Below are 54,089 nucleotides of genomic sequence, written 5' to 3' on the forward strand. Positions count from 1 at the left end.
AGCTGTTTGTGAGTCCGTTGCCGACGACCACCCGAACGTGTGAGTTCCCGACGTGCTGAATGTCTTTTTCCAGGTAGCGGCGCCGGTTCCACACCACCATCTGCCCACGCTGCTCTCGGCCGAGCTCCGACGCGATCACTTCCACCACCTCGCTGGCTTAGCCCAGAGCAGCGACAGCGCTTTGTGTCGACGCCGCCCGCCTCCAACGTCCTCGCTTGGTAGCCGAACCCCGAAGCCAATGACCTGGCGTGGGTAGCGGTTCAGTGCCAGAAATGGTGGGCGGTTCGCTGGCGTGACAGTTTCTGCCCGAAAGTGGATCGGCCAGCCGATTGGCGAGACAAGCCGCCTCTGTTCAGGATCCGGGATCATGTGTAGTCCCTGGGGATGGTTTCGCAGTGGACGGGCCGGTTCTCGAATTGCGCTTGTTCTTCGCCGTTCACTGCGGCGTTGAGGAGGTCGACGACATCGGTTCGTTTGATGCCAAGTCGGGTGGTTCCGAGCGTTGCAGCGATCGCTTCGCCGTTGTATCCGTTGCGTTGCATGCGGAGCGCGCCGGCGGTTTCGTGGGGCGCGCCGGCTGGGTTGAGTCTGGGGTGGTTCGGATCCCATGCGCGCGGCTTGTCGGGGCTGAACTCGGCCGGATCATCGAAAGCGGTTGTCATTCCTTCACTTCCAGTTCGGTGAGGTAGCCGTCTGCCTGCAAGCGTTCGATGACGGCGTGCGCTTCGTCGAACTGGCTGTAGTCGGCTGCAGCTGTACCGTCGCGGTATGCGCGTGCGGCTTGCATCGTCGCGAGAATGGCGTCACCGCGAGTCTTGGGATTGATCACAGGTTCTCCTAGAAGAGTGCTGGCATTCCAGCGGTGCGGGCTTGGCGGTAGCGGTGTTTCTGGTAGCAGAGGGTGCAGATCCCGTTGGAGTGGTGCGGGGCAACGTACTTGTCTGGCGCGGTTTTCTGGGAGCAGAGATGCCGCGTGCAGACTTTGCAGTTGTCCGGGATCGACTGTCGGGGTTTGTATTCGCGTTCTTCGATGACCGCGGTGAGAGCTCGGGCGGTTCTGTCGTCGCCAGCGCAAACGACTCCGGCTGCGATTACATCATCGGCGGGTGTCGTGGCGATCGCGTCGAGTGTGCTGCCGGAAGTGAGTGCAGTGGTTGCGCATTCGCGGATGAACGGGCAGGAACCGCAAAGCGTGAGAGCCGAAGCGTTCGGCCATTCCTGCCCGTCCTCGCGTACGAAACCGTCAACGCCTTTGCAGGGGGCTTGGTTTCGCCAGGTTTCTTGTCGGAATGACATGCATGTGACTTTAACCTATTGCGTACCGATACGCACACATATTCAATGTCGAGACACACAATTCGACACCACATATGGGTTTCTAAGCGGCGCGCAAGGTTTGAGCGAACTCCGACAACGCTTTCCCTGCAGCCAAACCGGCTTCCACGTCCTTGTCGGCGTTTGCGATCGCGGCCAGCCAGCCCATCACTTGCGTGTTCTCCGACTGCTTCTCGTTCAAGACGGCAAGCTCGCTGCGCTGGTTGAAGATCCGTGTTTCGAGATTGGCGATTTGGTCGTTCTTGTTCGCCAGCTCGGCATTGTGTCGCAACGTCAGTTCTCCGACCAGCGCCCCGAACCTCGTTGCCTCCGTCACCCCAGGGCCGGCGGCAGTCGACGGGCCAACAACGCCGCCGTCTGCGAACTTGATCCGCGCCACTGTCGGATGCTCCACTTCCACGCGGGATTTCGTGACCTCGGCACCGACAGTCGAACCGGAACCTTGCGCCTGCCACCACGGGCCACGCTCCCAGTAGTGAACCTTCGACTGAACCCGATCGTCCACCTGCTTGCACATTGCGCCGACAGGGTCCGGTGTCGGTTCCGGTTCGGGCAGTAGCGTTTCGACGATCTTCGCCAGCTCCGTTACCGCACGGCGTAAGGCCTTAACCTCTAAGCCGTTCGTCGCAGCCAGCCGCGAATTCTGCAGTTCCGCCGCCACCTTCTGAATTCTCAGGTCTACGCTCACTTCGTCACCTCGTTCACGTCGATGATGTTCGGAAGGCTGCCCATAAAACCGTTGCGAAAGTCCCCCACCTGTAGGTCATAGGTGCGGCCCTCTTTGAGTTGGTTGAAGCGGTCCTGCGAGTTGAATCCGCCTGCGATGGAATCGTTCACGACGAACGATCCGCAGGACGTGTACACGCGTTTCGTCGAGGAAGTGCCATCTTTTATCAGGCGTTCCTTCGAATCGACCACGCAGTTGTGATGCCACTGCTGGTTCATCGACGAGCATGCCGGCAGGGTGAGGGCGAGTGCGGCGATGGCTGCGGCTGCAGCGACCCGCGCTTTCACTTGCCACCCCGAACAACCGTGAACTGCACGCCGCCGAACTCGTACGTGTCACCCGCAGCCCAATGCTCAGACTTGATGAGCGGGATTAGAAACGGGCACACCTCATCTGCGGGCGCCGGTTCGGGTTCGGTGTCTTCCTCGTAGGTGACGCACGCGCCCTGATCATCGAGCGCGGCCATCAGTCGGGCTGCGGTGACATCGATGTCGGATTCGATGGTGATCACCCCCAATTCCGCGAGGGTGTCGAGCGCACCGACCAACGCTTCGTGGGGCCGGAATACGGTTTCCAAAGTTGCTTCAGCACAACAGGTATCAGCCATGCACAAACAGTAAGCCCGCACTTTCGCGAATCATCAGATCCGTAGAAAGCGCGGGCAAAACTCTGCGGTTCTCGTCACGTAGTCAAGACTGGCTTGACTCCGTTCGAAATGTGCTCAGCGATAACCCCAACGAGTGGACCCTCGAACGACTTTCCGAACTCTCGCTTCAGCTTCGATTCCACCACGGACTTCGAACTCCCCTTCGACGATCGATACACCTTGTCGACGACGGCCTGCGTGTTCTTCAAGACCATGGCGACCAATGCCTTTTCGCCCTTGAAATCAATCTTGATCTTCGTGTCGGCCACGACATCCCCTTCCGTCGAATCCGCCAATCGGATCCGGCACAACCACCATAGCCACCACCACGGACACAAATTGCCCACTGATTCCAGACATATGAGACTTTGCGTGTCGGTTGCTCCCGGTACGATCGCCAAAGGTCGCTGGGGACAATCACAGGAGGAATGCGTGACCGATTCGATAGCCCGAGCTTGGGACGTGTGTGATGCCGTCCTCAAATGGGCGTACATCAGCAAGTTTCAGTATGGCGGCGGCAGAAAAGCTACGGCGGAAGATGTGACAGCAGCAGTCGAATGGGCTGCTAGTCCGTTGACTCCGTTCGAAGTAGACAGAGCGACGATTGATCTTAAAGATCATGGATACCTCACCGGAACGGTCGGCATGCTGCTTCATACCAAGCGACTGATGGATCCAAGAATTACCGTCGAAGGCATGCGTCTCGTCGACCTCGGAAGATCTGTTCGTCCATCGTCGAATCCACTCCCCGCCAACCCATCCGGAGTCTCAGTGACCAATGTCAACACATTCAACAATCACGGTCCGTCGAATAATGCGGTGAACAGCTCGGGTTTCACGCAGAACATTGCGATCGAGGAAAAGACCTCCAAGATCCTTGCGGTTGCTGATGCCCTCGACGCTCATGGCGAGGGAGGCCATGAGAATGCCGAGGATGCACGAGAGACCGCGGTCGATTTGCGCGCGCTTGCAGATGAACCAGAAGTGAACAAGTCGAAGCTTCGGGAGCTGTTGATCAAGTCCGTGAGTGCGTTCGCGTTGGCGGCTGGCACTTCCGCCGGACAGCAGTCGATCCAGCTTGCGAGCTCAGCTTTGCAGGTGTTGGGCTAAACACGAAGACGCCGGACCGCGGTGTGCGGTCCGGCCGCTGTTCGACAGTAAGCTGCAGGAGAGAAAGCTTCTGTCCTAAAAACAGCAAGCCCCACATTTCCCGTATCCTAAGATCCGCAGAAACATGGGGCAGCTGCCTACTAGTTTCAAGGTTTGTACGCGTCGCGAATCGATCCAATCGCCAACGTCGACGCCTCAGCGAATTCATGAATGCTGAAAGGTGCACCATCGATGGTGGCAGCTCGGCATATCGACGTGAATTTCATGACCCTGAGATAGGCATCTTCCTGCCCGATCAGGAGCAACGACGCCGCCTTAGCGACCGCGTCATCAGTTGTTACTTGCGCTGTAGACAGACGGGCTGCATGTTCACTCAAGACGCCTGTTGCACGACGATTCTTCGGCGAAGTTGGCTCATCATCGTCCATGCGGCCTTGCAGCGCAATGATCGCATCTCTCGCCTTCAAGACCGCAGGTAGTGCTGTGCTCAGCGCGTCATACTCCACTTGTCGACGGTGCTTCGCGCGCTCCAACTCTGCGGTGGCGTCCAATTGCGCCTCATGCTGACGTTGCTGCCTCAACGCAAAGACCGATTGAAGCCGCAATTGCGACCGGGTGGCCCGAGCTGTACGCATCTGCGTGTACCAGACTCCGAAGAACGCGATACTCGCGGCAACGATCGCCAGCAACCCAGCGGCGAGTGTCGCCCATGGCTGAGTCAAGAACACGTCAGGAGGTGGAGTGGTCAAATTATCGGAAACAGCCGGGGGTAGCTCAATTTGTGGTGGCACTTCCGGTACCACGGGCTCCTGCGAACGAAACCAGATCAATCTTCCTCCTGAGTTTTACAGAAACTACAGACGGCTACCTGCTGTTTATTCGTCGTAGCCGAATTCCACAGGCACGGGCAAGCGAGAAACTGAGCTATACAGACCCGGGTTCCTTGTCGGGAGGCGAGAACTTGTCGTAAATTTTGCCGCCGAGCGGGTACGCGACTATCCCCCCAAACCCAAGCTTGCTGTTCACTTCTTCAAACGCCTGCAACCACTGCCCTACAACCTCGTTGTCCACATGCTTGCTCACAGAAGCCAAAGCGCATGTCACCACCACCATTGCGAACACACAGGCTGCCTGACGGACAGCCTTCCGTGGAATCATTCTGTGCTTCGCAAGCTCCGGAATCGCATCGTCAACAGCCTTGGCGAATGCGGTGCCCTCAAATTGAGCTTCGAATTCATCGAGATCATCTTCGTCGAGCTCGACGTCCTTGAGGTGATCCAGAATTGACAGGAAGCGGTCGTCGGTCGGGAGCACCAAGTCCGCCAACGCGGTGCGGAAGATGCTCGAAATGTTCGTAGTCAATTCCGGCGCGATCTTGATGCTCTCTATGAGCTGCGTCTGTGCAGTTGAGATAGCCGACCCGAAAATTCGATCTGGATCGACAATATTCGGAAACGTCATGGGTGGGCTGATCTGCATGACTGCATCCAGCCCCAAAATTCGGTTCTTGAGTTCCGTGTCCCCGAAGGCGATGTCCGCGAACATCGGGCTGAGTTTCGGTAACAACGTCTCACGAAGGCGGTCGAACACCCCCGTGTCGATTGCAGGCATCAACCCGCGCATTGCAGCCTGGAATTCAGGAGAACTTTGGGGTCCGATGATCCCTGAGATATGCGGGGTTAGGTCGCCGATGTGTTTACCGAAGATCGGGCCCTCGAATTCTGGATCTTCAGCTGTCGTGTTTGCCATCGGGGCGCCCTTTCTCCCGCTCACCATGAGCGGCAAGTTAATCCTAGGGATTCACCCCGACACATGGCACCTAGGCGCAGACGGATACGGACATCGCGGCTTTGCTTGCCGATTGCGCCCGGTAGGGTTTGGTCATGGTAGCGCGACATAGGAGGGCCTGTTAATGAACGACGAGGACCGTATGTGGGCGATTCGTGACGCACTGCTGAGGTGGCAATACATTGAGGCGACTCGCGGAAGCAAGCGTGTAACTCTAGATGTTTCGGATCTTGAACGCGAGACAAAGTGGAGTGGTGCTCACATACGCCCGACTGAGGCAGATCAGGCCACGGCTTATCTGGTCAGTCAAGGACTCATCAGAGGGTCGGCTCACCCGGATGGACGCAAGATGATCATGATTACAGCCGACGGTCAGAACAAGGCCGCGACCGGAATGTCGGTGAAGCCAGGTCCGCCGAAAGAAGCGAATACTACTGGAGTGACGAACAACTACACGTTCAACAACCATGGCCCATCGAACAATGCTGTGAACAGCTCGGACTTCACACAGACGATCACGGTCGATCAGAAGACCGAAAAGATACTCGAAGTCGCGGACGCGCTGGAAGCTCACGCCGATTCGGGGCCTGCGAATGCGGATGAGGCGAGGCGGATCGCCGCGGATCTTCGCGAGGCGGCACCGGAACCTGAGGAGAACAAGTCGAAACTGCTCTCCTATTTGGGCAGCGCAATCGGGGCGTTTACGCTTGCGGCCGGGACGACGGCTGGTCAGCAGGCGACGCAACTCGCGGTGGAAGCCCTTCAGTCTTTGGCTTGACGAACAGCGGCCGGACCGCGGTGTGCGGTCCGGCTTCTGTTCTACGACTGCGGGTTACGATCCGAAGCTGAGGCTGCCGGTTCCGCCCGGTTCGGGCACTATGACGGGGTTGCCGATGGTGAATGGTGTTTGAGTCAATGTGTACGTGAACTGCCCGTCTTCAACTTCCATGCAGAACGACCCCGCGACATAGTTGCCGTCTTCGATGAATGCGATATCGGCAGTCTTCGTCTCGCCGGGGTTGGCGTAGACCCATGCCGCCTGCTGGCCGCCGGTTACGCCTCCGACAGGGGATACCGGATCGCCTTTGAACCAGTTTTCGGGATGGTTCGCGATGTCGAGAGTGGGGGACTTTCGGATGAGTTTCGCGACCGCTTCCGTGTAGACCCAGGGTCCACCGCAGGATGCCGGCACGTCGGTTTGGGGTGCTGCGATTGTTACTTTGGCGCTGTTGATGCCGGTGGTAATCGACACGGTCGGTGGAGTCGCGGCGCCCGCAGTGCCCGCAATCGCGAGTGTGGCAGTCGCGGTGAGTGCTCCGGCGATGGTGAGTCGTTTGAGTGTGTTGGTCATGCGTCCTTCTCGGTTGGTTTCAGAGAGAATACCAATCAGTTGGTAAATGAGTATTCGGACGAAAAACGGGCCACCCGAAGGTGACCCATCTTATGCCTGACCAGTTAGAACGGCGGTTCCTCGGCGCCGCCAAAGTTCCCGGACTGTTGTGGTGCGGCACCCCACGGGTCGTCGCCGCCCTGCGAGGACCGCTGCTGCCCGCCACCGTTGCGGTTGGCTTTGTTGACCTTGGCGGTGGCGTACTTCAGCGACGGGCCGATCTCGTCGACTTCGAGTTCGACGACGGTCCGCTTCTCCCCTTCACGCGTCTCGTAAGAACGCTGCTTCAGCCGTCCGGACACGATCACCCGACTGCCACGCGTCAGCGATTCGGCGACGTTCTCGGCTGCTTCCTTCCAGATGTTGCAGCGCATGAACAGCGCGTCCCCGTCCTTCCACTCGTTCGAGTTCCGATCGAACGTGCGCGGAGTCGAAGCGACGGTGAAGTTAGCGACTGCGGCGCCGGCGGGCGTGTATCGCAGTTCCGCATCGGCGGTCAGGTTGCCGATCACGGTGATGATGGTGTCTCCGGCCATGGTCAGTTCTCCTCGGGTAGGTGTGTGATGTGTTGGGGTGGATATTCGGCGAGTACGCCGGCGCCGTCGAGGTTGTGCTGTTGGCCGCCGGGTTGGGGGATCTGGAAGCCGTGCTCGGTTTGCATCCAGTTGGTTCCGTCAGCATCTGCCACGAGCGTTCCCATGGGGAGCGTTCGGAGTTCTTCGACAGTCCAGGCACGGGGCAGGAAATAGCCGGCAGCTTCGCGGATGGCTACCTGAGTGAGGTCTGCGATCTGGTTGTCATGGTCGCCCTTAGGGGCTGCCCGCCAGACCTTCTCGATGCGATCAGTCAGCGCGGTAGTCATGCCGCCTCCCGTGGTGTGCATTTCTTTCCGATGATGCAGCCGTCTGTTGCGCAGCCGATAGTGTGCCAATCCCGAATCCCGCCGACGTGATCGTCGGGGGCGTCGTCGCAGCATGGGCAACACTTGTAGGCGCGCTCGATGCTCATAGTTCTCCGCCTTTGGGGTTGGTTTGGTGGCCGCATTCGACGCATGCCCGGTAGTCGCCGTATGCGTCGTTGGTGAGGTCCCAGAAGTCGGTGCATTTGTGGCTCGGCTTCGGTGCGACTGGCAGTTTCACGCCGCCAGCGAGGATTGCGCGTGCAATGTCGACGGGTTCCTGTTCCTGCAGTAGGGCGTCGTCGATCAGCTCGGCAAGGTCGAACTCGGTGAGGATCATGGTGCAGCCCATTCGTAGTGTTCGCACGGTTCGCGGTCGCCCTGTTGGGAGTCCCATTCGTAGCGCGGATGGCGCATGTCTTTAAGGATCTCCCGCTCGGTTTCCTTGTCGCCCCATATGGTTTCGATGCGCGGGCCGCCGAACTCGCCGCCGATGTCGGAGCGGCCCGCGAGGGGGAAGCGGTTGTCGATCGATGCGTACACTTCGTCGCGTCGAGCACAACCGATAGGTGCCCAGCTCATGCGAGGTGTCCTGCTGCCCAGAGTGCCCACCCGCAAATGTTGAGGGTGATGCCGGTGTCGGTGTGAATGTTCGGCCATTCCGTGTCGAGCTGGTCGAACCAGGAGTGCAGGTCGTCCAATGTGCCTGATTCGTTGAACATTACGACGGTGGTTGCTTCGTCGGGTCCGTGTTCCAGCGCGTAGTGGGACCATCGTCCGAGGGGTTCGGATGCGAGGATGGGGATGCTTGCGGTCCAGTGGATCGGTAGGTTGGTGTCGTCGTGGGCGGGTGTCGCGTCGAACCATTCGTCACCGCGGGTGATTTCGATGGTCAGGTTGGGGTCGTCCATCGGCACGCCGAGATTAGTGAGTGCGCGGCGTTGATCGTCTTCGAGCTGCAGGTGCCGCTGACGTTCGATTGCTGTTGTCATGTTCCCTCTTTCACGAGGTGGTTGGTTCCAAAATGGGGTGCCACTCTGGCAAGTGACACCCCAAGTATTGCGTACCGATACGCACAAGTCAACGGTTAGCGAGTCTCAGTTCGTGTTGCCGGTAGGTGCGTTCCATCCGAGCCAACGATTGCGCTTCGCGGACTTGGTCGGGGTCGCCGGCGTTGAGGGCGCGCGCGGCAACGGCTTCGAGTCGTGTGAGTGCGGCCCGCTCCCCCACGCTGGTTGCCTCCTGGTTGGCGTCTGACGCCGCGAGCTCGATTGTCGCTGCAGTTCTCAAATCCATCGGAATCAAGTCACTTTCTGATTGATTGAATTAAGGTTCGATCATGAACTGGGCGGTGGTAATTCAGGTCGGCCTCTCTGCGGCCGTTGCGCTGTGGGGAATTCCCGTGGCTTGGCAACATTGGTCACTCGAACGGCGCCTCTCGAATCAGATCGAACGGAACGGCAAGGTTCTCGCGCAATCCACCGGAGACCCCGATCTTCGATACAGTGTGGAACTCCTTCAACGCGAGATGAACGAGCTGATCATCCGGAGAGCGTCACTCGTCGTCTATCCCCCGGCACGAATTCCGTCTTTGACAGTGGTAGTCCTGGCTATCGTTGGTGGTTCTGTCGCGTGGTGGGGAACCGTTACCACGGCATTCATTGGTTGGTTTGGGTTCATTGTCGTTGCGCCGACCTTGATGCTGTCGATTCTGGTCGCGGTGAGCATTCGCGATGATGCGCAAGAGCGAAAAGAATGGATTAAATCTGGAGGTCCTCTTCGTAGTTCTCATGCCACGCGAACTAGAACAAGATTCCTCAATCGACACGAGTGACGCCCACAGCTGCTAGCTCCGTCCATTCCAAAACTTCGCGGATGCGGTCGGAATACAGCAGTGAGACACCATGCGGTGAGCACCATCCCCGCATGTCGTTGGCGAGTTTCTCGACCCTGGCGATCGTGGCCTCAGCCTTCTCGGCGCGGGCACGCCAGTTGTCGCGAGCCCGGATCCCCTTCCGATACTCGGCGCTCCACTCATCCACTCGGGCTTCGAGTTCCGTCATCCGCCCGTTGGTGTGCTGCTCCACCACCAACGCCACATGCGCGGCATAGGCACGGTTTCGATCACCTGAACCGTTGGTATGCATGATCTTGTCGCCCAACGCCACTGCGATGAGGTCGGTCAACCCCGGATCAGTCATGCGCCTCTCTCTTCCAGTCCGTGTGTGCGGCAATAGACTCGGTCCCATTCGCCGTACTCGCCGTAGCCTTCCGCGACGACCTTCGCGAATTTCCCGCAGTCTGGGCAGTTTCCTCGGCCTATGGATTCGGCTTCAGCGGCCCAGTCGTATCCCATCGAACGCGTCGTCGGTCAACCCCGGATCAGGCGCGGTCACGACGCCACCCCCAGCGCTGTCGTGACGCGTCCACCAATCCAGCGAGCAGCGTCTACCGAGACCGCGTTGCCGATCTGCTTCTTCTCGTCCTTCGCGTTGCCCACGAACTCGTAGGAGTCCGGGAATCCCTGACCGCGAGCGCATTCGCGATTGTTGAGCATTCGGAACCTTGGCCCTTCGTCGGTGAGTGTGGCGATGCCGTGGTGGTTGCCGCCGGCGGTGATGGTTGCGAGCGGGTGTGCGTCTGCTCGGCGGGCTTTCGCGTTGCGCCGGTAGGTCACCAGGTGCGGCACGTCGTGGGTGGTGATCTGCTCGATCTGGTCTGCGACGTACAGCTTGCGGGTGACGAGTTTGCCGGGATTCGGGTCGAGGATGCTCAGCGCGTGAGTTCGCTTCGGCTCGCGGATGATCAGGTCCACGTTGCCGTCGCGGGTGAATACGGCGAAGTACCGGACTCTGCGTTGCGCGGCCCCGACTTCGGCGGCGTCGAGCAGGACGACTTGCTGCCGGTAGCCGAGTGCCCGCATCCCGTCGAGCCACCAGTTGTAGAGACTCCATGCCTGGAACTCGGGAACGTTCTCCACGATCACCGCGTCATACTGATGCACTTCGGATGCTGCGATCACTGCGAACGCTGTTGCCCGGTCGACGGATCCGGCGTCAGCGCGGCGCATCTCTTCCTCGGCCGGCGGTTGTTTCCGTCCGCCTGATCGTGCGTGCCACACGCAGGACGGGGAGGCCCACAGGATGTTGCTGGACGGGAATGTGCGCCAGTCGACCTCGGACAGGTTCGCGGTGATGTGCTCGGTGTCGGGATGATTCTTCTGGTGAGTGGCGATCGCTGTATCCCAGTGGTTCGCGGCGACCTGAACATGGATACCTGCCTGTGTCATGCCTTCCGAGCTGCCACCGCCACCGGAGAACAGGTCGGTCATCGTGAGAGTCATGTGATCGCCTCACATGGCGCCAGGAATGCTTCGGTGTTGATCATTGCTGGTTCCTTAGTTCGGTGTTGGTCTGCTGGCACAGACTGTGGAGATACGAATGGATTTGGTTGCGGGCCTGGATTTCTTCGATGTCAGGCTGCATTGGATTCGTCTGTCATGTTGGTTCCTTTGGTTGCTCTGGCAAGCACGTCGAGCGTATCAGAATGCGTATCGCTACGCGATAGATTGCAGCGAGTTCTATCGCGGCCCCGAGTCGATCCTCCGAACGGTGTTGTCAGTCCGAGCCGATACGATTACCGAAACACCTGATGAACGGGGAAAACAATTAACAACCTTGCCTCCGACACCACAGACCTCATGAGCGCATGGGGCGCACTCATCGGTGGCGGTGCAACCGTGATCGCAGCGTCTGCCGCAGTAGCCGCCGGCGTAGTCGCCGTGAACACTCTTCGAGCGTCGAAACGAGACAGCCGAGATCGTTCCCGCCCGATGGTCGGCGCGCTGCTTGAGCACGACCCGCACCCGACCGGCCGAACCACGCACCTGATGGTTCGCAACTACGGCACGACAGTCGCGTACAACGTCGAGGTGACGTTCGACCCGAAAATCGAAGACACTGGCACCGTTAGCGGCCAAAGAAGTTTCGTCCCATTTCTGTTGAATCGCTATGAGAAACCGATCAGAACGATGATGCCCGGAGTCGAACTCGACAACATCTGGTACGTGAGTGGAGAGCGGGACGCGGACAACGCGCCCCAAAACGACGAGCCGATCCCGGATCTCGTGACTGCGACCATCAGCTACTCGGACCGAGCAGACTTCTCACACAAGGACACCAACCGCTACGTCGACGTTTTCACGCTCGACATGACGATTATCAAGACCTCGGTTTTCTCCACGCACACTGACGATCATCTGGGTCTGCACAAGCGCAGCGCGAAGGCTCTCGAGAAGGTTGCCCCGGCACTTGAACAGGTAGCCAAGGACATTCATCGGATCGAAGGGTACGTGAAGCCTGCCGAGGTTCGTGAGCGCGAAGAGGCCGAGGCCGCTCGTGTGGCGGCAATCATCGAACAGCGCCGCGCCGCAAGGGACGCTCGTCTGGCTGAGCTGGCCACGCAGAGCGAGCAAGGCGAGCTGACTCCCTGAGCGCCCTAGCTGTGCGGGTCGGCGCACTGTTAACGATGCACAACTATCAGCGCAAACGTCTAGCATCGACGCATGGCCAAGCCGAAGTTCGTTCCATTCAATGATGAGCAGCGAATCAAGGCGTTCGTGTTGCGTGCGCGACGCATCTTGTCTCATTCGCTCTGGCGCGAACAGCGAGCGTTGATGGACGACCTGATAGATGTTCCGAGAAGGCTCACGATTAGGCAGGACCACGAGACTGGCGAGCGGACACGCGTAGTGCAGCAAGTGTTTCCAGATGAGGAGCTGTTCGAGTCGCTAACTGCTCGGGTTCGTTTGCTTGCACACGACGGCGACCAGTTGCACTATCGGAAGGTTCTGAACTCGATCGCGGCGCTTGTGCCAGCCGACAAATTCCCCGACCACATTGAGCCGATTGAGACATGGCAAGCCATGTGGGACGAAGTCGCATCGCGCACCGGCGAAGCACAGGCATATTCCGTGGTTACTGATCAGGGCGTGGCATCGGACGACGATCTGACATACGCATGGATCTACCACGACATTGTTCATGCCGACGACAAAGAGAACGAGGCAAAGGGACTCGGCGTCGAGGAGCGATACAAGGCCGCGACGGGCGTCGTGGCGAGGATTGTGGATCTCACCCACGTGACTCTGCTTCTCGTTCAGGAGCTCATCGAGGCGGGTGTTCTCGAAGTGGACCCTGAACTGTTCGAGCGTCAAGTAGTCGTGACGAAAACCGTTTTCGAGCAAAAGGTAGTCCGTGCTCATCGCGCACCTGCGGGCACCGCATTGCCGACTGATGTAGACGCGCCCGACACCGACTGGCAGTCGATCGAAGAAGGGGTCGAGACGTATCTCAAGGAGCCGTCATCATGTGACGTATGGATGCAAAACCACTCCCCGAAGTCATTCACCCCAGTCACGCTGCAGACCTCTGGCCAAGTGATAATCGAATAGGCCAGTCGACGGTGATGCTGTCGGCACGCGCCAACAGGTCTGTCTTCTGCTCGTCGACGCTGCGACCGTCCTCGTCCGGCTCGGTGATCTTTCGGGCGAGCTTGCGCAGGTAGCGGGCGAAGCTCTGCTGCTGCTCTGCGTACCAACGGGTTTGGCAGTCCATGATCTGTTCGACGGTTGCCGTGGTGAAGTCGAAGCCGCGCAGCATCTTCCACGCCAGCCGGGCAGCTGCCATGGCGTCGGCTTTCGCCTCGTGAGCGTTGTCGAGTTTCACGCCGTAGTGGGCGCATACGTCACCGAGTTTGCGGGAGCCTTTGCGCCATTGGTCGAAGGCTTTGTCGAGAACGAACGGGTCGACGACGGGCCCGCACCACGATGACAGGGAGCCGATTCCGAGCCGTTCAGCTTCGGCGTTCATGAGAGTTAGATCGAACGCACCGTTGAAGGCGACTACGACGTGCCCGGCCTTCCACGCTGTCAGCAGCGCCGTGAATATCTCTTCGACGCCGGGCGCGTACTCGGCACCGTGCTCTGCGGCGTGTTCGGTAGTGATGCCGTGGACGGCTGTGGCGCCGGCGGGGATGTCGATTCCGGGGTTGAGGAGCCAGTCGCGGGGTTGGATCTGCTTGGTTTTCGGGTTGATGAGTGAGAGGTGTGCGGTCACGATCCGATCCGATAGCGGGTTCGGGCCTGTGGTTTCGAGGTCGAATGCGGCGATCGGCATATCCCCAATAGCGGTCATGCTGCCACCGCCGTCTCGGTCTTGCGGGCGCGGGTCGCTCGGGATGCTTCGCGTTGGCATTCACGGCAGCGTGGGTATGCGGAGTGTCCAGGGTTGCGAATGACGAGAACTCTGGTGTCGTCGTTCCATTCGTGGCCGTTGGCGCAGTGGGTGTCGGTGGCGTTGCCGCGTGGCTTAGTTGGTGTCGGCAGTCCGAGCATCACGGCGACTTTCTTGTGGTGAAGGTGCACGTCGCTGGTGCGGTTGGGCCACGCGAGTCCACCTTGGACGATGCCGACGGGTGGCTGTTTGTAGGCGGCGCGGAGGCAGCCGACGAGGGCGGGGCAACCAGCGCAGAGCGCTTTGGCGGCGTCGGCTTTGTGTGTGGGTGCTTTGGGGAGGTTGTCGGTGTCGTATTCGTTTTCGCGGCCGTTGCAGAGGCCGAAGGTGCGCCAGATTTCTCGCATGGTGGTCCTATCGGGTGGGGTCGATGCGCCAGAGTTGGTCGGCAGTGATGTTCAGGTAGGTGTTGCCGTTGGGTGTGACTTCGCGGACGAGTCGGACCGTTCCGCGGTACCGTCCGTCTACGGTCCAGCGGTGTCTGTCGCCGCTGACGTAGACGCATGTTCCGGGTGGGAAGTCGTCGGCGGTCTGCTGGTTGCGTTGATGCGCTTCGTCTTCGAGCCGGTTATCCGTCCCGACGTGGACTATGACGTCGAGGATCCGTTCGGCTTCTGCAATGTTGTCGACGCTCATTCGATGACTCGTACGTCGAAGCTGTTGCTGCCGCTGGGTTCGATGGACAGTTTCCCGATGCGGTGGCCGGATCCGTGGATGGTGAGGCAGTTTCGGTCTACATCCTCGCGGATGGTGATCTTGTCGCCGTTGTCGAAGACGTACACCCTCGGGCCGCTCATGCTGCGGTCAGCTTGGTTGCGGCTGCTGCCCTGTACTGCTGGATGCCCCACGCGATCGCATGGCAGGCCATCAGGTAGTGGTAGTCCCACTCGCGGAGATCCCACTCCCACGTGTCCGAGAACTCCCATCTCTCAGACGAGTCCACGTCGGTGAAACTCCACCGCGCGAGCGCATCACGAATCAGGGACTCGTCACCGAGAGTGAACTCGTCGAGTACCTCCTCACGCAGCGATCGCCAGGCGGGGCCGGCCGGGGCGGACATCCAGCGGCGCTGTTCGAGGAACGCCTCGATTATCTGAGACTTGGCCTTGTCGGATTCGTAGACGCGGGTCTGGACACTGCGGTTGGTGATCTTCTCTGCCCAGTAGTGCGGGTTGATTCGTCCGCGGTCCATCGCGAAGAATCCGAACATGTCGTGCTCGCGGGAGAACGTGAACGAGTCGAGGTCGCCGTCGATGCACAGGTGCCCTGGCCAAGTGATGAGGTCCCAGTGCATGATCGAGGTTCCGGGCTGGGCGAACCGGATGTGTCGGTATACGCCGTCGTCGTGGAGGATCGTCATTTCATGTTCGGTGGTGTCGCGGTCGAACACTTCTTTGGGCGTTGCATGGCGTGTCATGCTGCGTCCTTTGCTGCGTTGCGTAGTGCTGCAATGACTTCTGTCGCGGTGCGGCCAGGGGTGTCGTTCCAGATGGGGATATTGTTTTGCCCGATTTCCCTGCGCAAGTTCAACATTGTCTCGACGTACAGGTCATTGATTCTGAGATTGGCTGGCCCGCGGTGTAGATCAAGCAGAGCCCGGTCCATAGCTCCGAGAGCGCATCGACACCCGTTGCTGTCGCGCATTTTTCCTTGTGTCCATCCGTCTTGTTCGAGGAGGTCGGCGGCGCGGTTGAGCACCGTTGCTACTTCAGACATGGTTGGTTCCCTTTCGGAGGGTTGGGGTGCCCTGGCAGACACCCCAACCCGGATGGTTAAGCGTTGGCGGGGATTTCGAGGCCGCGCGCGATGCGCTCCGAATGCAGCTGGGCGAGTTCCTTGGAGCCTTCCTGCGCTAGCTTCAGAGCGCGGGCCACATCGTCGACGCGACCTTCACTTGATGCGCGTTTCGCACTGGCAGTAAACCGATCTCGCACAGCCCTAACGTCCTCGATCTTCGCGAGGAGTGCGGTGTCGTTCATGTTGGTTCCCTTCGTTGCGCCGGACTGGCATCCGACACGATGATCATATGCGTACCGATATGCACTTAGCAATAGCCGGCACACACTTCCCCCGAACCCTGTGCGCATCGAAGGCGGACGGCGTCTCAAACCGCACATGACAAGCGGCACAATGACACACACGCAAACCGAACCAGCTCGCACCACAATCACGACATACAGTCACGCCACATCACCCCACAACGCGAACTGCGCACGCTCCGCATCCAACGTCGCCCGACGAGTCTCCGCATGATGCTCCCGGTCGTAATGCAAATGACAGCCCTGACACATCGCTCTCAGGTTGTCGTCACCACAGTCTTCCGGCATGTGATTCAAATGCGCTGTCGTCAGAATGACCCGCGAACCGGTGCCGTACGCGGTCCCACCGTGGACGTTCGGACAGCGGCCCTCATGGGTGTTTCGGCCGCATTCGCCGGCACATTCGCATTGACCTTGAGCTCGGTCGAATCGGATGCGTTGGGAGATGGCTTTCCAGTCTTTCGGGTACCTATGTCGATTTTCGGGTCTGATCGGCATGCCTGCGTTGCTCGCTTTCATGGCTGGTTCGAACGGTGACGGACTGAAACCTGGTTCGGTGCGTATCGGTGTGCCGGAACCGTCAGAATCGATTTGCGGCCGAATGTTCACCACTCCTACGTTCACCCAGAATTTCGGGAATCTGAACGCCAGCCGCTGACGAGGCGTCGCCTGGTCTCTTCGCTGGCTGGTGGGGCTTTTGGGAGGGCGAGGAGTTCCCGGACCGGTGCTGGCCCCGATCGTTTCGCACGTATGGCCATGGTGACGTGCGCGGGCATGATCCATGCGGTTGAGCGTGAGAAGTGTTGGCGGACAGCTTGTACGGCGTCGTCGTAGGTCCATCGTTCGATGGTTGCGGCGTCGAGCCAGCTCGCTTCCATGTACGGATCGCTGTTGCGGTTGTCGTAGCTGATGACGACTTGGAGCAGTTCGAGGATGTCGTCTTCGGTCATGATGCGAGCTCTCCTTCGATGGCGATGAGTGTGGGTTGCCCGATGGCCGCGGTGTCGTTGGTTTGAATTCCGCCTCTGCGGAGGATCTCGGGGTTGGGTTTGGTTTTGCGTTGTTCGAGTTCGGCGATTTTGCGTTCGCGTGCTGTGGGCTGGTGACCGTCGACGCCGTAGCCGGGGCGGGTTGGCTGGGTGCGTGTGGTTCGTTGCTCGGAGCGGGTTTGGTCTTCGAGCATCCAGTTCCGCCATGTTCGGTCCCAGTCGCGTTTGGTTGCGTTGCGTCCGGTGGCGGCGTGCCAGTGGTTGGTGAATTTTTCGTGTGCTCGTTTGAGGTCGACGAGTGGGCAGTCGAGTTTGGTTTTGTCGATCGTTGATTGCGTGGGCATCCAGTCGTCGGGGAGGCGGGTGCCGCGCTTGCGCGGTTCTGGCGCCTCGTCGGTGGTGACTGTTTCTGCAGAGCTCTCCCCTGAAGTAATTACGTTAGTAAATACTTCTTTCTCTACCTCTACCTCTGCTACTTTTTGCTTGAGCGGCTGCTTAGCATCTGCTGTAGCAGCTGCTTGACCGCTGCTTGCGTTGCCGAAGTTCGCCGCCCGAGCCTGGCCACCCTTCTGGCCTGCAGTTTTCTTGGCTTCCGAGGCCTTTTCGATGTCCGCGCGGGTCTGGTTATGCTCCGAATAATCGTTCACAATTGCGACTTTTTGTGCGCGATCAACGGTGATCGCTCCGCAGGATTCCACCGCAATTCTGTTGCGATTTGTTCCCATTTTTGTCCAAACCGATAGCTTCACTTCACCATCGGTGGTGAATTCGCGGCAGTGCATGATCGCTTTGACGAGCAACCATTTCTGTCCATCGGTGAGGTCCGCGAGCTTCGGATTGCGGTCCATATCGACAGCAAGGGTGATGTAGATCCGCTTGTCTTTCGGCACGGTTGGTTCCTATCGGCGGTGCGGGTGGTGTGGTGGCTGGTTCTGGCAAACCGGCCACCACACCGAGGATTAGAGGCGACGCAGTGTTCTGAACCAGTCGCGCCATTCGACGAAGGTCCGGTTGCAGGCTTTGCATTGCATGGGTGCGGGGAGCCGGCGTGCGAGTTCTGCGTGTTGGTCGCAGATTTGGCATTGGAGATATCCGGTGATGTCCGCGGTTGGTGCTTGGCAGTCGTGGGCGACCATTTCCCATGTGGCTGGGTTGGGGCATGGCGGCCATTGGGTGTCGTGGAAGACCCCGACCGAGCAGGTTGCTTGGTGTTCGGTGTGCTCGGCCGCGGTTGGTTCCGCGGTAGTTCTGGACGTTCGTTCAGTTGTTGTCATGCCGCTGGACTGTAGTACTCGCTTCGTGTGGCGTCCCCGGTTTTCACCGCGGTGGGGAGTCGGCCGAAGTGCCAGCCGGATCCGGATTCGCAGAGGTACACGCCGCGGGGTGCGTCGCGAACCTGTTTGCGTGCCAGCTTCGCGTGCGCCTTCTTCTCGAACGTGCGCTTCCCGCAGTACTCGCAGTTGGACCACAGTCGGTGTCCGGGAGCGTATTCCATGCGCCTCTGCTGCCGCAGCCCCGGTCCGGCGGCCATCATGAGGCTTCCGCGTGCTGTGCGAGCGCGGTCATGTCTGCCTTCAGTTCTCGAATGAGGTTGTAGACGGCTTCACGTTCCGGCTCTGGGAGGAGTTTCACCTGACCCCACAACTCCCCCAGTGCCTTAATGCTGTCCGCTGCGCGCGCCGACTCGGACAGGCCGGATGCGGTGACCTTCGGTGAGTTCGGCTGCTGGGTTGAACCGAAACGATCTGCCGCGGATTGTGACTGCTGCGGGGCCTGGGCCGACGCCGGATCAGGCGTCGAGTCCAACGCTTGCAGCTCTCGAACTTTCGCGGTCTTTGGATCACACTGCAGCGCGTCGAAGATCAGCCAGTCCAGGGTGAACTGCGGTGCGGGTTTTGCTTTGTCGACGCCAGGCCGAAGGCCGTGATTCACCGAGCGAATGCCGACAATCTTCGGAGCTTCGTCACGCGAAAGGCGTACCCACGCCGACACATCGAAGGCGAGGTTCTTGTGACCTTCGACCTTGTATTCCTTCTCGTTGGGAATCGGTCGACCATTCTTGTCAAGCGAGGCGACCATTTTCCCGCGGGCCGTGACGACGACGATTCCGGGGAACGTCATCAACATGTGCATGAGCCTGTTGTGGCGATCGTTCGCGTCATTCCAGAGATTCATGGCGGGCTTGATTTCCGCGTCCGGATCATCTTTTAGTTGCTTCTTGGCGTAGTTCGATTGCCGCGCGCGGCTGCCGACCCAATCCTTGAGCATGTCCCACTCGGCGCTCATGGAGTCGATGAGCAAGACAACTGGCTTCTCGCCAGCATCGTGTGCGCGCTGAGCTTCTTGGCGAACTGCCGCGACCTGACCGTGAATGTCGCGCCAGGTTCCGTCGTGTTCGAGGACGAGGTAGTCCGCGCCTTCGATGGCCGCGTACTCGTCGGCCGCGCCTTCACCGAGATCCAGCCAGTACGACTGCCCTACTCGCTTCGATACAGTGAACTCTGCTAGCGCCCAGGACTTTCCAGTTTTCTCGGGGCCTTCAACGAGCACCAGCGGCCACGGTACCGCACCGGTCGGTTTGCGTGTTTTGATCGTTGTCATGCTGCCGTCCCGCTTTCGAAGTCGATGAGATGTGCGTGGAGTTTGTCGAGGTCCACCTCTTTGCGTGCCGGGTAGAGGGCGACACCTTTCTTGGTGGGTTGGCGTTGGGCGATCTTTTGCCCTCCGCACCACACTTCTTTCGCGTTGCCGACGCGGTCGAGGATGTCGGATTTCGCCTTATTGATCCGCGAGTCAACCGTTTTCGCATCCATCTGCGCCGTGACCAGATCGATCGCGAGCTGCGGGTGGATCTCCCACTTGCTGTCCGCTTCAATCTCTGGATGCTGGCGACGAATGATGTCGTAGTCCGCTTCCGAGCCGTTGCCCGCCGGCGGTACGCCTGCGAGGACGTTGTTGACGTAGAAGTCCAGGCACACAGCTTCAAGTGCGGCTGCGTGTTCGGCGTTGTAGTGGACGATGAACACTTCGATGTCGAGGAATGGCGTCAGAACGACGATGAATGCGCGGGTGATCGTCGGGTCCGTTTGGCGGGCTACGTGAAGTTCCCACTGAACCTGGACGTAGTAGACGAGCGGAACTTCGTCCGTTCCGGGTTTTCCAAACTTCACGCCATGTCGGTCAGTTTTGAGCTGTGCCAGTGCGCGTTCGCCGTCAGGCAAGGTCGCGAGATCGTCTGGCGTTGCCATTGCGGAGAATCCGAATGCGTCGGTGACGAATTGGATTTCTTCCCCATGGAGAACGAAGTTTGGATTGCGGTCCTGCCACATCGCCCGGACGGCTGGTTCGAGGAAGTGCCCGTCGCGCTGAATCTGCGAGGATGGCTCGTCGTTGAAGGGCTCGTCCACCAGCGCCGCGCGCATCGGTTCGTACACGCTGCGGGGTCCGCCCCACTTGCCTGCGACGCCGTAAATCTTGGGGACTTTGGACGCGGAGATTGTGAGCTGCCACGGCTTGGTGCCGGGGGTGATGATCGCGGTCATGCGCACCACCCGAAGGCGATGCACGTCTTCAGCGCGGCGTAGACCCCGCCGTACACAGCAGCGGCGATCGTCGCCGCAACCGCGAACGCGAGCGGTGTGGGGATGTCGTCGAAGTCCTGTTCGAGGTCCTTCTCGGTCAAACCGAGTGAGGTATTGTCGAGGGGCATGTTTGGTTGGTTCCTTTCGTGCACGCCCGACCCTGATTTCCTCCTGGCAGAGGTGGGTCGGGCACTTTTGTTGGTTGGTTCGGATCGCCTGGCAGCGAGTTAGGCGGATTTCGGTTCCCACGGCGTGGCCGTGAAGTAGTTGAGTGCGTCGCAGCACTTGATTCGCACGTGAACTCCCTTCGGGCCGCTCCGATACGCACGAAGGTGGCCTTCGGCGACTAGCCGCTTCGAGGTGCGCAATCCGATGCAGTATTCGCGGGAAAGCGTTGCGTAATCCATCATTTGCGGTGTCTTGCATTGGCAGGTGACCAATTCGGTTGGCATGGGGTTGGTTCCTTCCGGTGTCTGGCAACAGACATGAGAATACGCATATCGATACGCATTTGGCAAGCGCGATGGCGGACTTCTCCCATAACAACGAGTGCCACGAGATGCCTGGCCTGCGACGACAGTGAGACGAGCGTTAGACATGCGTATCGGGCGGCGGCATACTGCTACGCATGTCCACCAGCAAACCCCAACCAGTCGACGACGAAGAGCCACCTGCTTTAGCTGCGTTCATCGAGCAGGCTCGCGTCGATGCGGGGATCAGATCCATCCGCGAGGCAGCTCGAATAGCGGGCGTCTCCCCCGCGGCCTGGCAGCAGCAAGAGCGCGGAACCGTGAAGGACGGAGTTCGGCGGTGGCCGGCGCCGACCCTCGACACGTTGGAGCGGATCGCTGAGGCGGTCGGAGTATCGAAGGCGCAGATCCGGAAAGTGGCTGGAAACCATATCGCTCATACCAAGCGTCCAGCTACGATTAGCCCAGTCGGATCCCGATCAATCGATGTATCCGGCCTCACTGATGAGCAAATCGAGTTGCTGCAGCAGCTTGCAGATAGCTACAAGTCGAGCAAAGGGAAGCGCCGATGAATGCGCAGCGTCACCATGAAAGCTGGGAAGATCCCGTAGACATCGGGGTAGATGTCATCACCGGGAAGCTTGGCGATCATGCCGGGTATCTGATCACCGATGCGCGGCTGATCGTTCTCGACGAGAACTTGACTGGCCCCGAACGAAGATTCGGTGAGGCCCATCTTCGAGCGCATAGTTCATTGGGTGATTCGTTTAACGCGCACAATCAGGCCGACTTGCTTGCTGCGATTCAGTTGGTGCCGTTCACTGCACTTCGATCCGCTTTGCGCGGCAATGAGACCGCCGAATCTGCCGCCGACGATTTGGGTGTCACTGTCCAAGCGCTGTGGGTGCGTCTCGATGGCATTCGCGCTGATGATCGGATCTTGGCCGAGGAGCTCGCGTGCGAGGTTGAATGGCCGAACGCCGAGAGTGTTACAACCTTCGCCTGCACGGTAGTGAATGTCGCTGCAGAACTCGCGCGGCGTACTCCGCTCAAGATGGTTGCCTGACCCTAGACCCAAAAGAAGCCCCCAACTATCCGGTGATTCCGGACAGTTGGGGGCATTTTTGTTGGTCAAGCGATCTGGATCAGTTTGTCGAGCTTGCTGAGCGCCTGCCGCGCGAGGGTCTGGTCTACATGCGTGTACATCTGGGTTGTCAGGATGGAGACGTGCCCGAGGATCTGCGCGATGATCATCGGGTCGACGCCGGCTTCGAGAAGCAGCGTCGCGGTGGTGTGGCGGGCCGCATGGATAGTCACGTGAGGGAGATCCGCCTTGGCGAGTGCGTCGCTCCACCCTTCCCCGTCCTCTCTGGACGCGATCGGGCGAATCTGCTCACTTACCCACACAAAACTGAACGGGTTTGGTTCCGCAGATTCCCTGTGTTGCAGAAGGGCCGCTGCAAGCGGCGGAACCATCGGCACTATGCGGATCGACTTCGTGGTCTTGGGGCGGACCATGCAACGGCGCCCCGACCCGAGCGGGATCATCTCGAACCCTGGTTCAACGTCCCACGTCGATGCGGGACACGTCGATGGCCGCGTCGGGTTCTTCCCGCACGGGAAGTTGCCCTTCGGCGTTGGGTCTCCGCACCCGTGCTTCTTTGGCAGATCCTGCAATTGCCACGACAGATCGATGAGATTGTTTTCGAAGTCGACGCGGTCCCATTGCAGCGCGAGCGCTTCGCCTTGCCGCGCGCCGGTGAAGAGTGCGGTCGCCCATCTGGACACCATTGGATCGTTCGCCTCAGCGGAAACCGTCAAGAGCTTGCGAGCCTGCTCTGCAGTTAGTGCGCCGCGATTCTTCGACGTTACTTTCGGCTTGTCGACCAGGTCGCAGACGTTCTCTTTGATGCCGGTGGTCTTGTAGTTATTCATGGCATCACTGAGCGCCTTCGACAAGGTGTTGTGCGCTATTTCAACGGTGCGAGATGATTTACCAGCCTTGGCTACGGCTTTATGCATGGCGCGCACATCGGCCGGTGTTAGGTCTTTCAGTTTGCGCGCGCCGATATGTGGAACGATGTTGCATTTCACCGTGGATTTGTAAGTCTCCCAAACCCTTGGCCGGAGTCGAGGTTTGGCGATATCGTTCAGCCATTCCTCCATCCAATCGGAGACTTTGACTCCGGCCGATTCTTCGAGATTTCCCGCTGCGATGTCGTCGCGGAGTTTCTTCGCTTTGTTGATGCAGGTTTGCCAGTCTGCGGAGGATGCTGTGCGTGTCAGCCGTCGTCCGTTCGGGGCGGTTCCGACGTAGAAACGACAGACCCAGACTCCGTCTTCGGTCTTGTATGGCTTCGGCACTCCACGTGGCAGTTTGGGCATTTTGGGTTGGTTCCTTTCGGCGGGTTTCAACTGTGCGCACAGCTATGCGCAATGGATCTGCATTCGCTGGCACTTCGTGGCACCACCGAAGCTACGGTACGCACGCTCTAGCTGCAAGGATACCGCATATTGCCTGCATACCGCTACGCAAAAGACAGCTTCCCAAGCTGAATACGCGGGTTCGATTCCCGTCATCGGCTCCACTGGGTGTTCACCCATCAAGAACTGTTGAGTTCGCCATGGATCCGCAGATCCTTCCGACAGGCGATTTCTGGTTGATCAGCCGTCGTAAGGCCGGTTTCGACGGATCTTCTCCGAGCACTTCGAACTCTCGCACACGTGTACATACAAACGAGGTGCACACGGCGTTGCGCCTCAGATGATCTCGCGATTCCAGGTCGTGACCGCCCAGATCACGAACACGTTGAGCGCGATGATCGTCGTCGCCCACCACGGGTAGTAGGGCAGCCACAAGAAATTGACGAGAACCGACACACCGCAGATCACCAAAGCGCCCACCCGGGACCAGATCGACCCGGTGAACAACATGACGCCGGTCACCGCGACTACAACACCGAGTACAAGATGGATCCATCCCCACGTGGTGAGGTCGAATTGGTAGGCGTACGCGGGGCCTACGACGAAGACATCGTCCTTCGTAATCGCGGAGACACCTTGTAAGAACTCGAGCACGCCGACGGTGACGAGAAGTACCGCACCGCCCATCGTCGCTCCCTTTGCCACACTTTGCTGGACCAGAATTTTCTCGGACATAGCCGCCCCTCGAGGTCTCACGTGCGAATCGGTCGGGTGCCCCTGCCCTAGGGTCACGACGGCTGGATACCCGCTGCTCGGTCCTCAATCGCGGGGCGCGAAGTCGACAGCCTCATGCGGCCCTCGACCACGGCGATGTCGGGTCGTTCACAGGCGCTCCGCACGTTCGCTCTGATACCGCAGGCATCCACGGTCGAGCGCAGATTGGGACTCGTCGCGAGGTGGAACTCTGCGGGGAGAGTGTCGTAACTACGGAGGCAGCTAATCCGTCATGACTGAGGAACCGACAACCGACAGCACCGCCGAGCAGGCAGCCGGTCCGCCACGCCTGCTCGCCCTCCTGCTCGCGATGGCGATGTTCGTTCTCGTCGTCGACACATCACTGATGAATGTCTCGATCTCCTCCGTCGTCCGCGACCTCGACACGACAGTGAGCGGCGTCCAGGCGGCGATCGCACTCGAAGCACTGGTATCCGCGGCATTCATTTTGATCGGCGGCAAAGTCGGCGATCTCATCGGGCGCAAACGGGCCTATGTGCTGGGCCTCCTGGGCTACGCCATCGGTGCCTCGGCAATGGCGTTTGCGCAGTCCTTGACCGCAATCGTCATCTTCTGGGCCGTGCTCGGCGGGATCGGCGCCTCACTCCTGCTGCCCGCAATGCAATCCCTCATCCACGGCAACTTCGAAGGAGCAGAGCAGAAGAAGGTCTACGCCTTGGTCGGTGCAGCGGCAGCGATTGCCGCCGCCGTCGGACCGCTACTCGGAGGATTCATCACCACCTATCTCTCGTGGCGCGTCGGTTTCGTGCTCGAGGTCGTCGTCATCGCGGTCGTCCTCTCCGGCATCAAGCTGGTCCGCGATGTGCCGTACACGGGCCCTACCGGCATCGATCTGGTGGGTGCGGTCCTGTCCGTTCTGGGTATGGGCGGGATCGTGTTGGGAATCCTGGTCTGGCAGGAAGGCGGTGAAGCCGTTGGTGCGCTGCTGGCGGTTGGGGCGATTGCACTGGCGTTGTTGGCGTACTGGCTCGTGCGGCGCAAACATCGAGGAGGGCCGACACTGCTGGATCCGGAATTGTTCCGCTCCAAGATCTTCCGGCTGGGCATCTCCGGACAGATGCTCCAACAAATAGCCCTGGGTGGCACGATGATCGCGCTGCCGATCTACCTGCAAATGGTGCTCGAGTACAACGCCATGCAAGCAGGTTTGTCTCTCGCGCCCCTCTCCCTGAGTATGTTCGCAGTGGCATTACTTGCGGCGAAGAAGGCGGGTGATCGGCGCCCGAGCAAAATCATCAGGTGGGGATTCGTACTGCTCACGATCGGAATCGTGGCGTTGATCCCGATCGTGCCACGGGCGGAGTTCGGCTGGGGTCTGATAATCCCCCTGCTGATCGCGGGATCAGGGTTGGGATTGTTGGTCTCTCAGCTCAACAACTACACACTTGCCCCGATCGAGGAGCAGCGGATCAGCGAAGCTGCCGGCGTCAATTCCGCGGCCGGGTCCTTCGGATTGTCATTCGGGTTGGCATTCGCCGGCGCCATCATGTTGGCGACACTCTCGATCACTTTCACCACCACGGCGCAATCGAGCAGCGTGCTCCCCCAGGCAGAGCAGCAGCAGGTGGCGCAAGTACTCGAAGACGATGCCGAAGTCATGAGCAACACCCAGCTCGAACAACTACTCGTCAACCAGCCACCGGAAATTCAGAACGAAATCATCCGTATCAACACCGACACAAGACCTCTCGCGCTTCAGGTCGCGCTTCTCATTCCCCTCCTCGCCGGCCTCGTCGGGGTGTTCAATTCGTTTCGGATGATCCGGATCCCGGAAACCCCGTCAACGGCTTCCGGCGACGAGCCGGATGTGCTCTGACACTCGACATCTCCGGAGCCGAAAGCTCTCAAATCAGCTGCAGCCGAATGAAACCCTTGGCCACTATTTGGTGAGGATCGGTCGGTCTCCTCTTGAAATGTAATTGGCGAATCGTTCAATTCCTGCTTGTGAGAAGCTTCCTCGGCCTGCGCGTTTCAGTGCGGCTTCGACGAATGGGAGCGGTTTCCTGCGGTATGTGCGGTAGATGCTGTCGAGTACTGGTTGCAGTGCCCGGCGTGCAAGGTCTGCTGTTTCCGGGTCTGAACCCCCGAATTTCACGGTCACATTCGGCATAGATACCCCTGCTGGTCGAGTGTCCGATTCCCTGGCCGGAAGCGTACGTATCGGGATTGCGAATCAGTACAGAAACACCAAAACGGGGCGCTAAGTCCCTACTTGCGGTGGATACGACTCCGTCTTTGGGGTGACGAAAAACAGCCCGACCGCGGCGTGCGGTCCGGCTTCTGTTCTACGACTGCGGGTTACGACCGGAAGCCGAGGCTTCTGGATTCGCCTACTTCACGTTGGGTGGCGGGTTGCCGATGATGACGGGTGTTCGCGCCAACGAGTGGTGAACTCCCCATCTACAGCGTCCATGCGGAATGCCCCCACGAGCGGAACTGTCCACCGCTGTCGCCTCGGTGAATGTCCCGATGGGCAGCGCTCGGAGACCCAAGTCATCGATGCCAGTTTCCGCGATCTCATTGCCAACATGCCCCACGACGTTCTATGGTTCATTACATGAGTAATGAACCAGTGAACACCGAGCGTCGATCATCGTGATCGACGACGGACGACCACTGTTCCAACAGATCGCCGAGCAGATCGAGAGCTCGATCATCGACGGCTCGCTGCCCGAGGACGGGCAGGTGCCGTCGACGAACGAACTGGCGGCCTTCCACCGGATCAATCCGGCCACCGCAGCCAAGGGCCTCAATCAACTCGTGGGCGAGGGGATTCTCTACAAGAAACGGGGAATCGGAATGTTTGTCACTGTCGGCGCCCGCGACGCACTCAGGTTCAGACGCCGAGAAGCGTTCGCGCGCCAGTACATCGAGCCGCTGGTCGCGGAGGCGGACCGCCTCCAAATTTCCCTCGACGAACTCAAATCCATGCTGGACGACAGGAAGGCGGACTGATGAACGCAAGCACGACAACGACCGAGCCCCATGTCAGGCGTTTCGACGAAACTGAACTCATCGCCTCGATGCGCTCCGTGGACAGAAAGTACGGAGACGTCGACGCGCTCGCGGACGTCTCGTTCGAGATCAGCCGCAACAAGATCTACGGCCTGCTCGGCCGCAACGGCGCAGGCAAGACGACGATCATGCAGATACTGACCGGGCAGGACCTGCACACCAGCGGCGACGTCAAGGTATTTGGGGCTGCCCCGTTCGAGAATGCCGACGTACTGGCGAACGTGTGCTTCGTCAAGGAAAGCCAGACGTACCCCGAAGACCTCAAGGTCAAGCACGTACTCGTCGCCGCCGGCCATCTTCTCCCGAATTGGGACCACGCGTTCGCCGAGACACTGCTCGAGGACTTCCAACTTCCCCTGTGCCGCAAGGTGAAGAAGCTTTCACGCGGCATGCGGTCGGCGTTGGGGGTAATCATCGGACTTGCCTCCCGCGCACCCCTGACGCTTTTCGACGAGCCATATCTCGGTCTCGATGCCGTTGCGCGCCAACTGTTCTACGACCACCTACTGGCCGACTACGCCGAACATCCTCGCACTGTAGTGCTTTCGACTCACCTGATCGACGAGGTAGCGAATCTGCTCGAGCACGTGATCGTCGTCGACGCCGGCCGGATTGTCGTCGACGAGGATGCGGACACACTGCGAAGCCGCGCAGTAGTGGTAACCGGCCCCTTGGACGCGGTGGATGCTGTTGCCACGTCCGGCACCGTCCTGCACCGGGAGACGCTGGGCGCCCACAGCCGAATCACGTTGCAGGCCCATCTGACAGACACCGACCGAAACCGACTTCGGGAGGCGGGTGTCGCAGTGGAACCGGCGTCTTTACAGGAACTTGTCATCGCGACCACGACTCAGCGCAAGGAGATCACCGTATGAGCAACGCAACGACATCGCCACGGACGGTCTCGAAGGCGCCCACCCGGTCCAGGATCGGTTCCGTCCTACAACTGCACACGGTCGCGTGGCCGTTGCTGATCGCCTGGCCGGTGGGCATCCTGTTGATATCGTTCCTGATCAGCTTCACCATCTACGCGATCGTCCGGAACGATGAGGGTGAGGGGTTCACCGGCAGCGTGTTCTCCGTATACGGTTTCGTCTTGGCGTTCTACCTCCAGTCGATGACCCAGACGTTCCCGTTCGCGCTCGGACTGAGCGTGACTCGCCGCGAGTTCTTCACTGCCACCACGGTAATGGCGCTGGCACAGTCCGCAGTCTTTGCAATCGCGCTACAGGTTCTGTCCGTGGTGGAGTCCGCCACCAACGGCTGGGGTGTGCACATGCGCATGTTCGGCATCGCACGCTATTTCACCGACAACACCGCCGTACAGTTGCTCGCACTGTTCGCGACGCTGCTGCTGACCAGTTCGATCGCAATGCTGACAGGTGCTATCTACCAGCGGTGGAGAACCACCGGTCTACTCGCCTCCCTCACCGGGCTTTTCGGCTTGCTCGGCTTGTCAGCGATCCTTGTCACGTGGGCTGGTTGGTGGCCGGCGATCGGTTCGTGGTTTGTCGATACTCTCCGAGTGGTCCCAATAGCACTACTCCCCTTGGCCCTTGCCATCGCGTGCATCGCCGGAGCCTGGGCGACGTTGCGTCGCGCAACGCCGTGACCGCGTAATCATGTGCGACACCACATGTCGCGCCGTCTGGGAGTGCTCCTCGGATCAAAACCGTCTAGGCAGCTCGTCCCCCTCCCTGAGCCGGGAAGGGGACGAGCGTCGCAACAGGGTGCTATCTCGTCCCCGATTTGGTCCGCTCTACTGCCGAGCAACCCGCTCGACAAAACTCGAAGCCCGCAGCACCAGTTCATCTTTCCGATCCTGGCGCGCAGCCGCGGCATCGTAGCCGGCATAAGGGAGCGGGGGGTCGTTGCGAACATTGGCCGAGCACTGGAAGTCTCGGCAGATCAGTGTTCCGACTGTGCTGCCGCGTCGACCAGCAGGCCCGGCCAACTTGGCGCCGTAGAAGACGACCTCGTTGGGAAGTCGCGTGTCTCGGCACCAGGAACACTGGGCGCGCGACCGCGGAGTGGCCTCCGCTTGAACGAGCAAGACTCCGATGGTCTCCCCGTCGAGTGCCGGGACGATAGCGTAGGCGCGTCGGCCCATTTTCGGATCTCGCCAGCCCAGGAAATCGATAGCGTCGAAGTCGATGGTGTCGAAGCGGTCCGGCAGGGTGAGATCGGACTTCTCCTTACGACTCGCGTTGACGAGGCTGGAACGGATCGATGTATCGGTCAAAATGATCATGGGTGTATACCAATCGTGGCTCGGTGAAGGTGGGTACAGCTCATAGCCCGACCAGCACCAAGTGCTGTCGGGCCTGAAATGCGCTATCTGTCGCCGGCGAAAACGATGCCGACGACCCCCTCACGCCCATAGGGCTTCACCGTGTACGTATCCACACCGCGATGGTAGCTACAGGTCTGCGTTACAGGCCACTCGATTTATCAGTCACGCCATACCGCCGTGAACTCGTACCAAGGTCCACCGAGGTGAGTTGCGGAGAAATCATCGAACCCCGATGGTGGGCCGCTGGGCGAGTACACCCACCCACTCGAGGTGATGAACATGCTTTTGTCGTCGATGAAGTAGACCTCATCGGGACGCACAACATGGGCACTACTGATATTGAACTGGCCGATCTCGAGCTTTTCCACGGTCGATTCAGGCTGCTCCAGAAGACCAATCGCGATGGTCTCGAACTCTCCGCTCTTGTCGAGGAAAGTAGCCGGTGGCATCAACAACACCAGAGCGACTGCAGCGATAACGACGATCGGAGAGGGCAGGATCGACCACGACCACCGTCGGTCTTGGCCAAGGACATAGAGGGTGCGGATCGCCCACACCAGACCGACCACGATCAAGATGAGCAGAGCCGCAGCGCTGACGAGGAAGGGATCCAACCATCTGTACTCCCCGAACGGCGAAGGCCACCAACCGTAATGCTCGCAGATCAACGCAACAAGCGGAACAACGGTGAAGGCAAGAAGAATCGGCCCTGGGGGCTTGGCGGACGCCGGAGGATCAGCTACCAACCATTCACCCAACGACGTCGGCCTTCTCATCACCTCACCGTATCTGCCGGTGATGGCAAGCCTCATCTGAACGGTAAACCTACGGAGTGGTCTGACGATTCCTCCGAAAGCACTTGCAGGACAATCTCTCCAACCATCAACAGAATTCCGAGCACACCGATCGGCACTCTGCGCCAATCGGCAAACATGGACAATACTCATAATTCGAGCAAATAATGCGAATCGTGCGACAATCAGACGGTGAACGACACCGACAGTGGAGTTTCGCAACCGCGCCGATCGCGACTACTGAGCGTCGGCATCCTCCTCTCCGCCGCCCTGCTGTGGTCCACTCCCCTCGCCGCCGCCGCGCCCACCGAACCCGGACCGGCCAGTTGCATACCATTCGGAACCGCCCAACTGCCACCAGGTGCGCCCTCTGGTGGAGGTCGAGCCGGGTTGGCAAACCTACCGGCATTCACCAGTTCAACCGCCCCCGGCTCGGTCGAGATCCGCACGCCAATTACCCAGTTCAATCGTTTCTGGGACTTCGCGCTCGTCGACCACGACTTACTCACTCGGCCCCGAGAGCCAGGCGCATCAACGGCTGAACCGTGGCGTTTCGTGCCGATGCCGGAGTGCCTGCGCGGCCGACTGGTCGGGATATCACTGGACGACGACGAACTCGTCGCGGTCGACGACAACGGCTGGATCTACACGATGGACAACGCATCCCAGGATCCGCTGGTGTGGAACTGGACCTCGGCATGGGGTGCACCTCTGTGGAGCGGTCCCGGCCGACAACTCCCCGGAGACCGCCCGAACGGGTGGGCACTGAGCGTCTCGTCGCCGTGGGACAACCAAACTTTCACCGACGTCGCAGGACGGATTCACTTCGTCGGACTCGCCAAGATGACGATGATCCCCACGTTGACCGGGGACGGCAGCCGAATAACCTACGCGGACCCGTGGCTGCCCAACGACGACAGCTACGAGATCGGCGGTCCGCTCGGCGGACGGTTCCAGGCCGAGTCCTTGTCGGCGGCCGGGTCGACCACCTTCGTGATGAACAAGTACGGCGACATGTACACCCGCACATTTGATTTCGACTCTTCGGGGTCTGACTCGATCTTCTTCCGCTACAGCTGGGATGACCAGTCGGGCAAGCCCAGCGCACCTAACCTCGTCGCCGAAACCCTCGACCGCAGTACCGCCGCGATCCAACTGCCGGCGCCGGACTGGGTACACCAACCCAAGATTCCCGGTGAAGTCACATCCGCGATCAGTGTGCACTCTCTCGGCCCTGGCCCGAATCGACGGGAGTTGCGCGTCGAGGGCCGCCGCGGTACCGAATCCGGTTTCTGGCACAAGGATCTCGTCGACGGCGCCTGGGAGTTCACACCGACTGGCGCGCCTCTCGTCGGCGCGCTGATCGAGAACTCACCGACAGACCGTTCGACACATACCCTGGCCCCCGCCGCCCCCTGGCACTTGTCCACGACTCTGCCCGCCCGCGACGGTGCCATCGACGGTCAGACTCTGATCGACATCGGGTTTCCATATTCTGTGGTGGACCCGCGTCTGCTCGACGCGATCGGCCGGCACGCACAGCCCTCTGGATACCGACTGGACGTGGACCACTTCGACCCCGTCGCCACTACCCGGACCGCGGCCGTGACTGCACCGGATGGCACAGTCCTTCCGGTCGTCCTGCACACCGCCGACGGGCTACGGATGACTCCCCGCGCGTCCGGCCTCGACGCCGATCCGCGCCACCTCGTCGGGGCCATCGAGATCCCGTCGGACGCGTACGCGGATCGGGCATCGAACCCCGCACTGGACGCGTTCGTGCGGGACTGGATGCGCGGAAACCATATTGCCGCGATCACCCTCAGTGCTACCGACCATGACTTGGTGATCCGCTAGCCGAAACCAGCGCCGTCCTCCCTGTCGACTCGATTAGGCTCGGCAGATGGTCGAGACCACACGCGACGTGCCGATATCCCCCGTCGACGCTGCTAGCTTCCAGCTCGGTGTGCACGTCCAGCCATACCTCGTCACGATTGCCGGACTGCTCTCTCCGGGTGGCTTCGTCGATCGAGACGGTCGACCGGATCTTGCGCATCTTCACCGCACCCTCGCCGCTCACATCGCGCAGGAGCCATTACTGCGGCAGCGACCGATCATGCGGAACGGGTCATGGTGGTGGACTGATAACGACATCGACTTCGACCTCCATGTCTCACTGGACGAACGCGGACCTACCGAACCCGACTTCGAAGCGATCTGCAGTCGACTCGTGATGCTGCCCCTCGACCCCTCCCGACCCCTGTGGCACATCGCAGTGGTTCCCGCAGCTCGACCGGGGCAGTGCGGCATCGTCATCCGAGTCCATCACGCGGTACTCGACGGTGCCAGAGCCAGCGAGCTTTTCGAACGACTCTTCACCTCGGCTCCACCGACAAAACAACCAAGCACGGGCACCTCACCAAGGACGAAGATCCGTCCGACTCTCGAACTCCGCGATCAGAAGAAAGCCAGCCCCTGGGATCTTCTCCGATTCCGAATGGGGACGTTCCTACACCGGCCGATCCGGTCGCGGGCGCTCCTGGGCACCATTGGCCCCACGAGATCGATCTCGTCTGTCAACGTCGGCACCTCGTTGATCGAGCGTGGTGCGCAAAAGGCTGGAGGCACATTGAACGACGCCTATCTCGTTGCTGCGGGCGCCGGACTGCGATTCATCCTCGAAGATTGCGGTGAACACATTCCCAAGTCGATCGCGGTGTCGGTCCCCGTCGCAGTCAGCGCGATCGGTGACGCACGCAATGCCGTCGGGTTCATGATCATCGACCTCCCACTTCTCGAAACCGACCGAGAACGCGCCGTCGCGATCGTCGCGAAGCAAACCGCTGCGGCAAAGCCGTCCGCACGCGCAGCGGGAACAACATTTCGGTCACCACGTATGGCCCGCATTTTCGACAGGCTTGCGCAGCGCCAGCACATGATCGGTGCAGTGGTATCCAATGTCCACGGACCGCGTGGCCCGCTCACGCTCGACGGGGCAGCGCTCGTCGAACTCTGGCCGTTGGGCCCGTTGGCCGGCAATGTTCGAGTCGGATTCACCGCAGTGTCCTACAACGACAGATTCTGGATCGGAATCCAGACAGATGCCGAGCATCTCCCTCCTGCACACAGGATCGCGCAAGCCGTCGAACGGACTCTCAACGAAATAGCCAGCACCGCAACCTGACTGGATCTAACCGAGGATTTCGTGGATCGCAATGCCATCGAGCCGCTATCCGATTTACCCCGCCGCTTGGACGACGGATACTGTCGAGAGGTCTCGACTACAACTCGAGTGAGACCAGCCGGCAAGCCGGTGTCATCACGACACGATCGTCACGAGGGAGGCGAAAGATGTTCACACCTGCAGAATTCGGCAAGGTGTCGGTATTGGTTCCCGAGAACGGTGGTGCCGTCCCCTACGGAAACACCGTGGTGGTGCACGGATCCGAAAGCACTCTCGTCATCGACCCCTCACTCTCCCTCGACCGAGATCCCGTAGGTGCAGACCTGGCGTTCATCAGCCACGGCCACGAGGATCACATCGCCGGCCTCCATCATTTCGACGTGCCGACGTTCGCACACCACCTCGACGCGCCCTCGGTCGCATCACTCGAAACATTGCTCGACAACTACGGCCTCCGCGCAGACGAACGAGCAGAGGTCCGACTATCGATAGCAACGCAGTACGGCATACCTCCGACGCACCAGAATGTGGCAGGGATCGCGGACGGCCACGTCTTCGAACTCGGTGACCGCACGGCGACGGTCATTCATTTGCCGGGGCATACGCGCGGACACTGCGGTGTACTCGTCGAACCCGACGGCTTCTTCTACGTCGCCGACATCGACCTCACCTCCTTCGGCCCGATGTACGGCGATCTGGGTAGCAGCGTCAACGACTTCCTCGACTCCATCGACCACGTCGCAACGATCGACGCACGCTGGTACGGAACTTTCCACCAGAAAGGCGTGGTCGAGGGCAGCGACGAGTTCCGTCGCCGGTTGACCGCCTACCGTGAGAAACTGCTCAGCCGTGAAGAACGTCTCGTTCGATTCCTCAGTGAACCAAAACGCTTGGAAGACATCGTCGCCCATCGACTCGTCTACCGCCCCCACGTCGCCGCCCCTTACGTCGACGCCGTAGAACGACGAACAGCACAGCTGCACCTCGAACGACTCATCGCGTCCGGCGCTGTCACCACAGACGAAGACAAGGTGTTCCGGCGTGCCCTCTGACGTTCGAGCAGGCAGCGCGCCGTTCAACGATCAACCGTAGGATAATCGTCGACATGAATTGGGACAGTTCCACGGAAGCCGGATGGTTCGTCAAGCTTGCCGAAGATGGCTTTGCCGTAGCCATTTTCGATCCAGCGGGAAGTCTGTACGGCAACCTGTCCCCCACGCACCCGGACGAGGGCGATCGAACTCCAGGTAGACGTAAGCCGAAATCGTCGGTTGCCGATCGAGACCGACCTGTACTCACGTTCCGCAAAGGTCACCCCGCAACACTTCACTTGGCCGACGGAACGATCGGAACCGTGACTGATCAGAAGCGCGGGGCCATGCGCAGAAAGAACAAGCGATGTGAGGTCGACATCTCCGGTCGGACGTACATCTTCACGCATTCCTCGAGCCGAAGAGCGACGGCCCTGCGCGACGGAATCGCTCTCGCACATATGGCCCGCGGGCGCTGGTCCAACCGAAACAACGTCACTCGGAAAACTGTGTCGCTGACCGATGCCCTCGACGAATGCGTGCTGACGATATTCCAGAAAGTAGTCACACCGGGCCGTACCGGCGCGCTGGATCAGGTGATCTCCGACCTCAGTAACATCTGAGACAGCGGTGCCGACAGGGATTGACCCCTCCCTCACCCGCTGTCACTCGAGACACTGGCTCTACATCTACGAGGTCCCCGCCCCTCAGAACTCGAAATCCTCGACACCGACGCCGGGGCACCAATCGGCGCGAGACGAAGAATCGTCCGAAATGGGCGAAGCAGGACGAAACACTCACACAATCAGGACGAAGCTATCCGACGCCGGCCAATCGTGACACGTACGGTAGAAATGTAAACGTCAGTGATCTTACGACGGTTACCGGCCTCGTCGGTCCCCTCAATTGTGTGGCCGTCGAGGTCGTCTCGTGTCAATGCCCACATGAAAGCGGTTGCAGAAGATGACTTCTGACAGGCGCCGAGACTGATCCGAGGCGTCTTTCGATTCGAGACCAGCCCACGAATCAGCACAGCAACCCGAACCAACGCCTCTTCCGTCTTGACTCTTGTTCACAAATCTCCCCTCCCCCAGCAGTGCAAGGTTGGAGAGCATTTCCGTTCGTACACAGACAAATTGGCCTCCGACCGAGTCGTGTCCGCCGGCACGGTAGTGCCGTTGCCCTCCATCCGACTCTCGACGCGACTGATGCGGCCGTTGTGGTGTCCACTCACGACCGACAGATGATCCGTGACACGAACTCGTGGAACACCCTCACCCTGTTGCAATCCCGGCGAAGTGAACGCATGTCCGGCCGTCAGGATTCTGCCGTTCGACCAACTGCATTGACTACCTCCCGGTAACAACATTGTGAGCCTTGACACATCCGCAACCCACTCAATATTGTTCAGCGGACGATAGTTGTCTCTTATTCGAACGGCCCCGAACCTCCGATTAGAAGGACCCGAGAACCGATGTCTGACAATCCAACCCGAAATGAACACACCTCCGAGGGGCGCCAGTGACCGAACCGAACGTTCAGTCGAAACCAGGGCCGTCCGCACGCCAAGTCGGAGGACTCGCAGCCGTTGGCTTCCTCGCATTTTCCGAAGTCACCAGCGGAATGCTGCAGTCGTGGTACATACCACTCATACCGCAAATTGGACAGAGGCTCGACGTCAATCCAGCGCAACTCAACTGGGTACTGGCTTCATACCTACTTTCGACCGTCATCTGCGTACCCGTGTTGGCCAAACTGGGCGACAGATACGGCCACCGGCGCATGGTCCTATTTGTCCTTGGCACAGTGACCGTCGGAACGCTCCTGACAGCGATAGCACCATCGTTTGGAATCTTCTTGTTGGGCAGAATCATCCAAGGAACGCTGGGGGCACTGCTCCCACTCGAGTTGGCAATTCTCCGAGAACGAGCGGGCGCCAGTTCAGGACGCGCAATCGGAATACTTGTCGGGTGCCTTGGTGCCGGAGGAGCGGCGGGGAACCTTTTGGTCGGAGTCCTCGGAGCTCATGCCGACCTGACTCTTGTCCTCTTCGTGCCTGCCGCACTGGTACTGGCAAGCCTTGTGACCATTGCCAGGTTTGTGCCCGAAACCACCACTCGTGCGACAGGGTCCATCGACTGGACAGGTGCGGCAATACTGGGTACCGGCCTCGCGGCCTTCCTCGTCGGGATAAGCAATGGAAGCAAACTGGGGTGGACCTCTACAACAACCCTGATGTCAATTGGCGGCGGCTTGGCACTACTTGTCGCGTTTGTTGTACTCGAGAAGAAAATCAGCAGCCCGTTGGTCGACTTGACATTGTTGACGAAGGGAGGAGTCGGATTCCTTCTAGGACTGACAGCATTATTCGGATTGCAGTTCTACGGAGCCGCCACTGTTTCTACACTGTATTTTGCATCCAAACCCGAGATCGTCGGCTACGGATTTGGCCTCGACTCGATGGGCATCGGACTCGCGATAACCCCAGTACCCCTCGCCATCATGATTTCGTCGTCGCTCGCCGACAGCCTCGCGCGACGATTCGGGACTCGAACGGTGCTGCAGATGTCGGCTCTTCTGATTTCCATTTGGTTTGGTGGGTTGATCGTATTTCGACACAGTCTGACGGGCTTCATTTCGATGGGATTGATCGGCGGTACCGGAATCGGGCTATTCGTTGCACTGCTTCCCGCACTTGTAATTTCTCGCGCACGCCCGGAAGACTCCGGGATCGCGGGCGCTCTGTACAACACCTCTCGAACGGTAGCCGGGGCAGCCGCTGGAGCGATGTGCGCTGCGATCATGTCCGGCATAGTGATCAGTGGGTCGAAAATTCCCAGTGAGACTGCGTTCCTGACGATCTGGTCCGCCTGCATCGGCGTGGGTGTTCTCATCTTTGTGCTGGTCCCACTTCTCAACAAGCTAGGCGGAAAGGCCTACCAACCGGACCTGCCGGAGCAAGTGGCCGACATTCCGGTCCGAGAATCATCCTGATATTGCCTACGAGATTTCCGCCGCGAGACGGGGATTCTCTGGCACCGCAAGGGATGGCGCGTGGCATGATGGGCCCATGTCAAGCGCCATCCCGCAACCGTCTGGCCGTGGGCGACCAAGCGATCCAGAGATAGAAGCACGTCTTCTATCCGCGACGCTGGAGTTGTACGGCGATCTTGGATGGGCAAGGCTGAATCTGGACTTGATTGCGCGACACGCCAAAGTCGGAAAAGCAGCCCTCTATCGACGATGGCAGACAAAAGAACAGATAATGACAGCAGCGCTGCGATCCAGCAAAATGTCCGTGGCCGACTTCGATACCGGAACCCTTCGCGGAGATCTGGTCGCTATCGGCCAAGTAACGGTAGAGCGGCTGCTCGGCGAACATGGTTCGGCACGAATGCGAGCCATGATCGACGCTAAAATATTCCCAGAACTCTTCGAGGGCGACATCGCTGAATTCCGCAATGAAAGTATCGTTGGCGGTCGGGAAACCATATTTCGCGCAATCGAACGCGGAGAGATTTCCAGAGGCACATCACCAGCTTTGATACTCGATGCCGTGGCAGGAACAATCGAGCACCGTTTTCTGATGACGCCGATGTCTAAACTCAAAGAATTCGAATCCAGCGCGGATAAATATATCGAATCAGTGGTCGACCTCGTTCTCGGCGGCCTCAAGTTCAACAGCAGTTCTACTGAAACATAATCTCGAGTTGTAGAAAAAATTCGACGAGCCGGGAGCCGGCCATGTCAGCCCCCGCTTGGTCCAATCTCCGGTTAGCTTTGAGAGCCGATCGTTGCCGACCCGTCGGCAAAAAGAATTGAGAATACTGTGGAAACATCAAAGCACAGAAACGTCACACCACTGAGATGGTCAGTGAAAGAGTCATTGCTGCAATACGTTCGAGCACTTGGCGAGATTACATATGTGTCTGCCGTAGTCGAGGAGAATGACGAACTGATCTGGCCATTCGTCGCAGATCGTCATGAACCCGATGGGACTCGGATCGCCCAGTACAGCGGCGAGATCCACCTCCGCGCGCACGACGGACTCCTGGATATCGTCATCGCCGATCCCGAGGTTCTCCTGACCGAGGCGCAGGGGCAATTGAGCGTCAGGACGACCCTTGACGGGTCGGAACGCATCGTGATTGCGACCCTCGACAGCGTCGAGAACTCAGAATCAGCCGTGCAGGCCCAGGTGCGGGTAACTGCCGCAGGTTCGATGGTGTTCGGCGCCAATTACCCTTCGGGAACAAAGCTTTCGCCATTGACAATCGGGGTTGGCCCACGCTGACAGAATGCGGATGGTCACCGCGGCTCACCGATACCGTCCAGGACCAGGAACTCGATCTTCCGCAGTTCGTCGTCCGCGTCGAAGTCGTTGCCGGAATCACCTGACGACGCTCCCCTGATTCCAACTCGAACTACCGATCCTGAGTTTCGGGATCAAGACCTATGCCACCCTCTTCTCCCGCGTCAATTGTTTGGGCGTAGCGCGCGGCATACTGCTCCAGCGCGACGGTCGCATCTGCTTCACCCGCCCACTGGTCCGGCACCTCGAGCCCGTCGCTCGTCGTTCGCGACACCCGCGCGGTGGAGAACTCGACGACGGTGCGGGTGAAGGAGCACCGCAGGAAGCTCGAGGATGGGGAGAATCGCGCAGCGCCGAAGGTGCAATCTACGAAAGACGTGTCCGAGAACTGCGCACCGGTCAGGTCCGCGCCGTCGAAAGTGCAGCGCTCGAACACAGTATTGGGCACTGACCTGAGCCGCAGTGCTTTCGCTCCGGTGAAATCGCAATCGACGATCTGCGGCCCCAGAGCCAGACGGGAGAGCGTGGCACCGCGGAAACTGCACCGCTCGAATCTGCGATTGATGCGCGGCTGACCGGTCAACATGGCGAAATCGAAACGGCAGTCGAATAGTTCGGACTCGAAGACTGACAGTGCTCCCTTGACGAAGCTCAGGTCGATGCGTTCCAGAGTGAGGAATCTGATGTCGATACCACCGCTACCTGCCGCCAGACCACGCAAATCCACCAACCCGTCGGCAGTCTCCGTCCATGGCGAGGTGAGCGCGTGAGGTGGCTTGACGATCCGCGACTGATCAAGCAACTCTGCCTGTAATTTCTCGACATCCTCGTCTGACCAACGGCGACGCAGAACACTGATGTCGGTTCGCTTCACAGCGGTCCCGCTGAATGAAGTATCAATCGAGATCGACCTTCCGTACGTGCGTATTTGCCACATCAAGTTCGATTTCCTGTGCATTGGCCAATCGCAGCGTCGGCACAGGATCTCCCGTCGTGTCGTCGACCAACGTCGAAAATGGTTCACCGTCGTCGAACGCGTGGCGCTCGCCCCACTGACGCAAACTCACGATCACGATGAATAGATCCGCGCCACGTGCGGTCAAGACGTACTCGTTCCTGGTCCCCTGTTCGTTTGCTCGAACCTCCAGGATTTCCTGTTCGACAAGGCTCCGCAGCCTGTCGGTCAGAATGTTCTTCGCGATGCCGAGGTTGCGCTGAAACTGACTGAATCTACGCGCCCCGTCGAAGGCATCTCGCACGATCAGCAGCGACCAGCGGTCCCCGATGATGTCGGCTGCTCTGGCCACCGGGCAGTGAGAGTCCGTCCACTGCATGCGATCAGCCATCAATTTCCTCTTTGGTTGCGTTTTGAAACCGATATAACATAGCCTTCAAATGGTATCAAAACGCAACCAAATGGAGTGAAAGTGGTCAATCATGCCGCGCACGAGGCCGCGCCGACCAGGCACGGGATGCCTCACAGACTGCGCATCCTTTTGGCTGTCCTCTGCGGGGTCTCGGTAGCAAACATTTACTACGCACAGCCACTTCTCGGCCAAATCGGGGCGGACCTGTCACTTCCAGCGGCCGGTCTCGGACTAGTCGTTGCACTCGCCCAACTCGGCTACCTCGCAGGGCTGATCGTGCTGGTGCCACTGAGCGACCTGGTGGACCGCAAGAAACTGATCGCACTCCAGATAGGCTCTGCCGCAACGGGAATGATGTTTGTCGCATTTTCCACCACGAGTCTTCAACTGTTGATCGGCATCACTGTCGCAGGCGCATTCTCAGTCGTCGTCCAAGTCATAGTTGCCTACGCCGCAGCAATCAGCCACCCGGAGGAGCGGGGCGCGAACATCGGCGTCATCACCAGTGGCGTCGTGGTGGGCATCATCCTCGCCCGCACCGTGGCGGGACTGGTTGCCGATCTGGCCGGCTGGCGGGCGGTCTATTCGGGGTCTGCCGTTCTCTCTCTTCTGATCGCCGCGGTCGCTTTGGCGATGTTGCCGAAAGACGTGTGCCCACGACGGAATAAGAGCAGTTACGCGCGGGCAGTCGGGTCAGTCGTGACGTTGACAACTACGAACCGAGTATTCCGCACCCGGGCGCTGATCACCCTGTTCCTCTTTGCGTCCTTCGGTGCATTGTGGAGCGGTATGACCCTGCCACTGAGCGAGGAACCGTGGCGATTGTCCACAACACAGATCGGGCTGTTCGGCATAGCCGGACTTGTCGGCGCACTGGGTGCAATCAGCGCCGGCCGATGGGCAGACGAAGGCAAGTCGCAGCGCGTCACCGGCTTGTCCCTGATCGTTCTCGTACTCTCGTGGGTGCTGAGCGCGCAGGCTACGCACTCTCTTGTTCTGCTCGCGATCGGCGTGATTGCATTGGACTTCGCCGTCCAGGCTGTACACGTCACAAGTCAGAATCTCATCGTCGCCCATGCACCGGAATCAGCCGGCCGCATCATCGGCAGCTACATGGTGTTCTATTCGCTGGGCAGCGCAATCGGAGCGATCTCCACCACCATGGTCTTCCACGTATCGGGTTGGGGTGCTTCGAGCGCCGTCGGGGGCGGGTACGCTGTCGCTGCATTGATCGTCTGGATCGTCGACCTGACGCGCACATCACGGGCACGAAAACAGCCGGGCCGCAACACGGCCCGGCTGCAGAGTTCTCACGCACCAACTGGGATTCCGGATGAGCGCAACTACTGGACCTGATCGAGCACCAGTCGTCCACCCTCACTCGGCATCGAATCCTCCACTTTTACAGAGTGATTGCGTCTCCCACGAAGATCTGATCGGGATTGACGATCTGTGGGTTCATGTCCCAAACCTGCTGCCAGGTGAGCCCACGTTCGGCACCGAGGCCGAACAACGTATCCCCTGCCGCAACGGTCACCACTTCGCCCGACGCCTGAGAGTTGATCTCCGGAATGCTCTCTGCCGGTGAAGATTCGAATGATGCAGACTCGACTACCGGATCCGGCACGGATTCGGGTACCACTTCGGGCTCGGGTGCAGGTGCAGGTGCAGGTGCAGGTGCAGGTGCAGGTGCAGGAACAATGCTCGAGCCGGTGTCGCACGCGCCGACCGAACTCAGGAAGGTCATGGGATCGACGGCACCGCCGTTGTGAATCCGCAGATGCAAGTGTGGCCCGGTGGAACTGCCGGTGTTGCCCGTTGCCCCGATCTGATCGCCTACCTCGACATGCTGCCCCACACCGACCCATGTTTCGGAGAGGTGACCCATCTGAATCTGCGCGCCCGAGTCCGCTTCCAACTGGATGTATGTTCCGTATCCACCCGGATCGTTCGGTCCTGCAACCGAAATAGTGCCCGACGTCGGTGCGTGGAGTACGGTGCCTACGTTTACGGCGAAGTCGACGCCGTCATGTCCTGCATGGAAGCCCTGTGACAGCGCCCCGTCTACCGGCCACTCCCAGTTACAACTCGCCGACCAACCTTGCGCACCGGCGATACCTGCATTGACGACCGCTCCGGCACCCACAAGAGCACTCACTCCCGCAGTAGCAGCGATGAATCGTTTCGTGTTGGAACGCATGGGTTTTCTGTGCTTACTCATTTTTTCCTTGACTGATGTGATCGGAGCAGGTGCAACGCTCTACCTGCAGGCAGCACTCGGTACGTGCTGAGCGGTACGGCAGACAGCACCGACTCCGTTGGAGTGAATTTTTCGGAATGCGCCACGGCGATAACCAGAGCGACAACTCTTGCGACAGCGGGACGCATGGGTACTGATCGAAATGTCGAGAATCCGACGAGCTCGTGGATCTTCGACGGCATGGTCTGTGGCACGGAAACGGCCACAACAGCGAACACCTGAGTGCGCTAGCTCGCATCACGGACCACACTGTGGTGCGCTCATCCTGTGCGCCGCGGACTTGTCACGCGGGTGGACGGAGAGCAGGTCCGGAGACTATTCCGTCAGTACTGGTGACAGCACTGGCAAAATCCCGAGCCAACTCGCGGCAGGGCGGGAACCGATCCTTGATCGTGGGCCACGAATGTCGTCACGGCGAACCGAAGGCATTTCGGTTGCAGATCGACAGGGCGGGTGTCTGCACGGGCGGTCGAGATTGGGGTGGAACATGCGGATCCTTGCGTTGCGGATGAGAATCACCCCATACGCTGTCGCTTCATGGTGCTCCACACGACGGTTGAATTACCTGGATACATACCTGTTTTTGCCAGGTCGACCCGACCGGTCGAAATTGCACCCGCCTCGACGTCACCTGAACGCCGAACGGGAGACCAGTGCATGTCCCGGTATCGGAACGTGCGCTGATCTCCCGTTCAGGTAGATCTGTTGTTCGGTAGAGCTACCGCTCTGCTGCGTGATGCGCGGCGATGTATCCGTAAACCAAGCCCTGGCCGATCGTCGCGCCAGCGCCCGGGTAAGAGTGTCCGAATGCGTTGGCCGCGGTATTGCCGATCGCGTACAGGCCGTCGATGACGCTGCCGTCCTCACGAAGCACGCGCGCTCGATCGTCGGCCTCCACGCCGCCGCAGGTGCCGAGGTCGCTGAGCGTCATCTTCACCGCGTAGAGGGCACTCGTGTCGAGCTTCCTCAGGTTCGGGTTCGGCGACACTGTCGGGTCGCCGTAGTACCGATCGTATGCACTTCCGCCGCGACCGAATTCCGCATCGCTACCGGCAGCTGCGGCCTCGTTGAACTTCTCGAAGGACTCGGCAAATGCATCCTCGGGAAGTCCGACCTTGCGGGCAAGCTCGGCCGGACTGCTCGCCTTGTGCGCGATACCGGACTCGAAGAACGCTGGTGGAAGGGGCTGACGCGGGAAGATGCCGCCTGCGAACACATAACTGTTGCGGTACTCCTGGTCGAAAACGAACCACATGGACTCGGCAGGGTCGCCCGCCTTCTCCCTCTCGAGCACGCGCTGACCGAACGTCATGTAGTCGGTTGCCTCGTTGACGAATCGACGACCGGTGTGGTCGACGATGAACGAGCCAGGCAGCGCACGCTCCGCGAGCATCACCATTGGCGGTCGTCCCTTGATGCTCGCCACTGCGGGGAACCACCACGACTGATCCATCGAGCCGATACCCGCGCCCAACTCCTGGGCAGCCTCGATCGCCTCGCCGATGTTGCCCTCTGCGCCCAGGCTCTCGTGCTCTCCGAGGCTCTCCGACTGGTACTTGTGACGCCATTCCATGTTGTGGTCGAACCCGCCGGCGGCCAGAACGACACCGCGGCGGGCCGTCACCGTCACCTCGCGACCGTCCTGCACGACGATCGCACCGGTCACGCGGTCGCCCTCGGTGACGAGCCGAACCAACGACGTTTCCGTCCACACCGGGATACCTGCTTGCACCACACCGGCGAACAGGCCCGCTGCGAGCGCCTGACCGCCGGCGATGTATTCACGCTTGAGGACGTACTTACCGTAAACGCCCTGCGCCAAGCGGCGGATGATGCGCGGAAAAGCCTTGGTCGGCTTCTTCACCATCAGGTTCATCCATTTGTAGTCCGCGCCAGTGACCGGCATCGGAAGCCCGGCTTCCATCAGGCCGGGGCGCAGGCGAGCGCGTTCAGTGCCCAGTACCGACGCGTCGAACGGCTGGCACTCGCAAGTGCGGCCGGCCGCGCTGCCGCCCGGCAGTTCGGGGTGGTAATCGGAGTATTCCTTGGCCCAGAAAAACTTCATGGGCGTCGTGCGACCGAGCATGTCGACCGTGGCGGCACTGTGGTCGACGAACGCCTCACCGCGTGCGGCGGGTGCCGTATCACCAACCGCCGCATGCACATAGGTCTTCGCGCGCGCTACGGTGTCGCCCGCACCGGCTTCCGCCAGTACCGCGTTGGCAGGCATCCAAAACGCCCCACCGGACCGCGCCGTCGAACCGCCAACGTACTGCGTCTTCTCCACGATCAGCGTGGACAAGCCGAGCTCGTTCGCGGCGAGGGCCGCAGCCATGCCGGTACCGGACCCGATCACAAGCAGGTCGACAGCGATGTCATGGGCTCGAGTCGCGGGGGGTGCCTGATTCTTAGCCATTGAACGAATCCCTTCACGTGGTTTATCGACGCAAACGCTAGGGCAGTCGAGACGCAGTAGGGTCCGGATGCCCATTCAGCGGGACACTGCAAGCGGGTTGACTCAACAACACCGGTCACGGTTGGCCCATTGCGGCGCTCACCGCAGGGTCCCGTCGATCGCATCATCGCCAATCTCTGAATTCTCCGATTCGAGCGGATATGGTGAGGCTGTCCCTTCGATCACGACAGTGCTGGAAAGTGGCCACTACAAACGACATTGCTGGACGAGTTCCGGGCACACGAAGAACCGAGCTGTGCGTCGGGGAATGAACAACCTGGACATTGGAGGTCTCTCGTGATGAATCTCGTTCGCCGACTGAGCGTCTGCGCATCTGTCGTGATCGTTTCGGCTCTGACGCCGGTAGCGCTCGCATCTGCAGCGGTGACCATTCCATTCCAGGTCAACCCTGCGCCGTACGGCAACCCGAACGGCAGCTTCGACGCGCCCGCAGTCCGCTGCGTAGCTGTGGTCGGCGACCAACCCGGCACGGTGACGATCACCGGCGGCAAGGAAGACCGGTGGGGATGCCTACTCTCGTCCGAAGTGCGCTGGCTGAACCTCTCGACCGGGGCCTCCGGTTCCGCCCGACTCTCGGACGGCCTGCACGGATTCCCGGCAGAGGCGATCGTTCAGACCGGAACAGGCCAAGTCGCTGTCGCCGTCCTGTCCGTCACCGGAACGATCACCCCAGGCGTCGCATCGTTCTACGTGCCGTAAGCATCCGAACTCCGAATCACGGCCGCGATGGGACCTAGGTCGTGTTTGCCGACACGTCATCGCGGTTAGCCTGAAAAGACGCTACCGAGAGGACGCTTATGACCTCGACTGTGCACGAAACCGGCGCCGTGGATCCAAACCTGATCGACGTCTACAAGGACCTCCACAGCCACCCGGAGTTGGGGTTTCACGAGGATAGAACATCCAAGATCGTCGAAAAGCATTTGGCAGCATTGGGATTCGACACCACAACCGGGGTCGGCTCGACCGGAGTCGTCGGCGTCCTGAAGAACGGAGCGGGACCTACTGCGCTGCTGCGTGCGGACATGGACGCCCTCCCGGTTCGAGAAGAAACCGGCTTGGACTACGCCAGCACGGTGACGACCACCGACGATCAGGGGAAATCCGTCTCGGTCAGTCACGCGTGCGGCCATGACCTGCACACAACCTGTCTACTCGGTGCAGCCCGAATTCTTTCTCAGGACACGACGACCTGGTCCGGCACTCTCGTCCTCGTCTTCCAACCGGCCGAAGAACTTGGAGCGGGTGCGCAGGCCATGGTCGACGACGGACTGTTCGAGCGATTCCCGAAGCCCGACATCGTCCTCGGACAACACGTGGCTCCGCTACCGGCAGGCACCATCGCCGGGCATGCTGGGCCTTCGTACGCGGGATCGGACTCGTTGCGTGTGCGACTGGTCGGAAAAGGCGCGCACGGATCGATGCCGGAGAACTCCGTCGATCCCGTGGTCATGGCAGCCGAAACCGTGCTCCGCCTGCAAACTGTCATTTCACGCGAAGTGCCGAGCACCGCGACGGCGGTCCTCACCGTCGGCTCCATTCATGCTGGAGATGCCGCCAACGTCATTCCCGGCGAAGCGGAGCTCCAACTCAACATCCGTAGCTACGACGCCGGTGTGCGTCAACGAATCCTCGACAGCGTCGACCGCATCGTCCGGGGCGAGGCGGCCACTGCCGGCGCACCCACCCCACCGACTATCACCGAGACAGAGCACTTTCCTATCGTCGTCAATGATCCGGCAGCGCTGGACAAGACACTCGATGCCTTTGCCGAATGGCTGGGAAACAACAAGATTCTCGACCCTGGCGCAGGAGCAGGGAGCGAGGATGTCGGCATTCTCGCGACCAGCGCCGGTGCGCCGCTGTCGTACTGGTTGCTCGGCGGCACCGACCCTTCCCTGTTCACGACAGGTGACATGACCGATCCAGCCCTGCGAACCGTGCCGTCGAACCATTCGCCGCACTACGCTCCCGTGATCGAGCCGACCCTGACAATCGGCGTGAACGCCTTGGTGGTCGCGGCCAGGACGTGGCTACCAATTCCCTGACGTCATAGCGTCTCCACTGGGCTCCCTCCATGAGAATTCAAGGGAGCGAGGCAGTTTGACATTGCATGACGCTGCAGCAGACCGATCGATGGACGTGCAGGATTCGAAGTACGCGCATACCCGAGCAACGACAGTCGATCTCGAGCTTTCTTGGCGCAGTTTCTCTGGATCGTCTTCGTCGTCATAGGCGGACAGACCGGATACTGATGATTCTGAGCGGTAAGTGGTTCCGACGAAGCTGAATCATTGCCGGTTCAACCGCACACCATCAATAGCCGCAAGTAAAGAACTTGACAAGCTTTACCCATCTCCGTCTTCGAGTTTCACACTATTTACCTCGAAGAAATTCAATACCAGATAGGCCACGCCTGACTACAAAACACCCCGAAGTATTGACGGAAACTATCAGGCCGAAGCCTTATCACATCCAGGCCAACCCTTTGACGCACCCGGATCATAATATTACTCGATCATCGCCGGTAAACACTGATCAGCGTGTGACTCACGGCATTTTCCGATTTACCACGGGAAATCGTGATAATTCATCACCGGCCTTGAACTGGAAGAACTGCAAAAGTCCTAGATTCAACTAATTCCAAACCGCAGGGTTCTCTTCACTTTTCGCGGCATTTCAATTGGCAATGCTTGACATCGAATTGTCTTTCGTTCTCAATTAGCGATGCCCACTGACGTGATGCTCCTTCGTGCATCAACGCATTAATTCCGCTATCGAATCCAGTGAAGGGATCAGCCGCGAAAATGACGGTTGCCGAGAGCTTGAAAGATAGGAACCTGTACTCGAACCTCAGGCGTGCTGCCGATTTGAGCAACCCATTCTGGGATCGCGCAGTCGGCGAGGGCCTGGCAGATATCACCGCCGACCGCGTCGCAGGCTTCGAACACCGGACGACCGAAGGGTACGAATTCGAGAATTTCTCCACCTACTCGTACCTGGGTCTCGACACCGACGATCGGATTCGGTCGGGTGCAATCGCCGCTCTCGAGCGCGAACGAACGTTGAACAGTTCCATCTCACGGATGAGGGTTCACTCCCGTCTCCTCGACGACACCGAGGCCGCACTGAGCGAACTGTTGGACGCGCATGTTCTCACGCTCGGGTCCGCGGCCAACGCGGCGTGGAGTCTGCTCCCCCTCGTCGCATCCGGATTGCTCACCGGCGGCGAACCTCCCCTCATGGTGTTCGACAAGAACGCACACTTCTGCCTGAATGCAATGAAGGCGAGCGTCGCCGACGAAACGACGATCGTGACCATTCGGCACGACGACGTCGATGAACTCGAAAGTCTTTGCCGCACAAATTCTCAGGTGGCATACGTGGCGGACACCGTCTACAGCACCGGTGGAAAGGCGCCGCTGAACGAACTGTTCGCATTACAGGCCAAATACGGACTGATTCTCGTTCTCGACGAGGCACACAGCACCTCGGTCCTCGGACACAACGGCCGTGGTGCAGTACTGGATCTCATTGGCAGCTTGAATGATCGAACATTCTTGCTGACATCGCTGAACAAGGGATTCGGCGCTTCCGGCGGCGCGATCGCACTCAGTAGTAACAGTGGCAGTCGAAATCGTGATCTAGCACTTCGCTACGGCGGCCCACTCACGTGGTCGCAACGTGTGAACGTAGCCGGGCTGGGCGCTATCGCAGCGTCCGTGGAACTTCACCACAGCGGAGAGGTAGACAAGCGCCAACGGCGACTGCAAACGGTTGTGGAACAGTTCGATTCACTCGTCGACACGCCGGCATCGGGCGATGGCCTCCCGATCCGGTTCGTCACACTCCACGAGGAAGAAAGAACCATCGCTGTAGCAAAGGAACTGCTGAAACGCGGTTTCTACACCTCGGCTGTCTTCTTTCCGGTCATCGGTCGAGGCAAAGCCGGGCTCAGATTGATGCTTCGCGCGGACTTGCCTTCGGCAACGATCGAGCGTTTCGCCGACGTCCTACGAAGTGTCACCGAATGAGCGAAGGCCGCACTGTCGCAGTGACACCGCTGGCTTGTGCCGTCGTGTTGACAGCACAGATGGCGACGACCATCTATCTCCCTTCACTGCCGAAGATCGCCGCGGATTTGGGCATCGCGGATTCCGTCGTCAAGTGGTCGGTGACTTTGTTCGTGATCAGTGCAGCACTACCGGTGGTCGTGTGGGGGCGGTTGGCCGATCGCCTCGGACGTAGGACCGCACTGCTGTCCAGCTTGGCCCTGTTCGTGATCGCCTGCGTTGCTCTCGCCTTGGTCCAGAGCGCCGCCGTTCTACTGATCGGCCGGATCCTGCAAGGCATCGGGGCCGGAGGCGCGGCCATCGTCGTGCGAATGATGGTGAAGGACAGGTTCACCGGTTCGGAGCTCGCCAGTCGATTGTCACTGTTGTCGATGGCATTTGTGGTGGCGCTGGGCGGTGGCCAACTGATCGGCGGCGCACTCGCGTCGTTCACCTCATGGCGCGCCGGATTCGGAGTCCTCGGGGCGTTCGGCGTCGCACTGGCTGCAGTGGCGGTGAATACCGAGAACACCACGGTCCGCGACAACAACGAACGCGTCGTTCGGTGGAATGCCATAGTGCTGACACCCAAGTTCTACAAACCGGCCATTGCGGGAGGTTTGGGTTTCGGCGCAATCGTCCTGGTCCAGCAATCGAGTCCCTTCCTGTTCAGCGATCGATTCAATTTGCAACCGTGGGCGTTCGGCGCCTTCGGAATCCTCTACGGAGCCGCCTACTTCGGCGGCGCGTTGTACGTCAACCGCAGGGCCACGGCCGTTGGTTCGGAAAAGCTGATGCGCAGAGGTGCGTTATGCATGCTGGTTGCGGGTCTCGTCCTCATGCTCTGCTGGTATCCCCCGCTTGGTTCCATTCCGTTGCTCGTCGTCTTCCTGATCGGTTACGTCGCATTGACATTCGGGCAATCGCTGCTCTTCCCGAACTCGGCTGCATCAGCAGTGACACATTTTGCGGAAGGTGGAGCCATCGCCGTCGCTTACTGCGGCCTCGTGCAGCAGGGGATTGCCGGCATCGCCTCCGTCGTCGGACCTCTCGCGTCCGATGAACGCGTGTGGTCGGCAATCATCGCACTCATCACCGCAGCGGCGACAGCGCTCGTCTTCTCCCTCCGTACAGCTTCCTCCGAACCGACAGTAGGTACGTCCCATGCCCGTCATTGAACGCACCGCACAACTCGACCCCGGAACCCGGGAGCAAAACTTGTTGGCATACAAGACGATTCGTGAGCGAGTCGCGGGCGCGCAACACTTGTCCGTTCACGGAGCACCCGAGCGGTCCGTCGCCAAGCATCGTGCTCGCGGCAAATTGCCCGCTCGCGAACGCATCGACGCTCTTCTCGACGTGCAGTCCCCATTCTTCGAGATCGGCCAACTGGCCGGATTCGAGGTGTACGACGAGCAACTCCCGTCGGCCGGTCTGGTCACAGGAGTAGGTCTCATCCGCGGCTCACTCTGCGCCATCTTCGCGAACGACGCCACTGTCAAAGGCGGCACCTACTACCCGCTGACCGTCAAGAAGCAACTGCGATTGCAAGCTGTCGCCCGTCGACTGAGGCTGCCGTGTGTCTATCTCGTCGACTCGGGAGGTGTTTTCCTCCCCATGCAGGATGAGATCTTCCCCGACGAGCACCATTTCGGCGAGATGTTCAAGAACATCGCCGAAATGTCGGCAGACGGAATCGTTCAGATCGCAGCCGTCATGGGCTCTTGCACCGCAGGAGGTGCGTACATCCCGGCGATGTGCGACGAGACCGTCATCGTCCGAGGCACCGGCACTGTCTATCTCGGTGGTCCTCAGTTGGTCAAGGCTGCTACCGGTGTCGACGTCGAACCGCAGGAACTCGGCGGTGCCGACGTGCACGGGGTGATCAGCGGCGTCGTCGATCACATCGCCAACGACGACATTGAGGCACTGACAATGATCGCCGACATCGTCGCCCGAGGTGATCGACGGGAAGTACGGGCACCGTCACGATCTCCGCGACCGCCTCTCCACTCCCCCGAGGCGCTCGACACGGTGATCCCGGCTTCTTCCAAAACACCTATCGTCGCGCGCGACGTTCTGGCCCACCTACTCGACGCGAGCGAATTGGTCGAGTACCGAGCAAATTACGGCCGAACCATCGTCTGCGGCACAGGCCACATCGAGGGGTACACCGTCGGAGTCGTCATGAACGACGGAGTGCTCTTTTCGGAGGACTCCCTCAAAGCCGCCAACTTCGTCGAGCTGTGTTCACAGCGAGATATCCCACTGTTGTTCCTGCACAACGTCAACGGATTCATGGTCGGGAAGCAGTACGAAGCGGAAGGTATCGCCAAGCATGGAGCGAAACTGGTCAACGCCGTTGCCTGCGCGAGAGTTCCCAAGCTCAGCATCGTCATCGGTGGAAGCTACGGGGCGGGAAACCTCGCAATGTGCGGACGCTCGATAGGCCCTGACTTCATGGCCGTGTGGCCGAACGCCAAGACAACCGTAGTTGGTGCGGAACAAGCAGCATCGGTGATGGCCTTGATGAAGATCGAATCTGCGCGCACACGCGGAACTCCGCTCACAGAAGAGGAAATAGAGGAAATCAAGCGGCCGATCCGTGAAGGTTACGACCGGCAAGGGGAATCGGTTTACGTTGCGTCCAGGCTGTGGGTGGACGCGATCGTCGACCCGGTCGACACGCGATCCTGGGTTTCGCTCGCACTGTCCATGCTTCCCCGCAATCACGGAACAACGCGCTTCGGCGTATTCAGGATGTGAGCACAATGACTCGACTTCTCATCGCCAATCGAGGTGAAATCGTCACACGCATCGCGCGAACAGCCCGCCGCCTGGGCATGTCGGTAGTGACGATCTCCTCCCCCGTCGATTCACACGCACAGTGGCATCGCCTTGCCGATCACACGGTAATCCTGGACGGAGACCTTCCGTCTGAGTCCTATGCCAATTCGGATCAAATCATTGCGGCCGCCCTCGGCGCCGGGTGCGATGCCGTGCACCCGGGCTACGGATTCCTTTCCGAAGACTCCGATTTTGCTACCGCAGTCGTCGCTGCAGGGTTGACATTCGTCGGTCCGGCCGCTGAATCCATCGCAATGCTCGGCGACAAGGCGAGGGCGAAGAAGGCTGCCGCAGATGCCGGCATTCCGACGCTCAATGCGTGGGGTGAGGCAAGTGCCGATCCCGACATCATCATCGGTCATGTTCAGTCTCTCGACGTTCCGGTGCTGCTGAAACCGGTGTTCGGTGGAGGAGGCAAGGGGATGGTCCGCTTGCATCCGGGTGATGATGCCCGTGAGGTCATCACCTCCGCAATCGGGTTGAACAAAAGGAACTTCGGTCGCGGCGACCTCATGATCGAGACACTGGTGGAGCGTCCGCGTCACGTCGAGGTGCAGGTGTTGTTCGATTCCTACGGCACGGGAGTTCACTTCTTCACCCGCGAATGCTCACTTCAGCGTAGAAATCAGAAGATCATCGAGCAGGCACCGGCTACTTCCGTGCCCGAATCAGTCCTGGGTTCCATGCAGCACGACGCTCTCCGTCTTCTCGCAGGCGTCGGTTACGTGAACGCGGCGACCGTGGAATTCTTGGTCGACGCCGAAAACCGCTACTACTTCCTCGAAGTCAACACGCGCCTGCAGGTCGAACATACGGTCACCGAAGAAGTGACGGGCGTCGATCTCGTCGAACTGCAACTTGACATCGCCCTCGGCGCGCGCTTGCCTCTACAGCAGCGCGACATCGCACTGCGAGGCTTCGCGGTGCAAGCGAGAATCTACGCCGAGGATCCGTCCAACGGGTTTCGGCCCGCACCTTCACATTCCGTCAAGGTCTCCTGGCCGTCGAAGGTCCGCGTCGACAGTGCTTTCGAGGGCGTCGGCGCCATTCCGCCGTTCTACGATCCGATGATCGCAAAGGTGATAGCGCGGGGGCTGACACGGTCAGCGGCGCTGGAGTCGTTGGACCGAGCTTTGGCCCATGCGAGTTACTTCGGCGGAGCCTCGAACATAGGCTTCCTCCGATTGCTCTTGGCGACAACGGCTGTGCGCACGGATGACATTCACACTTCCTTCGTCGACGAGCACCTCACTCGATTGGTCCCGGATTCGGAGCAACTTCAGGCCACCGCCGCGGCTGTTGCGTTGGTATGGACTTCGGTCGAGGAACAGTTGCCGGTCACTACGTCGTCCTGGACCGGTGCTCACGGACTACACCGAGCCGCATTGCGCAGGGCGGGATCCGATCCGATCGGACGCGAACTAGTAGCTGACGGCCGAGTCGTAACGACAACGGTCATCTCGCAACGACGCGACCAGTGGATTGTCGACGCCGACGGCCGAAACATTTCCGTACTCGTCAGAGACGGAACCGAAAAAATGACCCTCAGTCTGGTCGCCGACGGATTGGCAACCACCGCTGGACGTCTCGGAGTCGGCACCGGCGCGTGGGTATGCGTCGGCGGTTGGACCGTTCCGGTGAGCGAGAAGATCTATACAGCAAAGGATTCCGAATCAGGGGACGGAGAGATCACTTCGAAGATGCCGGGAACTGTACTGGCTGTACTCCAGACTGGAACACGGGTATCGGAAGGTGATGTCGTTGCGGTCGTCGAAGCCATGAAGATGGAGACTGCCCTCCGCGCGTCCTCTCCTGGGACAGTCTCGGCGGTGAGTGTGACGGTAGGAGACGTCATTGATGCCGGGCAAGTGCTGGCAGCGGTTGCGCCGTGACCAAGGATTACCGCGATCGTGTGACTATCGTCGCGAAAACAACTGCTGGAAAGTATCTTTCATGACCTCGACAGAGGGCGG

At 59.9% G+C, this 54,089-nt stretch carries 67 protein-coding genes (1 of these 67 running past the window's edge); 26 read left to right on the forward strand and 41 right to left on the reverse strand.

Annotated elements, in window-relative coordinates; all coding sequences use genetic code 11:
- Positions 1–365: 365 nt before the first annotated feature.
- The 7 genes from ACFQ6H_RS21125 to ACFQ6H_RS21155 all read right to left on the reverse strand — a co-directional run bounded on the left by ACFQ6H_RS21125 (position 366) and on the right by ACFQ6H_RS21155 (position 2,977).
- Complete coding sequence (locus ACFQ6H_RS21125; RefSeq protein WP_378648345.1) at positions 366–662, reverse strand: hypothetical protein; 297 nt, start codon at positions 660–662, stop codon at positions 366–368.
- Positions 659–829 (reverse strand): hypothetical protein, encoded by a 171-nt coding sequence (locus tag ACFQ6H_RS21130; protein WP_378648347.1) that lies wholly within the window; start codon positions 827–829, stop codon positions 659–661. The genes ACFQ6H_RS21125 and ACFQ6H_RS21130 overlap by 4 nt, the downstream gene beginning before the upstream one ends.
- A gap of 8 nt (positions 830–837) precedes the next feature.
- Positions 838–1,296, reverse strand: a complete 459-nt coding sequence (locus tag ACFQ6H_RS21135; RefSeq protein ID WP_378648349.1) for a WhiB family transcriptional regulator — start codon at positions 1,294–1,296, stop codon at positions 838–840.
- Positions 1,297–1,378: 82 nt separating this feature from the next.
- The gene (locus ACFQ6H_RS21140) at positions 1,379–2,023 is read right to left on the reverse strand and encodes a hypothetical protein (protein ID WP_378648351.1); all 645 of its coding nucleotides are present in this window, start codon (positions 2,021–2,023) and stop codon (positions 1,379–1,381) included.
- Positions 2,020–2,349 (reverse strand): hypothetical protein, encoded by a 330-nt coding sequence (locus tag ACFQ6H_RS21145; RefSeq protein ID WP_378648353.1) that lies wholly within the window; start codon positions 2,347–2,349, stop codon positions 2,020–2,022. Before ACFQ6H_RS21145 ends, ACFQ6H_RS21140 begins: the two co-directional genes overlap by 4 nt.
- Entirely contained in the window at positions 2,346–2,669 is a 324-nt protein-coding gene (locus ACFQ6H_RS21150) for a hypothetical protein (protein ID WP_378648355.1), read from the reverse strand. Before ACFQ6H_RS21150 ends, ACFQ6H_RS21145 begins: the two co-directional genes overlap by 4 nt.
- Before the next feature lie 74 nt (positions 2,670–2,743).
- A complete protein-coding gene (locus ACFQ6H_RS21155; RefSeq protein ID WP_378648357.1) occupies positions 2,744–2,977 on the reverse strand; it encodes a hypothetical protein in 234 nt (77 codons plus the stop codon).
- 163 nt (positions 2,978–3,140) lie between these two features.
- Here ACFQ6H_RS21155 and ACFQ6H_RS21160 point away from each other — a divergent pair, with 163 nt between their 5' ends.
- Complete coding sequence (locus tag ACFQ6H_RS21160) at positions 3,141–3,818, forward strand: hypothetical protein (RefSeq protein WP_378648359.1); 678 nt, start codon at positions 3,141–3,143, stop codon at positions 3,816–3,818.
- A gap of 146 nt (positions 3,819–3,964) precedes the next feature.
- On the opposite strand, the gene ACFQ6H_RS21165 is transcribed toward ACFQ6H_RS21160, so the two are convergent.
- On the reverse strand, positions 3,965–4,648 hold the full coding sequence (locus ACFQ6H_RS21165; RefSeq protein WP_378648361.1) for a hypothetical protein: 684 nt from the start codon (positions 4,646–4,648) through the stop codon (positions 3,965–3,967).
- A gap of 94 nt (positions 4,649–4,742) precedes the next feature.
- A complete protein-coding gene (locus ACFQ6H_RS21170; RefSeq protein WP_378648363.1) occupies positions 4,743–5,567 on the reverse strand; it encodes a hypothetical protein in 825 nt (274 codons plus the stop codon).
- 163 nt (positions 5,568–5,730) lie between these two features.
- Here ACFQ6H_RS21170 and ACFQ6H_RS21175 point away from each other — a divergent pair, with 163 nt between their 5' ends.
- A complete protein-coding gene (locus ACFQ6H_RS21175; RefSeq protein ID WP_378648365.1) occupies positions 5,731–6,384 on the forward strand; it encodes a serine recombinase in 654 nt (217 codons plus the stop codon).
- 54 nt (positions 6,385–6,438) lie between these two features.
- On the opposite strand, the gene ACFQ6H_RS21180 is transcribed toward ACFQ6H_RS21175, so the two are convergent.
- The 7 genes from ACFQ6H_RS21180 to ACFQ6H_RS21210 all read right to left on the reverse strand — a co-directional run bounded on the left by ACFQ6H_RS21180 (position 6,439) and on the right by ACFQ6H_RS21210 (position 9,190).
- Positions 6,439–6,957 (reverse strand): hypothetical protein, encoded by a 519-nt coding sequence (locus ACFQ6H_RS21180; RefSeq protein ID WP_378648367.1) that lies wholly within the window; start codon positions 6,955–6,957, stop codon positions 6,439–6,441.
- 104 nt (positions 6,958–7,061) lie between these two features.
- Positions 7,062–7,532: a single-stranded DNA-binding protein gene (locus tag ACFQ6H_RS21185; protein ID WP_378648369.1), complete on the reverse strand. Its 471-nt coding sequence runs from the start codon at positions 7,530–7,532 to the stop codon at positions 7,062–7,064.
- Positions 7,533–7,534: 2 nt separating this feature from the next.
- Positions 7,535–7,858, reverse strand: coding sequence for a hypothetical protein (locus tag ACFQ6H_RS21190; protein WP_378648371.1), 324 nt, complete (start codon positions 7,856–7,858; stop codon positions 7,535–7,537).
- 142 nt (positions 7,859–8,000) lie between these two features.
- On the reverse strand, positions 8,001–8,234 hold the full coding sequence (locus ACFQ6H_RS21195; protein WP_378648373.1) for a hypothetical protein: 234 nt from the start codon (positions 8,232–8,234) through the stop codon (positions 8,001–8,003).
- Positions 8,231–8,476, reverse strand: coding sequence for a hypothetical protein (locus tag ACFQ6H_RS21200; RefSeq protein ID WP_378648375.1), 246 nt, complete (start codon positions 8,474–8,476; stop codon positions 8,231–8,233). The genes ACFQ6H_RS21195 and ACFQ6H_RS21200 overlap by 4 nt, the downstream gene beginning before the upstream one ends.
- Positions 8,473–8,886 (reverse strand): hypothetical protein, encoded by a 414-nt coding sequence (locus tag ACFQ6H_RS21205; protein ID WP_378648377.1) that lies wholly within the window; start codon positions 8,884–8,886, stop codon positions 8,473–8,475. Before ACFQ6H_RS21205 ends, ACFQ6H_RS21200 begins: the two co-directional genes overlap by 4 nt.
- Positions 8,887–8,974: 88 nt before the next feature.
- Entirely contained in the window at positions 8,975–9,190 is a 216-nt protein-coding gene (locus tag ACFQ6H_RS21210) for a hypothetical protein (protein WP_378648379.1), read from the reverse strand.
- A 43-nt stretch (positions 9,191–9,233) separates the two neighbouring features.
- On the opposite strand from ACFQ6H_RS21210, the gene ACFQ6H_RS21215 reads away from it, so the two are divergent.
- Positions 9,234–9,728, forward strand: coding sequence for a hypothetical protein (locus ACFQ6H_RS21215; protein WP_378648381.1), 495 nt, complete (start codon positions 9,234–9,236; stop codon positions 9,726–9,728).
- On the opposite strand, the gene ACFQ6H_RS21220 is transcribed toward ACFQ6H_RS21215, so the two are convergent.
- Complete coding sequence (locus ACFQ6H_RS21220; protein WP_378648383.1) at positions 9,712–10,095, reverse strand: hypothetical protein; 384 nt, start codon at positions 10,093–10,095, stop codon at positions 9,712–9,714. The genes ACFQ6H_RS21215 and ACFQ6H_RS21220 overlap by 17 nt on opposite strands.
- A 191-nt stretch (positions 10,096–10,286) precedes the next feature.
- Positions 10,287–11,237: a DNA cytosine methyltransferase gene (locus ACFQ6H_RS21225; protein ID WP_378648385.1), complete on the reverse strand. Its 951-nt coding sequence runs from the start codon at positions 11,235–11,237 to the stop codon at positions 10,287–10,289.
- Between the two features lie 357 nt (positions 11,238–11,594).
- On the opposite strand from ACFQ6H_RS21225, the gene ACFQ6H_RS21230 reads away from it, so the two are divergent.
- Positions 11,595–12,386 carry a hypothetical protein gene (locus tag ACFQ6H_RS21230; RefSeq protein ID WP_378648387.1) on the forward strand — a complete coding sequence of 264 codons (792 nt, stop codon included), beginning with the start codon at positions 11,595–11,597 and terminating at the stop codon, positions 12,384–12,386.
- Positions 12,387–12,458: 72 nt separating this feature from the next.
- Complete coding sequence (locus ACFQ6H_RS21235; RefSeq protein ID WP_378648389.1) at positions 12,459–13,346, forward strand: hypothetical protein; 888 nt, start codon at positions 12,459–12,461, stop codon at positions 13,344–13,346.
- On the opposite strand, the gene ACFQ6H_RS21240 is transcribed toward ACFQ6H_RS21235, so the two are convergent.
- From ACFQ6H_RS21240 to ACFQ6H_RS21310, 15 genes are all read right to left on the reverse strand, one after another.
- The gene (locus ACFQ6H_RS21240) at positions 13,309–14,088 is read right to left on the reverse strand and encodes an exonuclease domain-containing protein (protein WP_378648390.1); all 780 of its coding nucleotides are present in this window, start codon (positions 14,086–14,088) and stop codon (positions 13,309–13,311) included. The two genes, ACFQ6H_RS21235 and ACFQ6H_RS21240, sit on opposite strands and share 38 nt — an antisense overlap.
- Positions 14,085–14,534, reverse strand: coding sequence for a WhiB family transcriptional regulator (locus tag ACFQ6H_RS21245; protein ID WP_378648392.1), 450 nt, complete (start codon positions 14,532–14,534; stop codon positions 14,085–14,087). Before ACFQ6H_RS21245 ends, ACFQ6H_RS21240 begins: the two co-directional genes overlap by 4 nt.
- Positions 14,535–14,541: 7 nt before the next feature.
- A complete protein-coding gene (locus ACFQ6H_RS21250; protein WP_378648394.1) occupies positions 14,542–14,823 on the reverse strand; it encodes a hypothetical protein in 282 nt (93 codons plus the stop codon).
- A complete protein-coding gene (locus ACFQ6H_RS21255) occupies positions 14,820–14,984 on the reverse strand; it encodes a hypothetical protein (protein WP_378648396.1) in 165 nt (54 codons plus the stop codon). The genes ACFQ6H_RS21250 and ACFQ6H_RS21255 overlap by 4 nt, the downstream gene beginning before the upstream one ends.
- Entirely contained in the window at positions 14,981–15,604 is a 624-nt protein-coding gene (locus ACFQ6H_RS21260; protein WP_378648398.1) for a hypothetical protein, read from the reverse strand. The genes ACFQ6H_RS21255 and ACFQ6H_RS21260 overlap by 4 nt, the downstream gene beginning before the upstream one ends.
- Positions 15,601–15,903 (reverse strand): hypothetical protein, encoded by a 303-nt coding sequence (locus ACFQ6H_RS21265; RefSeq protein WP_378648400.1) that lies wholly within the window; start codon positions 15,901–15,903, stop codon positions 15,601–15,603. The genes ACFQ6H_RS21260 and ACFQ6H_RS21265 overlap by 4 nt, the downstream gene beginning before the upstream one ends.
- Positions 15,904–15,959: 56 nt before the next feature.
- Positions 15,960–16,166 carry a hypothetical protein gene (locus ACFQ6H_RS21270; RefSeq protein WP_378648402.1) on the reverse strand — a complete coding sequence of 69 codons (207 nt, stop codon included), beginning with the start codon at positions 16,164–16,166 and terminating at the stop codon, positions 15,960–15,962.
- Between the two features lie 201 nt (positions 16,167–16,367).
- Positions 16,368–16,724 (reverse strand): hypothetical protein, encoded by a 357-nt coding sequence (locus ACFQ6H_RS21275; RefSeq protein ID WP_378648404.1) that lies wholly within the window; start codon positions 16,722–16,724, stop codon positions 16,368–16,370.
- A gap of 122 nt (positions 16,725–16,846) precedes the next feature.
- The gene (locus ACFQ6H_RS21280; protein ID WP_378648406.1) at positions 16,847–17,176 is read right to left on the reverse strand and encodes a hypothetical protein; all 330 of its coding nucleotides are present in this window, start codon (positions 17,174–17,176) and stop codon (positions 16,847–16,849) included.
- On the reverse strand, positions 17,173–18,105 hold the full coding sequence (locus tag ACFQ6H_RS21285) for a hypothetical protein (RefSeq protein WP_378648408.1): 933 nt from the start codon (positions 18,103–18,105) through the stop codon (positions 17,173–17,175). Before ACFQ6H_RS21285 ends, ACFQ6H_RS21280 begins: the two co-directional genes overlap by 4 nt.
- A gap of 380 nt (positions 18,106–18,485) precedes the next feature.
- Positions 18,486–18,749, reverse strand: coding sequence for a hypothetical protein (locus ACFQ6H_RS21290; protein WP_378648410.1), 264 nt, complete (start codon positions 18,747–18,749; stop codon positions 18,486–18,488).
- The gene (locus tag ACFQ6H_RS21295) at positions 18,746–19,816 is read right to left on the reverse strand and encodes an AAA family ATPase (RefSeq protein WP_378648411.1); all 1,071 of its coding nucleotides are present in this window, start codon (positions 19,814–19,816) and stop codon (positions 18,746–18,748) included. The genes ACFQ6H_RS21290 and ACFQ6H_RS21295 overlap by 4 nt, the downstream gene beginning before the upstream one ends.
- The gene (locus ACFQ6H_RS21300; RefSeq protein WP_378648413.1) at positions 19,813–20,757 is read right to left on the reverse strand and encodes a hypothetical protein; all 945 of its coding nucleotides are present in this window, start codon (positions 20,755–20,757) and stop codon (positions 19,813–19,815) included. Before ACFQ6H_RS21300 ends, ACFQ6H_RS21295 begins: the two co-directional genes overlap by 4 nt.
- A complete protein-coding gene (locus ACFQ6H_RS21305; RefSeq protein WP_378648415.1) occupies positions 20,754–20,924 on the reverse strand; it encodes a hypothetical protein in 171 nt (56 codons plus the stop codon). The genes ACFQ6H_RS21300 and ACFQ6H_RS21305 overlap by 4 nt, the downstream gene beginning before the upstream one ends.
- 99 nt (positions 20,925–21,023) lie before the next feature.
- Positions 21,024–21,248 (reverse strand): hypothetical protein, encoded by a 225-nt coding sequence (locus tag ACFQ6H_RS21310; RefSeq protein ID WP_378648417.1) that lies wholly within the window; start codon positions 21,246–21,248, stop codon positions 21,024–21,026.
- Positions 21,249–21,424: 176 nt separating this feature from the next.
- Here ACFQ6H_RS21310 and ACFQ6H_RS21315 point away from each other — a divergent pair, with 176 nt between their 5' ends.
- Entirely contained in the window at positions 21,425–21,838 is a 414-nt protein-coding gene (locus ACFQ6H_RS21315; RefSeq protein WP_378648419.1) for a helix-turn-helix domain-containing protein, read from the forward strand.
- Positions 21,835–22,332, forward strand: a complete 498-nt coding sequence (locus ACFQ6H_RS21320; protein WP_378648421.1) for a hypothetical protein — start codon at positions 21,835–21,837, stop codon at positions 22,330–22,332. Before ACFQ6H_RS21315 ends, ACFQ6H_RS21320 begins: the two co-directional genes overlap by 4 nt.
- A 65-nt stretch (positions 22,333–22,397) precedes the next feature.
- Here ACFQ6H_RS21320 and ACFQ6H_RS21325 read toward each other — a convergent pair whose 3' ends face one another.
- Both ACFQ6H_RS21325 and ACFQ6H_RS21330 read right to left on the reverse strand, forming a co-directional pair.
- Positions 22,398–23,651, reverse strand: a complete 1,254-nt coding sequence (locus ACFQ6H_RS21325; protein WP_378648423.1) for a tyrosine-type recombinase/integrase — start codon at positions 23,649–23,651, stop codon at positions 22,398–22,400.
- Positions 23,652–24,026: 375 nt separating this feature from the next.
- Positions 24,027–24,425, reverse strand: coding sequence for a hypothetical protein (locus ACFQ6H_RS21330; RefSeq protein ID WP_214881689.1), 399 nt, complete (start codon positions 24,423–24,425; stop codon positions 24,027–24,029).
- A gap of 271 nt (positions 24,426–24,696) precedes the next feature.
- Here ACFQ6H_RS21330 and ACFQ6H_RS21335 point away from each other — a divergent pair, with 271 nt between their 5' ends.
- The 4 genes from ACFQ6H_RS21335 to ACFQ6H_RS21350 all read left to right on the forward strand — a co-directional run bounded on the left by ACFQ6H_RS21335 (position 24,697) and on the right by ACFQ6H_RS21350 (position 29,112).
- Positions 24,697–26,301, forward strand: a complete 1,605-nt coding sequence (locus ACFQ6H_RS21335) for an MFS transporter (protein WP_378648425.1) — start codon at positions 24,697–24,699, stop codon at positions 26,299–26,301.
- Between the two features lie 779 nt (positions 26,302–27,080).
- Positions 27,081–27,440, forward strand: coding sequence for a GntR family transcriptional regulator (locus tag ACFQ6H_RS21340; RefSeq protein ID WP_214881681.1), 360 nt, complete (start codon positions 27,081–27,083; stop codon positions 27,438–27,440).
- Entirely contained in the window at positions 27,440–28,375 is a 936-nt protein-coding gene (locus ACFQ6H_RS21345; RefSeq protein WP_378535777.1) for an ABC transporter ATP-binding protein, read from the forward strand. The genes ACFQ6H_RS21340 and ACFQ6H_RS21345 overlap by 1 nt, the downstream gene beginning before the upstream one ends.
- A complete protein-coding gene (locus ACFQ6H_RS21350) occupies positions 28,372–29,112 on the forward strand; it encodes an ABC transporter permease (protein ID WP_378648427.1) in 741 nt (246 codons plus the stop codon). The genes ACFQ6H_RS21345 and ACFQ6H_RS21350 overlap by 4 nt, the downstream gene beginning before the upstream one ends.
- Before the next feature lie 147 nt (positions 29,113–29,259).
- Here ACFQ6H_RS21350 and ACFQ6H_RS21355 read toward each other — a convergent pair whose 3' ends face one another.
- Positions 29,260–29,751, reverse strand: a complete 492-nt coding sequence (locus ACFQ6H_RS21355) for an FBP domain-containing protein (protein WP_378648429.1) — start codon at positions 29,749–29,751, stop codon at positions 29,260–29,262.
- A gap of 200 nt (positions 29,752–29,951) precedes the next feature.
- Complete coding sequence (locus ACFQ6H_RS21360) at positions 29,952–30,569, reverse strand: DUF1109 domain-containing protein (protein WP_378648431.1); 618 nt, start codon at positions 30,567–30,569, stop codon at positions 29,952–29,954.
- 210 nt (positions 30,570–30,779) lie between these two features.
- On the opposite strand from ACFQ6H_RS21360, the gene ACFQ6H_RS21365 reads away from it, so the two are divergent.
- The 7 genes from ACFQ6H_RS21365 (at position 30,780) to ACFQ6H_RS21395 (ending at position 39,096) form a co-directional block, all read left to right on the forward strand.
- Positions 30,780–32,444: a hypothetical protein gene (locus ACFQ6H_RS21365; protein ID WP_378648433.1), complete on the forward strand. Its 1,665-nt coding sequence runs from the start codon at positions 30,780–30,782 to the stop codon at positions 32,442–32,444.
- A 46-nt stretch (positions 32,445–32,490) separates the two neighbouring features.
- Positions 32,491–33,771: a wax ester/triacylglycerol synthase domain-containing protein gene (locus ACFQ6H_RS21370; protein ID WP_378648435.1), complete on the forward strand. Its 1,281-nt coding sequence runs from the start codon at positions 32,491–32,493 to the stop codon at positions 33,769–33,771.
- A gap of 167 nt (positions 33,772–33,938) precedes the next feature.
- On the forward strand, positions 33,939–34,823 hold the full coding sequence (locus ACFQ6H_RS21375) for an MBL fold metallo-hydrolase (RefSeq protein ID WP_378648437.1): 885 nt from the start codon (positions 33,939–33,941) through the stop codon (positions 34,821–34,823).
- Positions 34,824–34,876: 53 nt separating this feature from the next.
- The gene (locus tag ACFQ6H_RS21380) at positions 34,877–35,425 is read left to right on the forward strand and encodes a hypothetical protein (RefSeq protein WP_378648439.1); all 549 of its coding nucleotides are present in this window, start codon (positions 34,877–34,879) and stop codon (positions 35,423–35,425) included.
- 898 nt (positions 35,426–36,323) lie between these two features.
- Positions 36,324–37,796 carry an MFS transporter gene (locus ACFQ6H_RS21385; protein ID WP_378648441.1) on the forward strand — a complete coding sequence of 491 codons (1,473 nt, stop codon included), beginning with the start codon at positions 36,324–36,326 and terminating at the stop codon, positions 37,794–37,796.
- A gap of 76 nt (positions 37,797–37,872) precedes the next feature.
- Positions 37,873–38,505 (forward strand): TetR/AcrR family transcriptional regulator, encoded by a 633-nt coding sequence (locus ACFQ6H_RS21390; protein ID WP_378648443.1) that lies wholly within the window; start codon positions 37,873–37,875, stop codon positions 38,503–38,505.
- Positions 38,506–38,676: 171 nt separating this feature from the next.
- Complete coding sequence (locus tag ACFQ6H_RS21395) at positions 38,677–39,096, forward strand: HtaA domain-containing protein (RefSeq protein WP_378648445.1); 420 nt, start codon at positions 38,677–38,679, stop codon at positions 39,094–39,096.
- Positions 39,097–39,226: 130 nt separating this feature from the next.
- On the opposite strand, the gene ACFQ6H_RS21400 is transcribed toward ACFQ6H_RS21395, so the two are convergent.
- Together ACFQ6H_RS21400 and ACFQ6H_RS21405 are read right to left on the reverse strand one after the other, a co-directional pair.
- Positions 39,227–39,988: a pentapeptide repeat-containing protein gene (locus tag ACFQ6H_RS21400; protein ID WP_378648447.1), complete on the reverse strand. Its 762-nt coding sequence runs from the start codon at positions 39,986–39,988 to the stop codon at positions 39,227–39,229.
- Positions 39,989–40,010: 22 nt separating this feature from the next.
- Positions 40,011–40,460, reverse strand: a complete 450-nt coding sequence (locus ACFQ6H_RS21405) for a winged helix-turn-helix transcriptional regulator (protein WP_378648449.1) — start codon at positions 40,458–40,460, stop codon at positions 40,011–40,013.
- An 81-nt stretch (positions 40,461–40,541) separates the two neighbouring features.
- On the opposite strand from ACFQ6H_RS21405, the gene ACFQ6H_RS21410 reads away from it, so the two are divergent.
- Positions 40,542–41,837: an MFS transporter gene (locus ACFQ6H_RS21410; RefSeq protein ID WP_378648451.1), complete on the forward strand. Its 1,296-nt coding sequence runs from the start codon at positions 40,542–40,544 to the stop codon at positions 41,835–41,837.
- 46 nt (positions 41,838–41,883) lie between these two features.
- On the opposite strand, the gene ACFQ6H_RS21415 is transcribed toward ACFQ6H_RS21410, so the two are convergent.
- Both ACFQ6H_RS21415 and ACFQ6H_RS21420 read right to left on the reverse strand, forming a co-directional pair.
- On the reverse strand, positions 41,884–42,681 hold the full coding sequence (locus ACFQ6H_RS21415; protein ID WP_378648453.1) for a peptidoglycan DD-metalloendopeptidase family protein: 798 nt from the start codon (positions 42,679–42,681) through the stop codon (positions 41,884–41,886).
- 778 nt (positions 42,682–43,459) lie between these two features.
- Positions 43,460–45,157: a 3-ketosteroid-delta-1-dehydrogenase gene (locus ACFQ6H_RS21420; protein WP_378648455.1), complete on the reverse strand. Its 1,698-nt coding sequence runs from the start codon at positions 45,155–45,157 to the stop codon at positions 43,460–43,462.
- A 339-nt stretch (positions 45,158–45,496) separates the two neighbouring features.
- Between ACFQ6H_RS21420 and ACFQ6H_RS21425 the strand changes: the two genes are divergently transcribed.
- The 7 genes from ACFQ6H_RS21425 to ACFQ6H_RS21455 form a co-directional block, all read left to right on the forward strand.
- A complete protein-coding gene (locus ACFQ6H_RS21425; RefSeq protein ID WP_378535727.1) occupies positions 45,497–45,916 on the forward strand; it encodes a hypothetical protein in 420 nt (139 codons plus the stop codon).
- A gap of 98 nt (positions 45,917–46,014) precedes the next feature.
- Positions 46,015–47,265: an amidohydrolase gene (locus ACFQ6H_RS21430; protein ID WP_378648457.1), complete on the forward strand. Its 1,251-nt coding sequence runs from the start codon at positions 46,015–46,017 to the stop codon at positions 47,263–47,265.
- 822 nt (positions 47,266–48,087) lie between these two features.
- Positions 48,088–49,251 (forward strand): aminotransferase class I/II-fold pyridoxal phosphate-dependent enzyme, encoded by a 1,164-nt coding sequence (locus tag ACFQ6H_RS21435; protein WP_378648459.1) that lies wholly within the window; start codon positions 48,088–48,090, stop codon positions 49,249–49,251.
- Positions 49,248–50,447: an MFS transporter gene (locus tag ACFQ6H_RS21440; RefSeq protein ID WP_378648461.1), complete on the forward strand. Its 1,200-nt coding sequence runs from the start codon at positions 49,248–49,250 to the stop codon at positions 50,445–50,447. The genes ACFQ6H_RS21435 and ACFQ6H_RS21440 overlap by 4 nt, the downstream gene beginning before the upstream one ends.
- Positions 50,434–52,035: a carboxyl transferase domain-containing protein gene (locus tag ACFQ6H_RS21445; protein ID WP_378548191.1), complete on the forward strand. Its 1,602-nt coding sequence runs from the start codon at positions 50,434–50,436 to the stop codon at positions 52,033–52,035. The genes ACFQ6H_RS21440 and ACFQ6H_RS21445 overlap by 14 nt, the downstream gene beginning before the upstream one ends.
- A 5-nt stretch (positions 52,036–52,040) precedes the next feature.
- Positions 52,041–54,008: an acetyl/propionyl/methylcrotonyl-CoA carboxylase subunit alpha gene (locus ACFQ6H_RS21450; protein ID WP_378648463.1), complete on the forward strand. Its 1,968-nt coding sequence runs from the start codon at positions 52,041–52,043 to the stop codon at positions 54,006–54,008.
- Between the two features lie 61 nt (positions 54,009–54,069).
- Positions 54,070–54,089, forward strand: the 5' portion of a protein-coding gene (locus ACFQ6H_RS21455; protein WP_378648465.1) for a sulfurtransferase. 820 nt of this gene lie beyond the right edge of the window; 20 of the gene's 840 nt are visible here — the first part of the coding sequence; its start codon is at positions 54,070–54,072; its stop codon lies beyond the right edge, outside the window.

The sequence above is a fragment of the Rhodococcus sp. NPDC056506 genome (assembly GCF_042794945.1).
Classification (GTDB): domain Bacteria; phylum Actinomycetota; class Actinomycetes; order Mycobacteriales; family Mycobacteriaceae; genus Rhodococcus_F.

Coding starts and splice junctions, on each gene's coding strand:
- ACFQ6H_RS21125 (WP_378648345.1), bottom strand. CDS start 662: ATGACAACCGCTTTCGATGATCCGGCCGAGTTCAGCCCCGACAAGCCG.
- ACFQ6H_RS21135 (WP_378648349.1), bottom strand. CDS start 1,296: ATGTCATTCCGACAAGAAACCTGGCGAAACCAAGCCCCCTGCAAAGGC.
- ACFQ6H_RS21150 (WP_378648355.1), bottom strand. CDS start 2,669: ATGGCTGATACCTGTTGTGCTGAAGCAACTTTGGAAACCGTATTCCGG.
- ACFQ6H_RS21170 (WP_378648363.1), bottom strand. CDS start 5,567: ATGGCAAACACGACAGCTGAAGATCCAGAATTCGAGGGCCCGATCTTC.
- ACFQ6H_RS21175 (WP_378648365.1), top strand. CDS start 5,731: ATGAACGACGAGGACCGTATGTGGGCGATTCGTGACGCACTGCTGAGG.
- ACFQ6H_RS21180 (WP_378648367.1), bottom strand. CDS start 6,957: ATGACCAACACACTCAAACGACTCACCATCGCCGGAGCACTCACCGCG.
- ACFQ6H_RS21185 (WP_378648369.1), bottom strand. CDS start 7,532: ATGGCCGGAGACACCATCATCACCGTGATCGGCAACCTGACCGCCGAT.
- ACFQ6H_RS21190 (WP_378648371.1), bottom strand. CDS start 7,858: ATGACTACCGCGCTGACTGATCGCATCGAGAAGGTCTGGCGGGCAGCC.
- ACFQ6H_RS21195 (WP_378648373.1), bottom strand. CDS start 8,234: ATGATCCTCACCGAGTTCGACCTTGCCGAGCTGATCGACGACGCCCTA.
- ACFQ6H_RS21200 (WP_378648375.1), bottom strand. CDS start 8,476: ATGAGCTGGGCACCTATCGGTTGTGCTCGACGCGACGAAGTGTACGCA.
- ACFQ6H_RS21205 (WP_378648377.1), bottom strand. CDS start 8,886: ATGACAACAGCAATCGAACGTCAGCGGCACCTGCAGCTCGAAGACGAT.
- ACFQ6H_RS21210 (WP_378648379.1), bottom strand. CDS start 9,190: ATGGATTTGAGAACTGCAGCGACAATCGAGCTCGCGGCGTCAGACGCC.
- ACFQ6H_RS21215 (WP_378648381.1), top strand. CDS start 9,234: ATGAACTGGGCGGTGGTAATTCAGGTCGGCCTCTCTGCGGCCGTTGCG.
- ACFQ6H_RS21220 (WP_378648383.1), bottom strand. CDS start 10,095: ATGACTGATCCGGGGTTGACCGACCTCATCGCAGTGGCGTTGGGCGAC.
- ACFQ6H_RS21225 (WP_378648385.1), bottom strand. CDS start 11,237: ATGACTCTCACGATGACCGACCTGTTCTCCGGTGGCGGTGGCAGCTCG.
- ACFQ6H_RS21230 (WP_378648387.1), top strand. CDS start 11,595: ATGAGCGCATGGGGCGCACTCATCGGTGGCGGTGCAACCGTGATCGCA.
- ACFQ6H_RS21235 (WP_378648389.1), top strand. CDS start 12,459: ATGGCCAAGCCGAAGTTCGTTCCATTCAATGATGAGCAGCGAATCAAG.
- ACFQ6H_RS21240 (WP_378648390.1), bottom strand. CDS start 14,088: ATGACCGCTATTGGGGATATGCCGATCGCCGCATTCGACCTCGAAACC.
- ACFQ6H_RS21245 (WP_378648392.1), bottom strand. CDS start 14,534: ATGCGAGAAATCTGGCGCACCTTCGGCCTCTGCAACGGCCGCGAAAAC.
- ACFQ6H_RS21250 (WP_378648394.1), bottom strand. CDS start 14,823: ATGAGCGTCGACAACATTGCAGAAGCCGAACGGATCCTCGACGTCATA.
- ACFQ6H_RS21255 (WP_378648396.1), bottom strand. CDS start 14,984: ATGAGCGGCCCGAGGGTGTACGTCTTCGACAACGGCGACAAGATCACC.
- ACFQ6H_RS21260 (WP_378648398.1), bottom strand. CDS start 15,604: ATGACACGCCATGCAACGCCCAAAGAAGTGTTCGACCGCGACACCACC.
- ACFQ6H_RS21265 (WP_378648400.1), bottom strand. CDS start 15,903: ATGTCTGAAGTAGCAACGGTGCTCAACCGCGCCGCCGACCTCCTCGAA.
- ACFQ6H_RS21270 (WP_378648402.1), bottom strand. CDS start 16,166: ATGAACGACACCGCACTCCTCGCGAAGATCGAGGACGTTAGGGCTGTG.
- ACFQ6H_RS21275 (WP_378648404.1), bottom strand. CDS start 16,724: ATGCCGATCAGACCCGAAAATCGACATAGGTACCCGAAAGACTGGAAA.
- ACFQ6H_RS21280 (WP_378648406.1), bottom strand. CDS start 17,176: ATGACCGAAGACGACATCCTCGAACTGCTCCAAGTCGTCATCAGCTAC.
- ACFQ6H_RS21290 (WP_378648410.1), bottom strand. CDS start 18,749: ATGATGGCCGCCGGACCGGGGCTGCGGCAGCAGAGGCGCATGGAATAC.
- ACFQ6H_RS21295 (WP_378648411.1), bottom strand. CDS start 19,816: ATGACAACGATCAAAACACGCAAACCGACCGGTGCGGTACCGTGGCCG.
- ACFQ6H_RS21300 (WP_378648413.1), bottom strand. CDS start 20,757: ATGACCGCGATCATCACCCCCGGCACCAAGCCGTGGCAGCTCACAATC.
- ACFQ6H_RS21305 (WP_378648415.1), bottom strand. CDS start 20,924: ATGCCCCTCGACAATACCTCACTCGGTTTGACCGAGAAGGACCTCGAA.
- ACFQ6H_RS21310 (WP_378648417.1), bottom strand. CDS start 21,248: ATGCCAACCGAATTGGTCACCTGCCAATGCAAGACACCGCAAATGATG.
- ACFQ6H_RS21315 (WP_378648419.1), top strand. CDS start 21,425: ATGTCCACCAGCAAACCCCAACCAGTCGACGACGAAGAGCCACCTGCT.
- ACFQ6H_RS21320 (WP_378648421.1), top strand. CDS start 21,835: ATGAATGCGCAGCGTCACCATGAAAGCTGGGAAGATCCCGTAGACATC.
- ACFQ6H_RS21325 (WP_378648423.1), bottom strand. CDS start 23,651: ATGCCCAAACTGCCACGTGGAGTGCCGAAGCCATACAAGACCGAAGAC.
- ACFQ6H_RS21330 (WP_214881689.1), bottom strand. CDS start 24,425: ATGTCCGAGAAAATTCTGGTCCAGCAAAGTGTGGCAAAGGGAGCGACG.
- ACFQ6H_RS21335 (WP_378648425.1), top strand. CDS start 24,697: ATGACTGAGGAACCGACAACCGACAGCACCGCCGAGCAGGCAGCCGGT.
- ACFQ6H_RS21345 (WP_378535777.1), top strand. CDS start 27,440: ATGAACGCAAGCACGACAACGACCGAGCCCCATGTCAGGCGTTTCGAC.
- ACFQ6H_RS21350 (WP_378648427.1), top strand. CDS start 28,372: ATGAGCAACGCAACGACATCGCCACGGACGGTCTCGAAGGCGCCCACC.
- ACFQ6H_RS21355 (WP_378648429.1), bottom strand. CDS start 29,751: ATGATCATTTTGACCGATACATCGATCCGTTCCAGCCTCGTCAACGCG.
- ACFQ6H_RS21360 (WP_378648431.1), bottom strand. CDS start 30,569: ATGAGAAGGCCGACGTCGTTGGGTGAATGGTTGGTAGCTGATCCTCCG.
- ACFQ6H_RS21370 (WP_378648435.1), top strand. CDS start 32,491: ATGGTCGAGACCACACGCGACGTGCCGATATCCCCCGTCGACGCTGCT.
- ACFQ6H_RS21375 (WP_378648437.1), top strand. CDS start 33,939: ATGTTCACACCTGCAGAATTCGGCAAGGTGTCGGTATTGGTTCCCGAG.
- ACFQ6H_RS21380 (WP_378648439.1), top strand. CDS start 34,877: ATGAATTGGGACAGTTCCACGGAAGCCGGATGGTTCGTCAAGCTTGCC.
- ACFQ6H_RS21390 (WP_378648443.1), top strand. CDS start 37,873: ATGTCAAGCGCCATCCCGCAACCGTCTGGCCGTGGGCGACCAAGCGAT.
- ACFQ6H_RS21405 (WP_378648449.1), bottom strand. CDS start 40,460: ATGGCTGATCGCATGCAGTGGACGGACTCTCACTGCCCGGTGGCCAGA.
- ACFQ6H_RS21415 (WP_378648453.1), bottom strand. CDS start 42,681: ATGCGTTCCAACACGAAACGATTCATCGCTGCTACTGCGGGAGTGAGT.
- ACFQ6H_RS21420 (WP_378648455.1), bottom strand. CDS start 45,157: ATGGCTAAGAATCAGGCACCCCCCGCGACTCGAGCCCATGACATCGCT.
- ACFQ6H_RS21425 (WP_378535727.1), top strand. CDS start 45,497: ATGAATCTCGTTCGCCGACTGAGCGTCTGCGCATCTGTCGTGATCGTT.
- ACFQ6H_RS21430 (WP_378648457.1), top strand. CDS start 46,015: ATGACCTCGACTGTGCACGAAACCGGCGCCGTGGATCCAAACCTGATC.
- ACFQ6H_RS21440 (WP_378648461.1), top strand. CDS start 49,248: ATGAGCGAAGGCCGCACTGTCGCAGTGACACCGCTGGCTTGTGCCGTC.
- ACFQ6H_RS21445 (WP_378548191.1), top strand. CDS start 50,434: ATGCCCGTCATTGAACGCACCGCACAACTCGACCCCGGAACCCGGGAG.
- ACFQ6H_RS21450 (WP_378648463.1), top strand. CDS start 52,041: ATGACTCGACTTCTCATCGCCAATCGAGGTGAAATCGTCACACGCATC.